Annotated in this window: 59 protein-coding genes (2 of these 59 only partly in view); 46 read left to right on the top strand and 13 right to left on the bottom strand. The window is 37.1% G+C overall.

What is annotated here, in order from left to right; all coding sequences use genetic code 11:
• The 8 genes from H3T55_RS08225 to H3T55_RS08190 form a co-directional block, all read left to right on the top strand.
• Positions 1–674, top strand: the 3' portion of a protein-coding gene (locus H3T55_RS08225) for a glycosyltransferase (protein WP_087639925.1). Its footprint begins 589 nt before the window's first position; the window shows 674 of its 1,263 coding nt (coding positions 590–1,263); its start codon lies off the left edge, out of view; its stop codon occupies positions 672–674.
• Positions 675–687: 13 nt separating this feature from the next.
• Complete coding sequence (locus tag H3T55_RS08220; protein WP_225534072.1) at positions 688–2,763, top strand: cellulose biosynthesis cyclic di-GMP-binding regulatory protein BcsB; 2,076 nt, start codon at positions 688–690, stop codon at positions 2,761–2,763.
• On the top strand, positions 2,750–3,604 hold the full coding sequence (locus H3T55_RS08215) for a diguanylate cyclase (protein ID WP_225534071.1): 855 nt from the start codon (positions 2,750–2,752) through the stop codon (positions 3,602–3,604). Before H3T55_RS08220 ends, H3T55_RS08215 begins: the two co-directional genes overlap by 14 nt.
• Before the next feature lie 33 nt (positions 3,605–3,637).
• The gene (locus H3T55_RS08210; RefSeq protein WP_087639928.1) at positions 3,638–4,102 is read left to right on the top strand and encodes a hypothetical protein; all 465 of its coding nucleotides are present in this window, start codon (positions 3,638–3,640) and stop codon (positions 4,100–4,102) included.
• Between the two features lie 369 nt (positions 4,103–4,471).
• Entirely contained in the window at positions 4,472–7,075 is a 2,604-nt protein-coding gene (gene clpB, locus H3T55_RS08205; protein ID WP_225534070.1) for an ATP-dependent chaperone ClpB, read from the top strand.
• Between the two features lie 223 nt (positions 7,076–7,298).
• Positions 7,299–8,225, top strand: coding sequence for a TMEM175 family protein (locus H3T55_RS08200; RefSeq protein ID WP_225534153.1), 927 nt, complete (start codon positions 7,299–7,301; stop codon positions 8,223–8,225).
• 1 nt (position 8,226) lies between these two features.
• The gene (locus tag H3T55_RS08195) at positions 8,227–8,673 is read left to right on the top strand and encodes a MarR family winged helix-turn-helix transcriptional regulator (protein WP_225534069.1); all 447 of its coding nucleotides are present in this window, start codon (positions 8,227–8,229) and stop codon (positions 8,671–8,673) included.
• Positions 8,674–8,862: 189 nt separating this feature from the next.
• Complete coding sequence (locus tag H3T55_RS08190) at positions 8,863–9,267, top strand: organic hydroperoxide resistance protein (RefSeq protein WP_225534068.1); 405 nt, start codon at positions 8,863–8,865, stop codon at positions 9,265–9,267.
• Positions 9,268–9,336: 69 nt separating this feature from the next.
• Here H3T55_RS08190 and H3T55_RS08185 read toward each other — a convergent pair whose 3' ends face one another.
• From H3T55_RS08185 to eis, 4 genes are read right to left on the bottom strand one after another with little or no spacing between them, the layout of a single operon-like run.
• Positions 9,337–9,507, bottom strand: a complete 171-nt coding sequence (locus tag H3T55_RS08185; RefSeq protein ID WP_225534067.1) for a hypothetical protein — start codon at positions 9,505–9,507, stop codon at positions 9,337–9,339.
• 30 nt (positions 9,508–9,537) lie between these two features.
• A complete protein-coding gene (locus H3T55_RS08180; protein WP_087639933.1) occupies positions 9,538–10,212 on the bottom strand; it encodes a hypothetical protein in 675 nt (224 codons plus the stop codon).
• A gap of 16 nt (positions 10,213–10,228) precedes the next feature.
• The gene (locus H3T55_RS08175; RefSeq protein ID WP_225534066.1) at positions 10,229–10,720 is read right to left on the bottom strand and encodes a nucleoside 2-deoxyribosyltransferase; all 492 of its coding nucleotides are present in this window, start codon (positions 10,718–10,720) and stop codon (positions 10,229–10,231) included.
• 50 nt (positions 10,721–10,770) lie between these two features.
• Positions 10,771–11,991: an enhanced intracellular survival protein Eis gene (gene eis / locus H3T55_RS08170; protein ID WP_087639935.1), complete on the bottom strand. Its 1,221-nt coding sequence runs from the start codon at positions 11,989–11,991 to the stop codon at positions 10,771–10,773.
• A gap of 140 nt (positions 11,992–12,131) precedes the next feature.
• On the opposite strand from eis, the gene H3T55_RS08165 reads away from it, so the two are divergent.
• From H3T55_RS08165 to H3T55_RS08100, 14 genes are all read left to right on the top strand, one after another.
• Positions 12,132–12,749, top strand: coding sequence for a histidine phosphatase family protein (locus H3T55_RS08165; RefSeq protein ID WP_225534065.1), 618 nt, complete (start codon positions 12,132–12,134; stop codon positions 12,747–12,749).
• A 170-nt stretch (positions 12,750–12,919) separates the two neighbouring features.
• Positions 12,920–14,755: a translation elongation factor 4 gene (lepA, locus tag H3T55_RS08160; protein WP_087639937.1), complete on the top strand. Its 1,836-nt coding sequence runs from the start codon at positions 12,920–12,922 to the stop codon at positions 14,753–14,755.
• Between the two features lie 651 nt (positions 14,756–15,406).
• Complete coding sequence (rsgA, locus tag H3T55_RS08155) at positions 15,407–16,756, top strand: ribosome small subunit-dependent GTPase A (protein WP_225550134.1); 1,350 nt, start codon at positions 15,407–15,409, stop codon at positions 16,754–16,756.
• Between the two features lie 28 nt (positions 16,757–16,784).
• Positions 16,785–17,210 (top strand): VOC family protein, encoded by a 426-nt coding sequence (locus H3T55_RS08150; protein WP_225534063.1) that lies wholly within the window; start codon positions 16,785–16,787, stop codon positions 17,208–17,210.
• 71 nt (positions 17,211–17,281) lie between these two features.
• Entirely contained in the window at positions 17,282–18,010 is a 729-nt protein-coding gene (locus tag H3T55_RS08145; protein ID WP_087639940.1) for an ABC transporter ATP-binding protein, read from the top strand.
• A gap of 1 nt (position 18,011) precedes the next feature.
• Complete coding sequence (locus H3T55_RS08140) at positions 18,012–18,728, top strand: ABC transporter permease (protein ID WP_087639941.1); 717 nt, start codon at positions 18,012–18,014, stop codon at positions 18,726–18,728.
• 409 nt (positions 18,729–19,137) lie between these two features.
• Positions 19,138–19,677 carry a DUF1697 domain-containing protein gene (locus H3T55_RS08135; RefSeq protein ID WP_225534062.1) on the top strand — a complete coding sequence of 180 codons (540 nt, stop codon included), beginning with the start codon at positions 19,138–19,140 and terminating at the stop codon, positions 19,675–19,677.
• Positions 19,678–19,784: 107 nt separating this feature from the next.
• The gene (locus H3T55_RS08130; protein ID WP_087639943.1) at positions 19,785–20,432 is read left to right on the top strand and encodes a GNAT family N-acetyltransferase; all 648 of its coding nucleotides are present in this window, start codon (positions 19,785–19,787) and stop codon (positions 20,430–20,432) included.
• Positions 20,433–20,564: 132 nt separating this feature from the next.
• Positions 20,565–22,580: a HelD family protein gene (locus tag H3T55_RS08125; RefSeq protein ID WP_225534061.1), complete on the top strand. Its 2,016-nt coding sequence runs from the start codon at positions 20,565–20,567 to the stop codon at positions 22,578–22,580.
• The gene (locus tag H3T55_RS08120; protein ID WP_225534060.1) at positions 22,567–23,322 is read left to right on the top strand and encodes a MerR family transcriptional regulator; all 756 of its coding nucleotides are present in this window, start codon (positions 22,567–22,569) and stop codon (positions 23,320–23,322) included. The genes H3T55_RS08125 and H3T55_RS08120 overlap by 14 nt, the downstream gene beginning before the upstream one ends.
• A 261-nt stretch (positions 23,323–23,583) precedes the next feature.
• Positions 23,584–24,015 (top strand): VanZ family protein, encoded by a 432-nt coding sequence (locus H3T55_RS08115; protein WP_225534059.1) that lies wholly within the window; start codon positions 23,584–23,586, stop codon positions 24,013–24,015.
• 333 nt (positions 24,016–24,348) lie between these two features.
• A complete protein-coding gene (locus tag H3T55_RS08110) occupies positions 24,349–24,552 on the top strand; it encodes a hypothetical protein (RefSeq protein WP_087639947.1) in 204 nt (67 codons plus the stop codon).
• Positions 24,553–24,608: 56 nt separating this feature from the next.
• Positions 24,609–25,307 (top strand): M23 family metallopeptidase, encoded by a 699-nt coding sequence (locus tag H3T55_RS08105; RefSeq protein WP_225534058.1) that lies wholly within the window; start codon positions 24,609–24,611, stop codon positions 25,305–25,307.
• Positions 25,308–25,706: 399 nt separating this feature from the next.
• Positions 25,707–25,895, top strand: coding sequence for a hypothetical protein (locus tag H3T55_RS08100; RefSeq protein WP_087639949.1), 189 nt, complete (start codon positions 25,707–25,709; stop codon positions 25,893–25,895).
• Positions 25,896–25,931: 36 nt separating this feature from the next.
• On the opposite strand, the gene H3T55_RS08095 is transcribed toward H3T55_RS08100, so the two are convergent.
• Positions 25,932–26,801: a LysR family transcriptional regulator gene (locus H3T55_RS08095; RefSeq protein ID WP_225534057.1), complete on the bottom strand. Its 870-nt coding sequence runs from the start codon at positions 26,799–26,801 to the stop codon at positions 25,932–25,934.
• A 114-nt stretch (positions 26,802–26,915) separates the two neighbouring features.
• On the opposite strand from H3T55_RS08095, the gene H3T55_RS08090 reads away from it, so the two are divergent.
• The 13 genes from H3T55_RS08090 to H3T55_RS08030 all read left to right on the top strand — a co-directional run bounded on the left by H3T55_RS08090 (position 26,916) and on the right by H3T55_RS08030 (position 37,053).
• Complete coding sequence (locus H3T55_RS08090) at positions 26,916–27,491, top strand: DapH/DapD/GlmU-related protein (protein WP_225534056.1); 576 nt, start codon at positions 26,916–26,918, stop codon at positions 27,489–27,491.
• Positions 27,475–27,987, top strand: coding sequence for a cyclophilin-like fold protein (locus H3T55_RS08085; protein WP_225534055.1), 513 nt, complete (start codon positions 27,475–27,477; stop codon positions 27,985–27,987). Before H3T55_RS08090 ends, H3T55_RS08085 begins: the two co-directional genes overlap by 17 nt.
• A gap of 9 nt (positions 27,988–27,996) precedes the next feature.
• A complete protein-coding gene (locus tag H3T55_RS08080) occupies positions 27,997–28,743 on the top strand; it encodes an SDR family oxidoreductase (protein ID WP_225534054.1) in 747 nt (248 codons plus the stop codon).
• Positions 28,744–28,918: 175 nt separating this feature from the next.
• A complete protein-coding gene (locus tag H3T55_RS08075) occupies positions 28,919–29,902 on the top strand; it encodes an aldo/keto reductase (protein ID WP_225534053.1) in 984 nt (327 codons plus the stop codon).
• A 12-nt stretch (positions 29,903–29,914) separates the two neighbouring features.
• A complete protein-coding gene (locus H3T55_RS08070; protein WP_225534052.1) occupies positions 29,915–30,334 on the top strand; it encodes a cupin domain-containing protein in 420 nt (139 codons plus the stop codon).
• Positions 30,335–30,346: 12 nt separating this feature from the next.
• A complete protein-coding gene (locus tag H3T55_RS08065; protein WP_225534051.1) occupies positions 30,347–30,658 on the top strand; it encodes a carboxymuconolactone decarboxylase family protein in 312 nt (103 codons plus the stop codon).
• A gap of 235 nt (positions 30,659–30,893) precedes the next feature.
• Entirely contained in the window at positions 30,894–32,876 is a 1,983-nt protein-coding gene (locus tag H3T55_RS08060; protein WP_225534050.1) for a BglG family transcription antiterminator, read from the top strand.
• Positions 32,866–33,321: a PTS sugar transporter subunit IIA gene (locus H3T55_RS08055; protein ID WP_225534049.1), complete on the top strand. Its 456-nt coding sequence runs from the start codon at positions 32,866–32,868 to the stop codon at positions 33,319–33,321. Before H3T55_RS08060 ends, H3T55_RS08055 begins: the two co-directional genes overlap by 11 nt.
• Before the next feature lie 18 nt (positions 33,322–33,339).
• Positions 33,340–34,680 (top strand): PTS galactitol transporter subunit IIC, encoded by a 1,341-nt coding sequence (locus H3T55_RS08050; protein WP_225534048.1) that lies wholly within the window; start codon positions 33,340–33,342, stop codon positions 34,678–34,680.
• Positions 34,681–34,695: 15 nt separating this feature from the next.
• The gene (locus H3T55_RS08045; RefSeq protein ID WP_087639959.1) at positions 34,696–34,980 is read left to right on the top strand and encodes a PTS sugar transporter subunit IIB; all 285 of its coding nucleotides are present in this window, start codon (positions 34,696–34,698) and stop codon (positions 34,978–34,980) included.
• Between the two features lie 11 nt (positions 34,981–34,991).
• Positions 34,992–35,819, top strand: coding sequence for a class II fructose-bisphosphate aldolase (locus H3T55_RS08040; RefSeq protein ID WP_225534047.1), 828 nt, complete (start codon positions 34,992–34,994; stop codon positions 35,817–35,819).
• A 14-nt stretch (positions 35,820–35,833) separates the two neighbouring features.
• Complete coding sequence (locus H3T55_RS08035; protein ID WP_225534046.1) at positions 35,834–36,541, top strand: triose-phosphate isomerase; 708 nt, start codon at positions 35,834–35,836, stop codon at positions 36,539–36,541.
• Positions 36,538–37,053, top strand: coding sequence for a YjbQ family protein (locus H3T55_RS08030; protein WP_225534045.1), 516 nt, complete (start codon positions 36,538–36,540; stop codon positions 37,051–37,053). The genes H3T55_RS08035 and H3T55_RS08030 overlap by 4 nt, the downstream gene beginning before the upstream one ends.
• Before the next feature lie 63 nt (positions 37,054–37,116).
• On the opposite strand, the gene H3T55_RS08025 is transcribed toward H3T55_RS08030, so the two are convergent.
• Positions 37,117–37,743, bottom strand: a complete 627-nt coding sequence (locus H3T55_RS08025; RefSeq protein WP_225534044.1) for a DUF998 domain-containing protein — start codon at positions 37,741–37,743, stop codon at positions 37,117–37,119.
• Between the two features lie 137 nt (positions 37,744–37,880).
• Here H3T55_RS08025 and H3T55_RS08020 point away from each other — a divergent pair, with 137 nt between their 5' ends.
• Positions 37,881–39,329, top strand: a complete 1,449-nt coding sequence (locus tag H3T55_RS08020; RefSeq protein ID WP_225534043.1) for a DEAD/DEAH box helicase — start codon at positions 37,881–37,883, stop codon at positions 39,327–39,329.
• A gap of 230 nt (positions 39,330–39,559) precedes the next feature.
• Complete coding sequence (locus tag H3T55_RS08015; protein WP_225534042.1) at positions 39,560–41,371, top strand: penicillin-binding transpeptidase domain-containing protein; 1,812 nt, start codon at positions 39,560–39,562, stop codon at positions 41,369–41,371.
• Positions 41,372–41,452: 81 nt separating this feature from the next.
• Here the strand turns inward: H3T55_RS08015 and efbA are convergent, their stop codons facing one another.
• Positions 41,453–43,159 (bottom strand): fibronectin-binding protein EfbA, encoded by a 1,707-nt coding sequence (efbA, locus tag H3T55_RS08010; RefSeq protein ID WP_225534041.1) that lies wholly within the window; start codon positions 43,157–43,159, stop codon positions 41,453–41,455.
• A 204-nt stretch (positions 43,160–43,363) separates the two neighbouring features.
• On the opposite strand from efbA, the gene H3T55_RS08005 reads away from it, so the two are divergent.
• On the top strand, positions 43,364–44,308 hold the full coding sequence (locus tag H3T55_RS08005) for a radical SAM protein (RefSeq protein WP_087639967.1): 945 nt from the start codon (positions 43,364–43,366) through the stop codon (positions 44,306–44,308).
• An 81-nt stretch (positions 44,309–44,389) separates the two neighbouring features.
• Here H3T55_RS08005 and H3T55_RS08000 read toward each other — a convergent pair whose 3' ends face one another.
• Both H3T55_RS08000 and H3T55_RS07995 read right to left on the bottom strand, forming a co-directional pair.
• Complete coding sequence (locus H3T55_RS08000; protein WP_225534040.1) at positions 44,390–45,508, bottom strand: 5-methyltetrahydropteroyltriglutamate--homocysteine S-methyltransferase; 1,119 nt, start codon at positions 45,506–45,508, stop codon at positions 44,390–44,392.
• A 378-nt stretch (positions 45,509–45,886) separates the two neighbouring features.
• A complete protein-coding gene (locus H3T55_RS07995) occupies positions 45,887–47,560 on the bottom strand; it encodes a phosphoenolpyruvate carboxykinase (ATP) (RefSeq protein ID WP_225534039.1) in 1,674 nt (557 codons plus the stop codon).
• A gap of 201 nt (positions 47,561–47,761) precedes the next feature.
• Here H3T55_RS07995 and H3T55_RS07990 point away from each other — a divergent pair, with 201 nt between their 5' ends.
• From H3T55_RS07990 to H3T55_RS07970, 5 genes are all read left to right on the top strand, one after another.
• Entirely contained in the window at positions 47,762–48,439 is a 678-nt protein-coding gene (locus tag H3T55_RS07990) for a hypothetical protein (RefSeq protein ID WP_087639970.1), read from the top strand.
• 172 nt (positions 48,440–48,611) lie between these two features.
• On the top strand, positions 48,612–49,142 hold the full coding sequence (locus tag H3T55_RS07985) for a GNAT family N-acetyltransferase (protein WP_225534038.1): 531 nt from the start codon (positions 48,612–48,614) through the stop codon (positions 49,140–49,142).
• Between the two features lie 334 nt (positions 49,143–49,476).
• The gene (gene trpX / locus H3T55_RS07980; RefSeq protein WP_087639972.1) at positions 49,477–50,466 is read left to right on the top strand and encodes a tryptophan ABC transporter substrate-binding protein; all 990 of its coding nucleotides are present in this window, start codon (positions 49,477–49,479) and stop codon (positions 50,464–50,466) included.
• 11 nt (positions 50,467–50,477) lie between these two features.
• Positions 50,478–51,365 (top strand): ABC transporter permease, encoded by an 888-nt coding sequence (locus H3T55_RS07975; RefSeq protein WP_087639973.1) that lies wholly within the window; start codon positions 50,478–50,480, stop codon positions 51,363–51,365.
• Positions 51,362–52,144 carry an ABC transporter ATP-binding protein gene (locus H3T55_RS07970; RefSeq protein ID WP_225534037.1) on the top strand — a complete coding sequence of 261 codons (783 nt, stop codon included), beginning with the start codon at positions 51,362–51,364 and terminating at the stop codon, positions 52,142–52,144. The genes H3T55_RS07975 and H3T55_RS07970 overlap by 4 nt, the downstream gene beginning before the upstream one ends.
• A 14-nt stretch (positions 52,145–52,158) precedes the next feature.
• On the opposite strand, the gene H3T55_RS07965 is transcribed toward H3T55_RS07970, so the two are convergent.
• Together H3T55_RS07965 and H3T55_RS07960 are read right to left on the bottom strand one after the other, a co-directional pair.
• A complete protein-coding gene (locus H3T55_RS07965) occupies positions 52,159–52,614 on the bottom strand; it encodes a threonine/serine exporter family protein (protein WP_087639975.1) in 456 nt (151 codons plus the stop codon).
• A gap of 12 nt (positions 52,615–52,626) precedes the next feature.
• The gene (locus H3T55_RS07960; protein ID WP_225534036.1) at positions 52,627–53,388 is read right to left on the bottom strand and encodes a threonine/serine exporter family protein; all 762 of its coding nucleotides are present in this window, start codon (positions 53,386–53,388) and stop codon (positions 52,627–52,629) included.
• A 295-nt stretch (positions 53,389–53,683) separates the two neighbouring features.
• Between H3T55_RS07960 and H3T55_RS07955 the strand changes: the two genes are divergently transcribed.
• Complete coding sequence (locus H3T55_RS07955; RefSeq protein ID WP_088268645.1) at positions 53,684–53,872, top strand: hypothetical protein; 189 nt, start codon at positions 53,684–53,686, stop codon at positions 53,870–53,872.
• A gap of 23 nt (positions 53,873–53,895) precedes the next feature.
• Here the strand turns inward: H3T55_RS07955 and H3T55_RS07950 are convergent, their stop codons facing one another.
• Positions 53,896–54,669 carry a Cof-type HAD-IIB family hydrolase gene (locus tag H3T55_RS07950; RefSeq protein ID WP_225534035.1) on the bottom strand — a complete coding sequence of 258 codons (774 nt, stop codon included), beginning with the start codon at positions 54,667–54,669 and terminating at the stop codon, positions 53,896–53,898.
• A gap of 150 nt (positions 54,670–54,819) precedes the next feature.
• On the opposite strand from H3T55_RS07950, the gene H3T55_RS07945 reads away from it, so the two are divergent.
• Both H3T55_RS07945 and H3T55_RS07940 read left to right on the top strand, forming a co-directional pair.
• The gene (locus tag H3T55_RS07945; RefSeq protein WP_087639979.1) at positions 54,820–55,536 is read left to right on the top strand and encodes a response regulator transcription factor; all 717 of its coding nucleotides are present in this window, start codon (positions 54,820–54,822) and stop codon (positions 55,534–55,536) included.
• Positions 55,537–57,006, top strand: coding sequence for a sensor histidine kinase (locus tag H3T55_RS07940; RefSeq protein ID WP_225534034.1), 1,470 nt, complete (start codon positions 55,537–55,539; stop codon positions 57,004–57,006).
• A gap of 120 nt (positions 57,007–57,126) precedes the next feature.
• Here the strand turns inward: H3T55_RS07940 and H3T55_RS07935 are convergent, their stop codons facing one another.
• Positions 57,127–57,671 carry the 3' portion of a hypothetical protein gene (locus H3T55_RS07935; protein WP_087639981.1) on the bottom strand. 7 nt of this gene lie beyond the right edge of the window, so 545 of the gene's 552 nt are visible here — the last part of the coding sequence; its start codon lies off the right edge, out of view; its stop codon occupies positions 57,127–57,129.

Genomic DNA, 57,671 nt, shown 5'->3' with positions numbered 1-57,671 from the left:
AATGGATGGCTCAGGCTGGAAGATTTGAATTGTTTAAACTGTGTACGATCCCTGGTACGAATTTTGTGGTTCGACGATCGATCATAGAAGCGATCGGCGGCTGGGACGATAAAGCTTTAGCGGAGGATACAGAAATCAGCTTTCGAATTTATATGATGGGGTATAAGATCAAGTTTCAGCCGAAAGCAGTCACGTGGGAGCAGGAGCCGCAAACACTTTCTGTCTGGTTCCGCCAAAGAACACGCTGGGTCAAAGGAAATATTTATGTCATTGTTAAAAATGCGAAATTGATTTTTCATCCAAGTGCAAAACGGATTCGTTTTGATATCTTATACTTCTTATCGATTTACTTTCTTTTAATGACTTCTTTAGTTTTATCGGATATCATGCTTGTCTTGTCCGTTTCGGGGTATTTGAGTACAACTTTAGAAGGATTCAGTAATTCGTTATGGTTGTTAGCGGTATTACTCTTTATTTTTAGCACCTATGTCAGTATCTCCACAGAAAAAGGAGAAATGAAGCTGCAAAATGTCTTAGTGATCGCTTTGATGTATATCACTTATAGCCAAATGTGGCTGGTTGTTGCTGCATACGGTATGTTCATGTACATTAAGGAATCAGTATTTCATAAACAGACACAAACAAAATGGTATAAGACGGAACGATTTAAATAAGGAGAGTTTAATCATGAAAAAGATGCCTATCATTCTTATCAGTTTTTTAAGTCTATTGTTCGTACTTGGGAGTCGGACAGTATTCGCAGAAACCTCAGAGCAAGAGAACCATACATTTACTCAACCGTTTCAAAACCCAACAACATCACTTACAGGAACCTCTGTAAAAGCAACGATGTATTTCACAAAAATCGATTATTGGGATGTAAAAAAAGCAACATTGAACTTGAAATTTCAAATTACTCAACTTGAAAATTCTCAAGAGTCTGATTTGACCGTTGCAGTCAATGGTGTAAAGTTTTTCTCTTTCAGACCAAAAAATACAACGGAGATCCAAGAACAGGAAATTACGATTCCGCTTGATTTAGTTCAAGGAACGAATACGTTGACAGTAGAGGGACAAATCATCAATCATTCAGTTGAAGATTCATATACGTTGATTGAAACACCCGCGAACTGGCTGACGATTTATGAAGGATCGAATGTCAATTTTCAATATGATCTTATATTGCCGGAAGCAAGTATTCATTCGTTTTACAACCATTTTATCGGAGCAGACACGATCGCTAATGCACAAAGCGTGATCTTGGTACCAGAAGATGCTACTGAAAAAGAATTATCTGCTGCAACATACGCTTTGGCTGGAGTTTCAAGGATCATCACAACCAAAAGTGAACTACTGCAGCTTGATTCATTAAAAGGACAGCACGACCAGCCTTATCAGCTGATCATAGGACTTTATGACAAAATACCTAAAGAGTATCGTCAGCAAATCGATGCAAAAAATTTAGAGAACGAAGCGGTTTTAAAACGTTTTGAATCTAACGGAAAGCATATTTTAGTTGCCACTTCAAAAGATGAAGCACTGCTGATCAGAGCTGGCCGATATATCGGCAATGAAGAATTGATGACACAAACAGAAAAAACTGAAAAAAGAGTCACGAAAGAGACGTTGACTTTTACTTCATCTTTAGAGTTTGACGGTACATATCCGTTAACTTCTACTGGTGATAAACTGAGTGGTGTGAATCATCAGGAACAAGTTTACTTCGTCAATTTGCCTGTCGATCAAAATAATGCAAATGGCAGCTCGGTTCATTTGAATTTTAAATATGCAGATAATTTAGACTTTGATAACTCATTAGTGACGGTCTCAGTCAATGATCGTCCAATTGGAAGTCAGCGGTTAAGTGCAGCCAAAGCCAACGGGGATGAATTTTTAGTAGAGTTTCCGAATGATCTAGGAATCACTGACAGCTTTGTTTTAAAAGTTAGCTTTGATTTAGTCGTTGAAAATCCGGAAAATATCCGAAGCAACCAAACCCCATGGGCTTATATCGAGAATACCTCTAACGCATTTATTAAAACGCAAGAGCTTGATACGATGCTTTTTACAAACTATCCTAATATGTTTGTCAAAAGTCAGTCGTTTGCAGATTTAGGTGTGGTGCTTCCTGAGAAACTTAATAAGGATTATTTCAAAGCATTGACAAACATATTCAATTTGATTGGAAACTACGCTCAAAGTAATGTCGGAGAAATCACTTATTATAAAACAAAACCGAAAGAATCTGCGCTATCGACACATAATCTAATTGTTTTAGGGACACCAAATGATAATGCGTTGATCAAATCGTTGAACAATGACTTGTTTTTCGCTTACGATAAGTCATTCTCTACATTCGTTTCGAATGAGAAACTAAGTATTGAGGAAGACTATGGAAAAAGTATCGGAACAGCACAACTGCTCTTTTCACCTTTTGAAAGCAAAGCGGCCATGTTGATTTTGACAGGAACGACTCCTGAGAATGTTTTTCTGGCTTCTACTCAAATCGCCACTGAAAAAAATACCTCGACATATAAAGGCGATGCACTGGTTGTCGATAATAATTACAAACGCTATGACTACCGCTTTAAAAAAGAAGTAAGTCAATCTCAACAAGAAAACTTAGGTCAAAGGATCATCAATAATCAAAAATTAGGTATTTACCTAGTCGTCTTCTTACTTGTGGTCATGATCGTTGGATTGTCCGCATTCTTTATTTTGAAAAAAGACACTCAAGGGGGAAATGACGATGAAACTGAATAAACGCTATGCGAGTACGATCATGGATTTGTCCCTTTTGTTTTTTATCAGTCTAGTCTCCATCACCGTCATTTTTGTCGGTTTGGGAAATAACGGCTTTTTCATTGACTTGATCAGTTTATTGATCACATTGATTCTTGTGATCATTACTTATTTTACAGGTATTGTGTCAGGCCTGATTTTTACCTTGATTTTTGTTTTCGTTCAGTTGGGCTATGTTTCTTATCAATATGTGTTTATGAAACAGTTTACTTATGCTTCGCTATTTTGGTTGATCATTCCACCATTATATTGCCTGAGTATTTTTTTGATCACCTATCAAGTTCGTTTGTTGGAAAAAGAGAACGAGCGATTGAAAAAGAACAATGTACAATACAACGCACTGGATGCTGAGACACACTTGAGAACCTTAACGCTATACGAAAGTGATTTCCCGATGTTTGTCACGATGTCCCAACGTTTTCAGACAGACTTGTACACTGTGGTGGTGCGTATTCGCTATTGGGACAGTCTCAAAAAATTGATGACAGAAGAACAGACTAAAGAGTTATTGAAAATGATCACGCGGGTCTTTCAAGAAAGCTCCGATCAAAGCAATAGCTTATATATGGTCAATCAAGTAACCCCAACGTGGAGCTCTTATACGTTTTCAACCCCTGAATCATTGCGTGAATTTCGGGAACTTTTGAAAGAACGCTTCTTAGAAGAACTTGAAAAAACAACTAACCTGAATAATTTGACGATCGATTTACTTGTTTCTCAAGCAAAATATGATTCTGAAGAAATGACAAAGGCATCAGATTTTCTTTCTGAAGCTCTGAATGGACTTCAATATGATGTCTAGTTATAATAAAGTGTATAGATTGGAGGAAATTATATGAAAAAACTCGCAATCACTTTAGTAACGATTTTTGCAGCAATCTCTTTAGCCGCGTGCAGCGGGAATAAGAAGACAGGCGAATCAGGAAGTGAAGATACGACAATGAGCAGTCAAAAAAATCAAAGTACAAATACAAGCTCTAATGTTAAAGAGGATCAGGAATCAATTTTTACGGCAGTTTTAGTGGAAGATGCCGTGCAAAATGAAACGGTTGACCAGTCGATCCGTCTTTTCTTAAATGACGTAAAAGCAGTTGAGGACCCAGAGGAAATCATCGGCACAATGAAAAATGATGGTGTCATCTTGAATGTCACAAAGGAACAGCTAGCAGATGGACTTACAGAAGATCAATTAAAAGCTGGCGATAGTGTTAAATTTACACTAAGTGGGTTACCCGTAATGACGATGTCGATTCCACCGCAAATCGCGGGAAATGCAGTTGTTAAAGTTGAAAAAATTTAGATAAGTTTAAAAGATCAGGCACAAGGTTCGTGCTTGATCTTTTTGTTTGCCTGCATATCTGTTGCTAAAATCAGTGATTGAGTTATCATAAAAAGTGAGAGAAATCGATCGTTTTCCAATTGATTTTGTTTGACCTTTACTGACTAATTGAGTATAATTGATTCATAAGGTCAAAATTGATCAGTCATTTTAACCTTAAAAAATAGTCCAAAAGAAGTACTGCTTTTTTGCTCAAGAAACGGTACTATTTATATAGATTATTTAAAGCAAACAATCTTTTTAAAAGTTGAAGATCAAATAGATCAGTATTTTATTTTTCTGTCAGAGTGAAACGAGCCTGATCAGCTTTTAAATTTAGGAGGGAATTCTATGAACATCGAAAAAATGACTACTACGTTACAAGAGGCGATCGCTGAAGCACAGCAAATTGCAGTTACGCGTCGTCATCAGGAAATCGATATTGCCCATTTATGGAAAGTTTTTTTACAACCGAATCATTTTGGTCGTAATTTTTATACGGATGCAGGTGTTGATGTCGAAGCTTTTGAACGAGAGGTAGATAAAGCATTAGATGAGTACCCAAGCATTCAAGGTGGGAATATTCAGTATGGTCAAAGCATGAGTCAAAATTTGTTTAACCTATTGAACGAAGCAGATAAATTAAGAGAATCTTTTCAAGATGAGTTTTTGGCAACGGAAATCGTAGTATTAGCGTTGATGAAACTTAAAAATTACCGATTAACAAAATATTTAATAAACCAAGGTATTTCAGAAAAAGAATTACGTAAAAACATTGAAGACATTAGAGGGGGCGATCGTGTGACTTCTAAAAATCAAGAAGAGCAATACAAAGCATTAGAAAAATATGGTGTGGATTTAGTCCAACAAGTGAAAAGCGGCAAACAGGATCCAATTATTGGACGAGATGAGGAAATCCGCGATGTGATCCGAATTTTATCTCGAAAAACAAAAAATAATCCGGTATTGATCGGTGAGCCAGGTGTTGGTAAAACAGCGATCATTGAAGGTTTAGCTCAACGGATCGTTCGTAAAGATGTGCCTGAAAACTTAAAAGATAAGACGATTTTCTCTTTGGATATGGGTGCATTGATCGCGGGTGCAAAATTCCGTGGAGAATTTGAAGAGCGCTTGAAAGCTGTTTTAAAAGAAGTGAAGAAAAGTGATGGACGAATCATCTTGTTCATTGATGAGATCCACAATATTGTTGGTGCAGGTAAAACAGAGGGAAGCATGGATGCAGGAAATCTATTGAAGCCAATGTTAGCTCGTGGTGAACTGCACTTGATCGGTGCAACCACATTAGATGAGTACCGTCAATATATGGAGAAGGATAAAGCCTTAGAACGTCGTTTCCAAAAAGTCTTGGTGAAAGAACCAACTGTCGAAGATACGATCAGTATTTTACGTGGATTAAAGGAACGTTTTGAGATCCATCATAGTGTGAATATTCATGATAATGCCTTAGTCGCAGCGGCTACTTTATCAGACCGTTATATCACGGACCGCTTTTTACCAGATAAAGCAATCGATTTAGTCGACGAAGCAAGTGCAACGATTCGTGTGGAAATGAATTCGATGCCGACTGAGTTAGATCAGGTCACTCGTCGTTTGATGCAGTTAGAAATTGAAGAAGCTGCATTGAAAAAAGAATCTGATGATGCAAGTAAAAAACGACTAAGTGCCTTACAAGAAGAACTCGCTGATTTGCGTGAAGAAGCAAATGCAATGAAAATGCAGTGGGAAACAGAAAAAGAAGAGGTCAATGCAGTCAGCAACAAGCGTGCTGAAATCGACAAAGCTAAACATGAATTAGAAGACGCCGAAAATAATTACGATCTTGAACGTGCTGCGGTGTTGCGTCATGGAACTATTCCACAGTTAGAAGAAGAATTAAAAAATCTAGAAGCTAAGAATGCCAAAGATAATGTCAAAATGGTTCAAGAAGCAGTGACAGAAAATGAAATTGCTTTGGTTGTTGGCCGTTTGACAGGGATCCCTGTAACGAAGTTAGTTGAGGGCGAACGAGAAAAATTGATGAAATTGAACGAAACATTACACAAACGTGTCATAGGACAAGATGAGGCAGTCGATGCAGTCAGTGATGCGGTGATCCGTTCAAGAGCAGGATTGCAAGATCCAAATCGGCCATTAGGTTCCTTCTTATTCTTAGGACCAACCGGTGTAGGGAAAACAGAACTTGCTAAAGCTTTAGCAGAAGATTTATTTGATTCCGAAGATCATATGGTACGGATCGATATGAGTGAATATATGGAAAAACATAGTGTGTCTCGTTTAGTCGGTGCGCCTCCAGGCTATGTTGGCTATGAAGAAGGCGGCCAATTGACCGAATCCGTTCGCCGGAATCCGTACACGATCGTTTTATTAGATGAAATCGAAAAAGCTCATCCTGACGTATTTAACATTTTGCTTCAAGTCTTAGATGACGGACGTTTGACAGATTCTAAAGGCCGTGTCGTTGATTTTAAAAATACAGTCTTGATCATGACCAGCAATATTGGTTCTCAATTACTGCTTGAGGGTGTGACACCTGAAGGAACGATTCCTGAAGAGGTAGAAGAACAGGTGATGACGATTTTACGTGGAAACTTTAAACCTGAATTCTTAAATAGAATCGATGATACGATTTTATTCACTCCTCTAAGCTTGGATAATGTCAAAGGGATCATTGAAAAAATGACAGAGCAGCTTTCTAAACGTTTAGAGCATCAAGAGATCGAATTGGTCATTTCTGATGAAGCGAAAACTTGGATCGCTGAAAGTGGTTATGATCCAGCATATGGTGCTCGTCCTTTGAAACGATTCATTACAAAAGAACTAGAAACACCACTGGCCAAAGAAATCGTTTCTGGTAGAGTATTACCAAAAACAAAAGTAACGATCAGTCTATTAAACAATCAATTAGTCTTTGAAAACGAAGTATTTGAAGAGTAGATAGTGTGAGTTGAAGGTATAGAAAGAACGTTGCATGATTATACCAAGTGGTATCTTCACCAGTCGAATTTAAAATGCAGGAGAAAGTAAAATGCTACTTTTTTCCTGCATTTTTTCTAGTCAATGAAGTGTTTCGACTGTTTGAATACAAAATGATTGCGAAAAATCATTTTTACTATAAAATAATGAAGAGTAGAAGATTGGAGTGGATATTTTGGAGAAAATGAAAGAGCGTGTCGTTATGCTTGGCGATGCAATCATAGCAATTATTATTACGATCATGGTCTTAGATCTGCCGATAAAATTAAATCAATCTGGGAATATAGAATTAGAGCTATTATTTCGTTCTGTAGGCATTTATTTTATTAGTTTTTGTTTTGTAGGCAATTTTTGGTATCAAACTGCACAAGTTTTTAATCTCGTTAATAAGATCAAGAATAAAGATTTTGTTGTTTACATGATCCTGATGTTTTTTCTTTCCCTTGTACCAGCATTCACTAGATTGTTGATCGAAGATACGAACCGGGAGATCGTCCTCATGTATGGACTGTTGACTTTTATCGTTACTATCTTTTTACAAATCTTACTTAACTCGCTGGAGCAACAGATCAATGAGGAAAAGAAAGTGAAAGATGGGGTCCAACGAAAGATCAGATTCAAACATAGAGGAACTTTTATTTTTAGAATTTTTCTTTTAGTGTTAGCTTATTTTTATCCTAAACTAGGACTGGTTGTGTATCTTGGTTTACCAATTTTTGGCTTTTTACAAAACATCGTCACACATGAGGAAGATATTTATGTCGATCAAATGAATGACGAACAAAGAAAATATTATTTTCAGTCGCAAAGTCAGCCTTGGGATAATGGCTTTCAAAAATATGCTGCTTTATTGCGTTCTTCTATGAATAATGCCCAAGGTGCGCAAAAAGATCCAGAATGGTGGCATCAGTTCAATCATCAGTGGCAGTCAGAAGTAGATCGTAAAATTACAGAAATAGATCAAGAACTAGCGAAAACAGATGATCCGTCACAAAAGCAATACTTAAATCATAAAAAAGAAAAACTGGAAAATCAGAGAAAGCAAATTGACGATTATGCAAAAATGATCTCAGACAAACACCAAAGACCACGAGAGTCAAAAGAGGGATGATATGGGAAAAAAGAGCAGACGTTTGGATGAACAGCTATGTTTTTCCTTACAAACAGTAAATAAGCAATTTAATCGAATGTATGCAAAAGCACTCAAACCATTTCAGTTGACCTATCCGCAGTATCTAGTTTTACTTGTCTTATGGGAGCACTCTGATCAACGGATCACTGACCTAGGAGAAAAACTGGCACTAGATACAGGAACGTTGACGCCGATGCTGAAAAGAATGGAAGCAAGTGGATACATTCATCGCAATCGTTTAACTAAAGATGAACGGATCGTGATTATTTCTCTTTCTGAAAAGGCAGTCGAATTAGAGCAGGAAATCTACGAAAAAGTAGAGAGTTGTTTGACACAGTTGAATGTTGAAGAAAATGACTATTTTTCTTTGATCAAACAACTCAATGAGCTAAGTGGACAAATTGCACAGATCGATCATAAAATATGATAAAAAAATGGACTGGAACTTTTATGTGCCAGTCCATTTTAATTTTGAATACACGATGGAAACAGAAGGAAAGCTGTTGAAAATCGAGTAAACTATTTGAAGCAAAATAATGTACTTCCCTAAAAATGTTGTGTACAATATAATTGTATGAAAGGTAAATAAAACATCTATGATTTGGAGGAAGAGAATATGAAAAAAATTTATTCAACAACAATTATCAATACGGGTGGAAGAGAAGGTGAAGTATACTCGCCGGATAAATCATTCAGCTACGAAGTAACATCACCCGGTCCGCATAAAGAAAATAAGACCAATCCTGAGCAACTATTTGCTGCAGCCTATAGCTCTTGTTTCAACAGTGCTTTAGAACTTGTGATGGGACAAAAGAACATCCACTCTAAGAGTACAGTAAAAGCAACTGTTTCTTTGTTTAGTGATGAAGAGACTGGTTTCCAAGTTGGTGTTGTCTTATCTGTCAAAATCGATGAGGTAGATCATGCAACAGCCGTTGAATTAGTCAATACAGCACATCACGTATGCCCATATTCAAAAGCAACTAAAGGGAACATTTCTGTAGAGTTAGAAGTAGAATAATTAGTTCACACAAATAAAAGAGAGCTTGAAACAAAACTGGTTTTTAGTTTTGTTCCAAGCTCTCTTTTTCTATAAGTTCAATAGCAGTAATGCAGCCGCCGCAGCGCCATCATCTTTACTATCATATGAGCCGATCATCACACTTGATAAGACTCCCGTCTTTTTATTAATGCCACCTGCGTCATAAGACTCCACTTTTTCACTTGAAAGGATTCCTGTTTTCTTGTAAATCGATGTCACAATAATAACTCCTTTTTTTAGCGTGAAGCATTATTTTGTTTTTCTAAATGCATATGCTTTAAAATAATCAGGATCATTACGTTTGATAAAACTATAAAAAGTTAAAAGCAATGCACCAATTGTATTGGTCAGTAAGTCACCCATTGTATCCATCAATGCAGCACGACCGATGTATGGTTGCCCAGCTTCAGTCATATACCGCTGCAAATTCATATTCCCGATAGAATCACATAAAAACTCCCAAAATTCCCAAAAAACACCACACAAACCAGCAAAAGCAAAGCCCATTACAATAAAAAGCCAAGGACTGATCTTGGAAAAATCAGCTTCTCTCAAGCAATAGCCGATAATCGCATAACCAACAGCTACCAATAAGATAGGGCTGACTGCATGTAGAATTTTATCCCAGAATGGCACGATGATGATCAATCGTAACCCTGTACCAAGGAACACAGCGATCCAAAGAAAAAACCAATAGTAAAGCCGAACCATTTTTGGGAAAATCAATCCAGTGAATCGTGTAAAAATAAAAGGAACAAAAATCACTGCGATCCCTGCAATCATTTCAACAGTCAATAGTAGGTATTGTTCTTTAGGCTGAACGACAAAACTTTTGACGATATTTACCAGTAAAGTAATGAAGCCAAATGCGAGTAAAAAATAGAACAACCGTTTTTCTTGTTGATCTTCAAATTCTATTTTCATAAAAAAACCTCCCGATTTATATGTGCTCTATTTTTTTCAGATGTTCTTCGATCAAGGATAGAAACGTCTGCTCATCAGTTGCCACTGTTCCATTCAATTTTAATAAACCTACTGTGTAGAGATTCAAGTAGTGAAATTGATTTTCAGCGGTGTCACTTAAAGCATCTAATTTTTTTTGATTGTCTGCCCCTTGCTGCCGTGTATCTGTATATAATCCAACCATTGGAATATTTTTGGCATAGGCTACACCAATTTCAGAAGCGACACCAGGATCGATGACAGCGCCATCTAGAACTGCAACCAACAAATCACTTTCAAGGACTCGTTCGGTATCAGCGAGAGCAATCATTTTGCTGTCAGCGTAAGCAGTTTTATCATTGATTGCACTGTTCTCCTGAGGCAGATAGACCTCTATTTTATCATCTAGAGCACGGATGTTCTTGACCAAATAGTCATTGTAAAGTAAGTCTGCTTTAGCAAACATGGGACCAGCAAAATAAATTTTCATCTTATACGTTCCTCCAATAATTGTTTATAGCTACTCGGTAAAAAAGTGACTCAAAAATAATCGCTAAAATAAGCTTCCTGATCAGGAATGATCCGTTCTAATGAATGCAATGTTTCTTTATCAGTGATCAGACGCTCGATTCTGTGAAGATAGGTTGGTCTGCGATAATTCATCAAAAGACAAGTCAATGTTTGAATATCGATCGTTACAGGCTGTCCTAAGGGTTCATCGGAAATAGTGACTTGATCTTCTTCATCCCACATCAAACTGAAAATGCCATTGTTCCATTCAGCCACCGGATCACTGACTACGAAGTGAAACGGCTTTGCAGTACTTGAATAAGGATAAGCTTGAAGCATTTCTTTGACATCAACGATTCGCGCCATGTAGTAAGGTTCGATCGTCTCTTTGATTTGACTATCCTCAAGTAAAAAAGCGAGGGGCTCATTTTTATAAATATCGCCAGTAGCCCAATAGATCATTGAAAAATGAGCGGAGATAAAGTTCCATAAGCCATTTCTGGCTTCCTGATTGATATAAAACATTTCTTTGATGTGAAATACTTCTTCAGCGACCCAATAAAACAAGACACCTAAAGGCTCCTGATTTGCGCCATAATACACGGCGGCTGTTCGTTCCTCTTCATTTTCAAAGCGCCAGTATTCTTCCCAGTTGAACTCACTGCGAATCAATGCTCCGTGATTTTGACGGGCAAACTTTGCATAAACCGAAAAAACATCCTCATGATCTACATTGACCCGCTCTACCATTCCAGGAACAGCTACTTGTTTGGGCAGCTGTGTGTCACGTATTTTAAATGACAGCTTGTCAGACATGATTTCCCAGCCTTTTCTACGATAGTAAGGAATATTATATGGATAAAGATAGGAGATCCATTGTTTATCCTGCCGCATGTTTTTAAGGGCTAGATGGATCAGATCCTGCATCAATCCATGATTAGCATACTCAGGATAGGTACCGACACCAGTGACTCCGCCCATTTTGAACAAGGTACCATGGATATTGACTTCACAGGGATAAATAGCGATTTGAGAAATCAACTTATCTTCGTGAAACCAGCCAAAAACTTTTGATTGTTCCAAAATTGGCTGTTTGGATTTAATCAATTCTTTTTTACTTTCATAACCGCTTTCTTCTAAATCTGCTTCTGTAAATTGGAAAACATAGCTCAATAGCTCATTGAACTGATCAACATATTTTTCATCAACAACTTTTAACTCTAAATTTTCTCTGAACTCTTTTTGGTCCATTTTTCCATCTCCAATTAATTTTCTATCCTCAGTATATCAAAAAAAATGGAATATACAGAGTATTTGCTTATTAAAAAAGAATTAAGAGGCAATCGATTGGCTTAAAAGTATGTTACTCTTTGGTGAGAGGAGATGATGTAATGAAAAAGAAGCTTTATTTATTACGGCATGGTGAAACGGAATTCAATAAAAAAGGGATCTATCAGGGGATTTTAGATTCTCCATTGACGGATGCGGGCGTACAGCAAGTTCAGACCAATGCTTTTTTGCTTAAACGAAAGTTGGCAGATGTTCAAGACCAACAGATTCTTTTTCTATCAAGTCCGTTGGGAAGAGCTATTCAAAGTTCAAAGCTAATACAGCAAATATTAGATCGCAAAGAATTGACTATAGTGACTGACGAGCGTTTGAAGGAAGTTGATATCGGTGAGTGGAATGGGAAGAATAGAGAACAGATTCAAGCACAACAGCCAGAGCTTGAGTTAAATACTTTTAATTGGTACTTTAAAGGACCAAATGGCGAAAGTCTCTCTGATGTAGCAACTCGCTGTAATGAATGGTTAGCTGATTTGGAAAAGGCTGAGGAAGAACATGTGATCATCATGGCTCATGGACTTCTTGGGAGAGTACTGCGAGGCTGTTTCTCAAAGCTGAAAGAAGAAGAGTTGTTAAGTTTAGAAGTGCCGCAAAGAGGCTTTTTTTTATTGGAAAACCAACAGTCCATCTACGTGACAGATCATTTTGACGAATACGAATAGATTGATTCTAGTATAAGTCGTTTGATTCATGGGAAAGTTCTTTAATTCTAGGTGAAACCTTGTTATAATGGTAAGTGCTGATTGAAAATGATCGGAGCTAAGAGTCTTTGCTGAAGGTATTGAAAAAGCAAAACTGATTTAGCTGTTTATTAAAGAAATGAGGACAATAAATGAATATAAATGAAATGAAACAAAGACAAGAAAAAATTCGTAATTTTTCCATTATTGCCCATATTGACCACGGGAAATCGACGCTTGCCGATCGTATTTTAGAAAAAACAAATACGGTTACATCAAGAGAGATGCAGGATCAATTGTTGGATTCTATGGATCTTGAAAGAGAACGGGGTATCACGATCAAGCTGAATGCAGTCGAGCTTACGTATACCGCAAAAGACGGCGAAACTTATATTTTTCACTTGATCGACACCCCAGGACATGTGGATTTTACGTACGAAGTATCTCGTAGTCTTGCTGCCTGTGAAGGTGCGGTTTTAGTTGTTGATGCAGCCCAAGGGATCGAAGCTCAAACATTAGCTAATGTTTATTTAGCGTTGGATAACGACTTAGAAATTTTACCGGTGATCAATAAAATCGATTTACCAGCGGCAGATCCCGAACGTGTTCGGACTGAGATCGAAGATGTGATCGGAATCGATGCTAGTGAAGCAGTTTTAGCTAGTGCTAAAGCAGGGATCGGTATTGAAGATATTTTAGAGCAGGTCGTAGAGTATGTGCCAGCACCAGCTGGCGATTTAGATGCACCGTTGAAGGCATTGATTTTCGACTCTGTTTATGATAGTTACCGTGGTGTCGTATTGAATGTTAGGGTCATGGATGGTGTAGTTAAACCAGGTGATAAGATTCAGATGATGAACAATGGTAAAACGTTTGATGTAACCGAAGTCGGCGTCTTCTCGCCAAAAGCGGTTGCTCGTGACTATTTGATGGTCGGTGATGTCGGTTATATCACGGCCAGCATCAAAACAGTACAAGATACTCAAGTTGGGGATACAGTCACATTAGCAGAGAATCCAGCACAAGAAGCTTTGCCGGGATATCGTAAAATGAATCCAATGGTTTATTGTGGTCTATATCCAATTGACAATTCCCGATACAATGATTTACGAGAAGCATTGGAAAAACTTCAATTGAACGACGCTGCATTACAATTCGAACCAGAAACATCTCAAGCCTTAGGCTTTGGTTTCCGTTGTGGATTTTTAGGATTGCTGCATATGGATGTCATTCAAGAGCGTTTGGAACGTGAATTTAATTTAGATCTTATCACGACAGCGCCTTCTGTTATTTATCATGTCAATAAAACGGATGGCTCACAAGTCGTTGTTGATAATCCAGCTGATTTTCCTGAACCAGTAACGATCGATTCTGTAGAAGAACCTTTTGTTAAAGCACAGATCATGGTACCGAATGAGTATGTAGGCGCGGTAATGGAATTGTCTCAACGTAAACGGGGAGAATTCGTAACCATGGATTACTTAGATGATTATCGTGTAAATGTAGTGTATGAATTACCTCTATCGGAAATTGTTTTTGATTTCTTTGATAAGCTAAAATCAAGTACAAAAGGCTATGCTTCACTAGATTATGAAATGTCTGGTTATAGAACTAGCCGACTTGTGAAAATGGATATCTTATTAAACAGCGAAAAAGTCGATGCTTTAAGCTTTATCGTGCATAGAGATTTTGCTTACGAACGGGGCAAAGCTATCGTAGAAAAATTAAGAAAACTGATTCCAAGACAACAATTTGAAGTGCCGATCCAAGCAGCGATCGGGCAAAAAATCGTGGCTAGATCAGATATCAAAGCATTGCGTAAAAATGTCTTAGCGAAATGTTATGGTGGAGATGTTTCTCGTAAACGTAAATTATTAGAGAAACAAAAAGAGGGTAAAAAACGAATGAAACAGATCGGTTCGGTGGAAGTACCTCAGGAGGCCTTCATGGCAGTTCTGAAAATGGACGAGGACGAACCGAAGAAATAGGATTTTAAATAGGAGGCCTAGTGTTATCAGCCGTTTTTGGTTGTTAAAAAACATCCAAACTTCTTTAATAAACATTTTTATTCATGCTTGTTTCACTATTGGTATAGTATAAAAGTATCTTCGAAAGAAGGTACTTTTTTTGTACAATCAAATTGAGTAAGAAATCGGGTTTATGAGAAGAAAATATCTTTAAAAAATAAAATGAATTAAGATAAGTTGCCAAATAGGAGAAGAAACGTTGTTTCTTTAAAAGGTTTCATTTTGATAGTTCAGATTTAGAAGCTCCAAAATACGAAATTGAAAGTTGATTTAGTTTAACAATTTTGCTATACTGACCTTGAAAATAATTAAGCCATCTAAAAATGAATGGAGTATGCTTGGTGAGTGTAACAGGTATTTAATCAATAAGCTGAATAGACAAATAAACGTAGGTTTATTTGTTGTGCTTGTAGAAGTGATATCTGTCGAATAAATAGGATTATTGTAATCTTAGACGATAGGGTGACTATCGTCTTTTTTGTATTTTTTAGAAGGCTGATTATTTTGGACAGGTATCTCTTAAGAACAAATGGAAATATTTACAAATCGATGAAATCAAATAGATTTTCGTATCAATGAAAAGATTTCCCTTTTGAAAATAGGAGAAAAAGTATGAATACAACAAAAATAGTGAATCAGATAGTTGAAATAAAAGCTCAAGTAGCTGCTGTTCATAAATATATATTTGAAATAATAAGTGAGGAAGGTATAAGATTTGCCCATATTAAACGAGGACATTACCTCAATGGACAAGTAGATTATCCAGCAACTGGTGATTATGTAATGATAAATTGGCAAGGAGAAGATAAAAGTCAAATTCTTCGTACATTGCCTCGACGCTCTACTTTATCTCGAGCTGACCATGTTGAAAATAAAGAACAAATAATCGCTACGAATTTTGATTATATCTTTATTCTTCAAGCAGTAAATCAAGATTTCAATATTCGCCGTTTAGAACGTTATCTAACTCTTGCATGGCAGTCCGGTGGAGTACCAGTAGTGATTTTGACTAAAAGTGACCTCAATGAAAATCATGCTGATCTGATTTTAGCAGCACAGCAAGTCGCAATTGGAACAACCGTTCATATTGTTAGTGCACATACAAAAGTAGGACTGAAGGAGCTTGATCGTTATTTGAAATCAGATAAAACAATTGTTTTAGTAGGTTCTTCAGGAGTTGGCAAATCAACATTGATCAATAGTTTAATGGATAAAAAGGTTATGAAGGTCAAACAAATTCGTGAAAAAGATGGAAGAGGTAGACATACAACGAGTCATCGTCAATTATTTGTTTTGAGTAGTGGTGCCAAAATAATTGATACACCAGGTATGCGGGAAGTCGGCATATGGAATGCGTCAGAAGGTCTAGAACAAAGTTTTTCTGATGTAGAGCATTACTTTGGAAAATGTAAATTTAGAGATTGTCAGCATCAAAGTGAACCGAACTGTGCCATTAAAACAGCGCTGCAAGCCGGTGACCTATCTCTTGAAAGATGGGAAAGCTACTTGAAGTTACACGCAGAAGCAAAATATATCAGCAACAAAACTGCCTATTTAAAAGAAAAAACGCAGACAGAAAAAGGCATTAGTAAATTAGTCAAAGAATTAAAAAGTAACTATCAAGTCAATGCTTGCTTAGAAAGTTTTATTTGTAAAGAATGTGGAAGAGCAGTAAATCCAGAATACGCTGGAAGTAATCACCGAAATCATTGTCCTTATTGTTTAACAAGTATCCATGCAGATAATTTACCTGGCGATCGTGCTTCATTATGCAAAGGAAAAATGGATGCAATCAGTATTTGGTCAAAAAAAGATGGTGAGTGGGCGATCATTCATCGTTGTAGAAGCTGTGGAACATTAAAGTCAAATCGAATCGCAGCAGATGATGATCAAAATCGTTTAGTTGATTTAGCAAATAAAGCGATACAACACCCGCCTTTTATAATAGAAAATACAAAATAACTTTTAGTAATAAGAAGGAGGAGACGCTATGGCTTACAATATCCATCATATACAGATCACAGTAGAGGACGTAAAAAAAGCTGAGCCATTTTATGATCAACTATTTGCACTCTTAGGTTTCGATATACAAAAGAAATACTCTGGTTATTTAGAGCACGCAGATATGGAAGTGATCGAATATTTAAGTGATACATTTGATTTCGGTATTTCTTCGCCCAAAAGAACATTTGCTAAAGAGAAAGTTGATTCAAGGAAACCCGGTTCTATTCAGCATATTGCTTTTAAAGCAGGGAGTAAACAGGAAGTAGATGAAATTTTTCCAAAAATTCAAGCGCTGGGTGTAAAAATTCTTCATGGCAAGCCTAAGGAATATAAAGAGCGGATCGCACCAGGTTATTACGCATTATTTTTTGAAAGTCCAGATGGTATTCGTTTTGAAATTTTCCATTATTGAAAACCCTCCACTAGACCACCTTCCAATCATTTTTGGCTAGAATGAATCTAGAAAATGATTGGAGGGAAAAGATGATCGATCAAAAAAACAAGGCAATTGAAGTGAAAGATCTAGTAAAAACATTTGGAGAAAAACGTGCAGTTGACAAATTGAGTTTTACTGTAGAGAAAGGGACGATATTTGGATTGCTCGGTCATAATGGGGCAGGCAAATCAACGACGATCGATTGCCTCTTAGGTACGCAAAAATATGATTCCGCAAGTATTACCTTGTTAGGCAAAGACCCAAGAAAAGAGCGAAAGAAGCTCTTTCAATATGTGGGTGTCCAGTTTCAAGAAGCAGCTTTTCAAAATCAGTTGAAGGTCAAAGAAATCTGTGAAATTACTCATTCCTTGTACAAAAAGCCGATTGACTGGATGAAAACACTGGATGAATTCGGTCTTTCAGCAAAGTTGAATTCGTTTTTGGCTACATTATCAGGCGGAGAAAAGCAAAAGCTATGTATTTTACTAGCGATCATGGGAAATCCGGAGATCATATTTTTAGACGAGTTGACAACAGGACTTGATCCCAAAGCAAGAAGAGACGTTTGGCGGTACTTGCTGATGCTTAAAGAAAAAGGTGTGACTATTTTTCTGACTTCACATTATATGGATGAAGTAGAAACCTTATGTGATCGTATTTTAGTCCTAAAAGAGGGCAAAGAAGTGGCAAGCGGTACAGTAGCAGAAATAATATTAGAAAGTAAAAAAGACACACTTGAAGAAGCTTTTCTAACACTTATCGGGGAAGAATATTAAGATGAAGACATTTTGGTTACTTTATAAATCAGAAGCAAAACTGTCGATAAGAGAAATGTCTTCCATTATTTTTGGTATTTTTGTTCCGCTTGGCATTGTTTCTCTTATGGGATTTATGGATTCTAGTAATGATTCGCTGAATACAGCTTTTGTATCAGTTTCGACTGTAGGAATTTGTTCAGCAGGTGTGATGGGTCTTCCTCTGGCATTATCTTCTTACCGTGAACGAAAAATCTTGAAAAGATATCAGGTTACACCAATTAGTCCGATCCAATTACTTTTGGCTCATCTACTTTTTTGCTTTACGATCAGCATTGTATCGATGCTGTTATTATTAGGCGTATTAGCTGCTTTCTTTCAATTTTCTTATGTTGGCAACTGGGCTTACTTTATCCTCGCTTATCTTTTAGTGATGATTTCCATTCATGCCATTGGTTTGATCGTTGCCAGTTTATCTCCTAGTGAAAAAGCAACGGGCGCGATAAATTCAGCAATCTTCTTTCCAATGTTCTTTTTATCAGGAGCGACAGTTCCTTATGAAATCATGCCAAAAGGACTACAGAAAATAGCGGATATTATGCCATTGACGCAAGGCATCAAGTTATTAAAGGCTGTTACGTTTCGAGAAGAAAATGGGATACTTTATATGGTTTTACTATTAACAGCTATTTCCATTATTGGAATTTTTATTGCTGTGCGCTATTTTAGATGGGAATAAGGATAGTTGTTTATAGCTAATTCTTCATATGTTGAGAATAGTTTAGATAAACTTTGTGCGAAAGCATGATTAAAATAGCTACTCTTATTTATTCTACTTATCTCGAAAATAATCGAACCATCTAAAAATTGAAAGGAGCATGTCTGGTGAGCATCACAGGTATCTGATCAATAAGCTGAAAAACGGATAGACTACGGTCTATTTGTTAAGCTGGTAGAAGTAGTCTTTTTGGAATCATAGGATTTTTGTAGACTTAGACGATAGTTTTATACTATCGTCTAAGCCTGTAAACAAAATTAAATTTGAAAAACAACATTGAATATGCGTCTATAATTATTCAATCGTACTTTTTTACTTTTGATTCTGCTACAATTTACTAAACCAAAATTTATAGAGGTGGAATTGCTATATGGAAAGATATATTGCACTATTAAGAGGTATCAACATAAGCGGCAAGAATAAGATAGCTATGTCTGAGTTAAAAGTAAGTTTTACAGAACTGGGATATTCAGCAGTTTCTACACATCTCAACAGTGGGAATGTTGTTTTTTCCAGTGATACAGACACTATAGATATTCTTGCAGATACAATAAAAACGACGATAAAAAATAAGTTCAAACTGGACATACCAGTTTTTGTTATTTCCCAGAAAGAACTGGAAGATATATTAGATAAGGCTCCTGCATGGTGGGGGGGAAATAACAAAGAACTATATGATAATTTAATTTTTATGTTTCCTAAATTATCGTATGACGAGTTTTATAGTGAGATTGGGAGTCCTAAAGATGAGTATGAGAAAGTATACAATTATAAAAATGCTATCTTCTGGTCTTTTAAGCGTAAGGATTATCAAAAGACAAATTGGTGGTCAAAAACTGCCCATTCTAAAGTAAGTGACAAGATCACAGTTAGAACAGCAAATACAGTAAGAAAAATAGTTGAAATTTAGTCAGGAAGATTCATATTCAATATCTTAATGATACTCATTTAGATGGCCGGATTGTTAAGACAGATTATATTAAAAAAAAATAAAAGAACTATTACTAGGAGGAAAATATGACTATTACGATTAGACATGAAGACGAAAAAGATTATAGAATCGTAGAAGAAATCACACGAGAAGCATTTTGGAATTTATATTTTCCAGGAGCAGTCGAACATCTACTGGTTCACAACATCAGAAAACATCCTGACTTTATCCCCGAATTGTCCTTCGTTATTGAATTAGACAATCAGATCATCGGTAGTATTTTCTACACAAAAGCGAAAGTGATCGATAAGGAGGGGATCGAGCATCCGATCATAACTTTCGGGCCAGTGAGTATTTCACCAGAATATCATCGACAGGGATTCGGTCGGATGTTGATTGAGCACTCACTTGCTGAAGCGAAAAGACTAGGCTTTAATGCCATTATTCTTGGCGGCTTTACGTATCATTATCATCCATATGGATTTGTAGGGACAAAGAAATATAATATATCGATGCCTGATGGTAAATTTTATACTGGCGTAATGGCATTGCCTCTATTTGAAGGTGCATTAGATGGCATAAGCGGTAGCGTTCATTTTTCAGAAGCGATGTATCCAGATGAATCCATCTTAGATGATTTTGACAAAACATTCCCACCAAAAGAAAAAAAAGTTCTACCGCATCAATCAGACTTTGAAAAAGCTGTCAGTGAAATTGATACGTATGATTACTGATTGAAAATGAGAGAATCACTTTAAAAGAAAATTAGAAAAAGAACAATCTATCTATTGTAAAATTTCCAAACCCTACACTATACCACCAATGTACCCTTTCTTGATAAGATCATTGAGAAAGGGGAAGTTATCATGTCAAATACTAAAGAAAATGAACGTCTAAAAGAAGTCATAAAAAAAATTGAAAAGAAAATTGAACAAATCGATGGGACTGTAAATGCCAATGAACAGGCTTATAAAGATATCAAAAAATATACAGTTGAGTATAAAAATGAATTGGACAAGTATGAGGTTTACAATCACCAGCAAAACTTAAGTTTTATTGATAAGCGTAATAACTTTGAAACGAACATCAGAAAAAAGCTGGCATATTTAAAAGAAACACCTTACTTTTCAAGAATTAAGTTTCAGTTTGAAGATGACGAAGACGTAGAGAATTTTTACATTGGTAGGTATGGATTTGCGGATGATCTAGGACAGCAGCTGATCTATGATTGGCGTGCACCGATTTCCTCATTGTATTATGATTTTAGCTTAGGTTCTGCTTACTACGAGTCATTAGGAAAGAGATTTTATGGATATTTAAAAGGTAAACGGCAGTTTGAAATTGAAAAGGGCGAGATTAAATTTGTTGTCGATACAGATGATACAGTGAATGATGACTTTTTGATGAATGAGCTGAGTAAAAATACTTCAAGTGAAATGAAGACCATTATTCACACGATTCAAAAAGAACAAAACGAAGTAATCAGAGATGTAAAAGCCAAGAACTTGATTATCCAAGGTGTGGCTGGTTCTGGAAAAACATCTATCGCCCTCCATCGAATTGCTTATTTACTTTATCAAAAAAGAGAAGAGCTGCAGGCTTCAGATATTTTGATTCTGTCACCAAATGATGTTTTCTCCAGTTACATTTCAACTGTTTTGCCAGAATTAGGAGAAGATGAGCTAAATCAGCTTGAAATCACGCAGCTTGTCCAACCAATGATTGAAGAAAAGCTAACAGTAACTGACAGACAAGGTGAAATAGATCGAATCGTAGAAAAGCCAAAGTCAAAAGAGGCTGAAACCTACTTGTATAAACGATCAGAGAAATTCTTTTTGTCCTTGAAAAACCATATCCAACAGCTAAATAATAGATTGTTTTCTGAAGATATTATAGTTGATCATCAGTACACATTTTCAAAAAAAGAATTGGAAAAAGTAAATAATACTCTTACGGAAAGCGCATTGCTCGATAGAGCTAAGCAATTAGCACGGCAATTAAGTAAGATCGCACCTGAAAATGAACAAAATCATATACGCGAAGCAATAGAAAAAGAGTTGCGAAACAGGTTGCAAATAACAACTAGCTTGAATGAGTACGTGAACTTCTTGATGTTAGAAAAGATTCCCTTTAATCAAAACAAAAATAAGATTGATTATGCTGATCTATTTCCATATCTCTATTTCAAAATGAACATTGAGGGAATTCTTCCCAATCGTCAAATCAAACATATTGTTATTGACGAAATGCAAGATTATTCGCTGCTGCACTTTTATGTGCTGGATCGTTTGTTTCCTTGCCAAAAAACAATTTGCGGAGATGTCAATCAAGATTTACTGACAACCGAAATGAATTTTTTAGAGCGACTACAAACCGTTGTTCCAAACAACCGTGTAGTCGCATTCAATACCAGTTATCGTTCCAGCTATGAAATAATTAAATTTGCTAAACGATTTACGACAAATAATGCACTCACTCCGATTGAACGTCACAATAAAGAAGTTGACCTTATGTATGTTGATCACCAAAAGGAAAAACAAGAAAAGCTAATCAAAATAGTAGAAAGATTTGAAACGTCAGCACATAAAACCTGCGGCATCATTTGTCAAACTTGGGATGAAGTTGCTAAAATTGAAAAAAAGCTCTCTTCTTATGAAATCACTCGTTTTGGGAAGCAGTCCACAGCTATGACTGAAGGTATCATTATCACGACGCCTCAATATGCTAAGGGCTTAGAGTTCGACCAAGTGATTCTGACAGATATCAGGAAGGAACAATTATCGGCAAAAAGCAATCTTCTGTATACAAGCTGTTCTAGAGCACTTCATGAGCTAACGCTTTTTATTTTGAATGATGGGGGAGAAACGGATGGACACGTATAAAACGTCTGAGGTAGCAAAAATAGTTGGTTTTCATCCTAACACGATTCGACGCTATGAGGAGTGGGAACTGATTCCAAAGCCTCAAAGAGCTAAAAACGGCTATAGAATATACAATGAGTATCATGTTGAATTGATAAAAACTGCAAAAGTTGCTTTTCAGGTCGAGGTGCTCCAATCTGGATTAAGAGCAATGATGAGAGAGCTGATCAAAGCTTTGGCAAAATATGAATTTGCTGCAGCAACAGCACTGCTCAACGATTATGTATTGGCTATCGATCAAGAGATCGATGAGGCGAATGAAGCGATTCATATCGTTGAAGATATGATCAATGGAACGATCGAAGAGGAAGACATTTCTTTAAAGCGTAGTGAAGCAGCGGATTACTTAGGCGTGACGACAGATGCGTTAAGAAACTGGGAACTGAATGGCTTGTTATCGTTAAAGAGAAGTGAAAATGGCTATCGCATTTATGCAGCAGATGATCTAAAGCGATTAAAAATCATTCGTATATTACATTCAGCAAAATATTCATTAGAATCCATTTTACGCTTACTTCATTTTGTCGATCGCAAAGAAGAACATGATATAAAAGCTATTTTGAATACCCCTGAACCATCAGAGGACATCATCTCCGTCTGTGATAAGCTGATTCTCTCTTTGGAGAAGGCTAAAATAAATACAGTCGAATTAGCCGAACGTATCGATACATTGAAAAAAATTGCTGCGACAATGGATGTGTAAACTATTATATAAACAACAAAAAGTTTTAAAGAAAGAAGGCGGAAGGTGTGGAGCAACAACTTGGACTTTGGGAATCAATAGTAGCTATTTTAACTTTGAAACCAATCTATGGGTTAGGCGCATTTGCCGTGTTTAGTTTCTTATTGTGTCTTACAAGAAAAAATAAACTGTCTTCAAGAATAAGAATAGTGGTCGCCTCCTTGCTACTATTTTATTATATGAGTGTGACATTTTTGAACGTTTTCGGTATACCAACTTTAAGTGAGTTATATAGGATTAACGGCTTTAAAGAGCAAGTATTCAATCGGTATACCAACTTTAAGTGAGTTATATAGGATTAACGGCTTTAAAGAGCAAGTATTCAATCCGAACATCAATCTGATCCCATTTAGAGAAGGCATAAGTTTAGGCTTTCTGTTTAACATCGCTTGCTTTATACCAATAGGCTTTTTGTGTCCGATAATTAGTAGGGTGTATGGAAAAATAAAATATGCTTTTTTATTTGGTATAAGCATTTCATTAGCGATCGAGATCAGTCAATTATTTACCGTTAGCAGAGCTACAGATATTGACGACCTACTTGCAAATAGTTTGGGAACAGTGATTGGTTGCATCATTTTTATATTTGTATCAAAACGAACAAGAAACAAAGTGACTGCAAGCCCTAATGAAGAATTTTTTTTTCCGGAATGATACCTATACTAATTGTGTTACTGGCTTTTGTAATGACTTTTTTAGTTAGAAAGAGTTGAATTTTCTGGAAACATTAAAATACTATTTCTAATGAACCAAAATAATTTGACAAACCTCTCCATGGTGAACCGTAAACGAATTCCAGAAACTTGCTTCAAACCTCTCTAAAAAGAGATTTATATGGACTATGAATAGCTACCATAAAAATGCATGTATTGATTAGTTATCGAAAATTAGAAGTGAATTCCAGCATTTTAGTTGTTGTGATGTAAAAGCACGAGAAAACAGTCTTATTAAGTCCAAAAGTAAAAAATGGAAATGAGGAAATGAACAATGAGTAAATATGAAAATTTATGGAAAGCGTTAGTATTAAATGGAAATGAAGATATTTATTTGAACTTTCAAGAAATAGAAACTATTTTAGGGTTTCCAATTGATCATTCTTTCCTGACGTATAAAAAAGAAGCGAAGAACTACGGCTATGAGGTAGGTAAAATTTCAATGAAAGAAAAAAAGGTACACTTCAAAAAAATATAGGCTTATCTAGCCTCAAAAGCGGTTTGAGAAGGTCTTTTTGAAAGGAGGAAACAGTGATGAATAAAGACCAGTATCAACCAATTATTATCGAATTTCCTCTTAGAGGCGAATGGCATGCCCCTATCACACCAGTAAAGAGAATTCCTAGCCATGGTACGGATCGAATGGGGTTAAGATTTGCGTTTGATTTTGTACAGGTTGATTGGGAAAATAAAAGAAAGCCGTTTTACAACACTTGTTTTGCTAAGTATTTTTTCTTTGGAGTAACGTTAGATAAATGCTATTGCTGGGGGAAACCAATTTTTGCGCCTTGTAATGCTGAAATCGTAACAGTTAGAGATGGTGTTCCAGAACGTGCTGTTGTGCATTGGGTAGTAGATTCGGCAATTGCTATAAAAAATGCTCACTTCTTTAATGAATATAAAGACGACTTCAGTCAAATTGCTGGGAACTACCTTGTTATAAAGTGTCAAAATAATGTCTATATGGCATTTGTCCATTTACAAACGAATTCGATAAAAGGAGCCGTTGGTGATCGGATCAGAAAAGGAGAGAGACTGGGAAATGTTGGACATTCAGGGAATTCTACCTCCCCGCATTTACATTTTCAATTGATGGATAGCGCCGATATCGCACAGTCAAATGGTCTGCCCTTTTTATTTGAAGAATATGAAGTATATCGAAATGGTGTCTGGGAATCAGTCCATAATCAGATACCAGCAGATACAGATCGAATTCGCTTTAATAAAAGTTAAGTTTTTTACATTATACGTAGAAAACAGTGAGTAAAAATATTTATTTTAGAAGAAGGAAAAATTATGTCGTAAGCGATAAAATAATTGTTCATGCTAAAGAGATTTGGTTATCAAAATGCTAGTTTTTCTAATTTAAATATTGATTTATCATTGTTTATTGGTTGTCTATCCACAGCGACAATGGACGAGTGTGAACCGAAGAAATAGCAATCAAAAGATGGATCTCCTAATAAGGTGATCCATCTTTTTTACTCTATCTATAGACAACGCATATCTGTAGATGTATAATATCTGTAAATATAGGACGATCATGCGGCTGAACTTTTAAAGGTATCCAAAAAAGGAAACATGAAATCCATTCTTTAGAGCTTAAATCATAAATAATAGGAGGAAGTAATCATGTCATTTAAAGAAGAAATCGACCAGCTAAAAGAAACATTTCAACAAACTAAAAAACAAGGAAAAGCGTTAGGTGAGAAATACGCTGAGGAAGGAAAAGGAATTGGTGAAGAATATAAAAACAAAGGAAAGGAAGTAGGAAAGCAATTTAAAGACCTTTCTAGTGGCATCAAAGATCGATTTAAATAGAAAAGCAGCGGCTGTTTTATGAAAGCCGCTGTTTTTTTATGCTAGATCGTGTAGTAAACGTAAAAATTCTTTTGAAGCATTTGAGAAAACGTGTCCTTTTTTCCAGACAATATTGATGGTCGCTGTTAATGGAGGTGAACAGGGGATGAAGGTCAAATCAGTAGTTGCTGTGTTTATGATACCATCAATACAAAGTACACTGACCGTTCCTTCCTTAACTAATAAAGAAGCATTATAAAGTAAGTTGTATGTTCCAATAATATTAAAATGTTCAATATTTTCTCCTAACCACTCGGACAATTGATTATCGACAAACGATTGATTGGAAATCAATAAGGGAAGGTTATGCAAGTCTGTTGGTGATATCGTTTTTTTCTTAGCTAATTCATGACTATTATTGATCAAAATCCCCCAATGATCAGATAGAGGCAAACGAATGTATTCGTACTTTTGCTTTTCTACAGGATCGATCACCAGTGCAAAATCAAGAATCCCTTTATCGATTTTCTCTAATACATCATCCGCATTTCCACTATAAAGTTCGATACGAACATCAGGATGTTTTTGCTGTAATTCATTGATCAACATAGCGATATAAGAAAAAGCCTGTGTTTCTCCACCGCCAATAATGATTTTACCGCTGATCACCTCATGGTTACTTAAATTCGTAGTAGTTGTCTCTACCAATTGAAGTATTTCTTTTCCTCTATTTGCCAAATAAACGCCTTCCTCGGTTAGAGTGATCGATCGACTCCCGCGGGTAAACAGCCTTACACCTAATTCTTCTTCTAACTCTTTCAATTGTTTAGATAAAGCAGGCTGTGAAATATGAAGAACTTCAGCAGCTTTGCTGATCGTTTTTTCTCTCGCAACAGTTAAAAAGTAATTCAATACGCGTAGATCCATTAGATCCTCCTATAATTAAAAATTATACCTAGCTATCACTTATAAGTATTAGTTAATCATAACATGATTTTGTAAAATGAAGCTAGTAATAAAATAGAGAGCGAGGAATAAAAGATGGAAGTGATTAGTTTAGAAAAAAGATTGCTGGGCAAAGAGATTTTACCAGATTCACCATTATTCAAAGAAGTCCATATGATCAAAGAAAATAACGAACGATTAGTAATGGATTTGAATACACAGTATCGTAAAAATAGCGAGATGCTGAAGTATCTTGAAAAGATCACTGGTCATTCAATTGACGCGTCGGTGACTGTTTCTCAGCCTTTTTACACTGATTTTGGCAGACATATCATTTTTGGGAAAGATATTTTTATCAATAAGAATGTAACCTTTGTGGATCTTGGAGGAATCACATTAGAAGACAATGTGCTGATTGGTCCAGACAGTCGGCTGATTACGGTCAATCATTTGACTGATCCCCAAAATAGAAGAGGAGTTGCGGTAGCACCGATTGTAATCAAAAGAAATGCGTGGATCGGTGCGAATGTCTCGATCTTACCAGGAGTGACAATAGGAGAAAATACCATTGTCGCAGCAGATGCTACTGTCACCAGAGATGTTCCTAAGAATGCAGTTGTTGTGGGAAGCCCAGCGAAAATCGTGCGTATGATCGATGAAAATGATGAATAAAATCGGTGTTAAGATGATGTTTTCATTTTCATTACTACTCTTATTCGGTTGTAAAAATGTTCTGAGAAATGATCCATCGTTTAGCGAAGAGCACTTAGATACAAGTATGGTGAAAAACTATCCAACAGAGAGTGAGGAAGAGAAGATAGCTATTACTAAAGTTACGATCGACCAAATTGATTTTTATATTGAATGGTGTGATAACGCATCAGCTAAAACATTACAACGTATGTTTCCACTCGAAATCATGATGGATGATCTACACAACAATGAAAAATATTATTATTTACCAAAGACACTTCCGACAGAAGCACAATCTCCAGAGAAAATAAGTAAAGGTGATGTTATGTTGTTTGGCAAGGATTGTCTTGTACTATTTTATAAAGATTTTGAAACGAATTATGCTTATACACGTTTAGGAAAAGTCATTGATCCTGAAGGCTTAGATCAAATCAGTCATCAAAAGAAATTAAATGTTTTATTTACAGAAAGGTAGGAAAATACGATGTCAATAAAGAATAAAGTAGTGATCATTACGGGTGCATCATCAGGAATTGGAGAAGCTACAGCAAAGTTGTTAGCTCAAAAAGGTGCTAAAGTCGTTTTAGCTGCGCGAAGAAAAGAACATCTTAAGCAACTTGCTGAAGAAATAAATGCTAATTCTGGAGAAGCTGCTTATCGCGTGACAGATGTGACCAAAGCAGAAGATAATAAACAGCTAGTAGCGTTTGCGAAAGAAGTTTACGGCAAGATCGATGTAATTTTTCTGAATGCAGGGATCATGCCGAGTTCTCCATTATCAGCACTAAAAGTTGACGAGTGGGATCAAATGATAGATATCAATATCAAAGGGGTTTTAAACGGACTGGCTGCAGTTTTACCTTCCTTTATTGAACAAAAATCTGGACATGTCATTACTACCTCATCCGTTGCTGGTTTAAAAGCCTATCCTGGTAGCGCCGTTTATGGTGCAACAAAGTGGGCTGTTCGTGACTTGATGGAAGTTTTACGAATGGAATCGGCCCAAGAAGGAACGAATATCCGTACAGCGACGATTTATCCAGCAGCAATCAATACAGAATTGTTGACAACGATTACGGATAAAGAAACATCAAAAGGTATGACTGAATTATACAAGCAACACGGTATAGCGCCAGATCGAATCGCAAGTATTGTTGCTTATGCAATCGATCAGCCGGAAGATGTCAATGTTAATGAGTTTACTGTTGGTCCAACGACTCAACCTTGGTAGACACTGAATAAAAATTAGTTCATGCCAATATAGTAGTTGAACTGATTCTTCTTCTTTTTTGGCTACTTATTTAATAGAAAGTTTTTTGGCTAAACGACTTGACTTAGAGTGCACTTTAAGAGGTAGACTAACTTTAGTAATAAAAAGTGCAACTTATCAAGTAGGGGGAATCATAATGGAATACGTAAAATTTGGCAATACTGGTATGGAGGTTTCACGTCTTTGCTTAGGAGCAATGGGATTTGGAGATCCAGCAAGTGGTTTTCACGAGTGGGTGTTAGAAGAGAAGGAGAGCAAAGTTGTTATCAAGAAAGCTCTTGATCTAGGCATCAATTTTTTTGATACTGCAAATGTTTATTCTTATGGTGCAAGTGAAGAAATTTTGGGTAAAGCACTGAACGAATATGCTAACCGTGATGAAATCGTGGTTGCAACAAAATTATTTACAACGATGAAAAAGAATGTTCCGAATAGTGGCGGGCTCTCAAGAAAAGAAATCTTTCATCAAATCGATCAAAGTTTAAAACGTTTAAATATGGATTATGTCGATTTATATATCATTCATCGCTGGGACTACAATACGCCGATCGAAGAAACCATGGAAGCATTACATGATGTCGTAAAATCAGGGAAAGTCCGCTACATCGGTGCATCAGCAATGTTCGCCTGGCAATTCGCCAAAGCGCAAGCAGTTGCAGAGAAAAACGGCTGGACAAAATTTGTTTCGATGCAAAATCATTTGAACCTTCTCTATCGGGAAGAAGAACGAGAAATGCTGCCTTTATGTCAAGATCAAAAAATCGCGGTGACACCTTATAGTCCGCTAGCTTCTGGTCGTTTGACTCGTGATTGGAGCGCCCAAACCAAACGCTTTGAAACAGATAAAATGGCTCAATCAAAATATGACAAAACAGCAGAGCAAGACCGAATCATCGTTGAACGTGTAAAAGAAATCGCAGAGAAATATAATGTTGAACGAGTACAAGTTGCATTGGCCTGGCTGCTTCAAAAAGAACAGGTGGTTGCTCCGATCATTGGGGCAACAAAAGAAAGTCACTTAACGAAGGCTCTTCCAGCTTTAGAATTGAGGTTGACAGAAGAAGATATTCGATTTTTAGAAGAACCCTATGTTCCCCATGTCATTGTCGGACATCAATAGGAGGAATCAAAGATGGCAAAATATAGAGAAGTAAAAGATGGTGTGATTTTTTCATCTGGCGAAAAAAATGATGCATATGCAGATTACTTTGTTGGTCAAAGCTATCTGAAAACGTTAGTGGCTGATCCGGCAGTTTCTGTTGGCGTCGGAAATGTGACTTTTGAACCAGGCTGCCGTAATCACTGGCATATCCATCACGATGGTTATCAACTTCTTTTAGTTACCGGCGGTGAAGGCTGGTATCAAGAAGAGGGAGAAGAGGCGGTATTCTTAACTGCTGGTGATGTGATCGTCACCCACGACGGCATAAAACATTGGCATGGCGCAGCAAAAGACAGTTGGTTTTCGCATCTTGCCATCACAGCAGGAACACCTGAATGGTTGGAACCGGTAACGGATGAGCTTTATAATACGTTAAACACGAACCACTAAAGGAGAGAGAAAATGAAGAAACAAACAGCAGGACGCGATCAGTTAGGAGAATTTGCACCAAAATTTGCCGAGCTGAATGATGATATATTATTTGGCGAAGTTTGGTCTCGAGAAGAGAAACTATCTGCCCGCGATCGAAGCTTGATCACTTGTGCTAGCCTACTCACTCAAGGAGTACCTCAGCTAGAAGCACATATGAAAATTGCCAAGCAAAACGGTGTAACCAAAGAAGAAATCGTAGAGTTGATCACTCATTTAGCTTTTTATACCGGTTGGCCAAAAGCCTGGTCAGCATTTTCACTAGCAAAAGAAATATTTGAATAGTAACTGATCAGTGTACACAGGTAAGGAAAATAATTGCTTATTTTTTTACAGTGGTCTAAAAATAGAATGCGGATAAAAGTGTTTTTTCTTTTATCCTGCATTCTTTTTGTTTCTTATTGAATAGTTTAATCAATGATACAGATTTCCACATTAATGTGGAAGCGAAAGGTAATTTACTAGCGGCGTAAATGCCTATATACTTTAAATATGGAAAGCGCTTTCCGGAGGTGTGATGATGAAATTAACAAAACGAGAGAACCAATTACTTGATCTTTTGCTTTTACAAAATGAGTATCAGGCAACTACGTTTTTCGGAAATCAGTTATCAGTATCAAACAAAACGATTTATTCAGATTTAAAGAATATTCAGAAGTACTTGGAAAAAACGAAACTAACGATCGACCGGGTACCAAGAAAAGGAATCTATTTGATTGGGAGTCACGCACAGAAAGAACATTTAAAAGCGGTATTGTCAAACGAGACGATGGTAGTTTTAGAAAATGAAGCATTTACACCTGCATATCGCCAATTAATCATATTGGCTGATTTATTGATTTACGAAAAAAGAGGGACATACGAGGACTATGCCGAGCAGTTCTTGATCAGTAAGCAGTCAATCAAGAAGGATATGGATGAGGTCTTCACCTATCTAAAGAAAAATGGTCTAACTGTGAAGACTGGATCTAAACAAACTGCTCAGGAAAAAGAAACGATGATTCAAAAGGTATTTAAAAAATATCTGATCGGCTATAGCAAAAAGTATCATCCGCAAGCCGAACATGATCAACGGGATAACCTTACCTATTTTTCAGAGATTCTAGATCCACAAATTGTTTATCAAGTCAATTTATTCATTGAAAAACTAATGATTCATACTGGGAAAGTATTAAATGACTATTTTGTTTATTCACTTAGACTTTCTTTGTGCATTTTGTTGACTCGTTTGAACCTAGGACATCATGTTGAAGAGCAAAATGAATTTGTCTTTAAAGATTTGAAAAAGATGCAGCTTTATATGATTGCTTTGGCATTTTCGGAAGATATGAGTCAAGAGCTGAACTGTGTTTTTTTCAAACATGATATTCAATACTTATGTTCATTGTTATTTGCACATGGCGTCGTTCCGGGTGTTGCCGATCTACCGATCGATCAAAAGCTCCATATGATAACCATTGCTTTGATCGACGAAATGACACATTTGTTGAATGTTCGAGTCGATGAGGATGAACAATTGTATCACTCATTGATTTCGCACATTATCCCCATGGTTCATCGGTTAAAAAATGATATTTATGTTCGCAATCCTTTGAAAGAAAATATAAAAAGACAATATACGACTATGTTTACATTGACACAATTTGCTTCTGCCGTTTTTGAAAAGCATTATGGATTATTTTTGAATGAAGATGAAGTATCTTTTTTGACGATTCATTTTCAGCTTGCATTTGAGAAGATTCAATTGACGAAACATGTTTTGATTGTTTGCGGGAATGGATTGGCGACCTCAGAATTGATCTTCAATCGTATCAAACAAAATTTGCCTGCAAGTGTCGTAATAGAGATCGCAACAGAAAAGCAGATCAAGGAAAATCCAGTTGATGATATCGATTTGATCATTGCAGCAGTTCCGCTTGAAATAAGTCAGATTCCAGTTCTGCATGTATCAGCGCTACCAACAGCAGATGAAGTAGCGATGATCGCCGCTTATTTATCGACTATGAGTGAACATGAAAAAACGATGACGTATTCTAAAAAGAATACGACTGTTTCTCTAGCATCATTTATTCAAGAAGATCTGATTTTTTTGAACATGGCGTTTAATGAGAAAAAGGAGATCCTGAATTATTTGATTGAACAATATGAGCGATTGGGTTTAGTCGAGCAAGGATTCGAAGAAACGATTTTTCAAAGGGAGGAACTTGGTAATACAAGTATTGTGAGCGGTGTAGCGATTCCTCATGGTGCACCTAATACTGTGAAAGAAACAAGTCTGTCATTTATGACAACAAAACACCCAGTACAATGGGATACAAATGCTGTTCGATTGATTGTCACAATAGCGATAGCAGAAAAAGATATGGCTATTGCCAAAGATTTAGTTTCTGATCTATATAATGTTATCAATTCTAAAGAAAACGTACAACAAATAATCGAGAGTCAAAATGCTGAAGAGCTGATGGCTTATGTGAGAAGGAGGACAGCGGAGGATGTATTTTGATAGTGAAATCGCTGAATTTCAAGTTGAAGTAACAGATAAAGAGGACGCGTTTAAACGTTTGACAGAACAATTAACTGAAAAAAATTTTATTACAGAAGATTTTCTTGAGCATCTTATTGAAAGGGAAAAAGATTTTCCCACTGGTTTAGCAGTCAAAAATATGGGTGTGGCGATCCCTCATACAGACAGTGAATATGTCAAACGGTCGCAGATCGCTTTTATGTCTTTGAAAAATCCGATCACTTTTTTTGAAATGGGAACAAGTGACAAACCAGTAGAGGTTCAGATGATCTTTATGCTGGCGTTAAAAGAACCACACGAACAATTGGAAATGCTGCAAAAGCTGATCAGTATGATTCAGCAACAGGAAATTATGGAGCAACTGTATCATTGCCGTACAAAAAAAGAATTTATTCAACTTATTCATCAGGTTGGCTTGGCATAAGGAAATGGGGGAAAAAACATGTTAAATGCATTACAATGGTTTGTTGATTTAGGTGCGATCGTTGTGTTACCGATTCTGATTTTTGTGTTTGGTATTATTCTTGGAACGAAGCCTGGAAAGGCGTTTACCTCAGCATTGACTGTTGGTGTTGGCTTTGTAGGGTTAAACCTAGTGATCGATCTATTAAGTTCTAGCTTAGGACCTGCAGCACAAGCGATGGTTGAGCGGTTTGGACTTAATTTGACGACCATCGATGTGGGATGGCCTGCTGCTGCAGCAATTTCTTATGGAACAGTATTAGGAAGTTTAGCGATTCCGATCGGTGTATTACTAAACGTACTCTTGATCATTTTAGGTTTAACAAAAACATTAGATGTTGATATTTGGAATTTTTGGCATGCTGCGTTTGTAGCTTCACTTGTCTATGCATTAACTGGCAATTTTGCTATAGGAATTGCTGCAACAGTCGTTTATATGATGATGATTCTTTTATTTGGAGATATTTTAGGACCGATCGTCAAGAAGTTTTACGGATTCCCAAATATCACGTTTCCTCATGGAACTGCAGCTCCGGGATTTATCTTCGCACTGCCGATGAATTGGCTATTTGACCGAATTCCAGGTATCAAGAATTGGAAAGCAGATCCTGAAACGATTCAAAAACGCTTTGGAATTTTTGGTGACTCTGCGGTAATGGGCTTTTTGATCGGGTTAGTGATCGGTATTTTTGCAGGGTATGACGTAGCTGGCGTTGGTCAGTTGGCTGTTAAAACGGGAGCTGTCATGATTTTGATGCCAAGAATGGTGGCCTTGCTGATGGAAGGGTTAACGCCGATTTCAGAAGCAGCAAATGAATTTGTTAAAAAACGTTTCCCAGGACGAGAGTTGTATATTGGTATGGATGCGGCTTTATCTGTAGGTCATCCAGCAGTTCTATCTTCTTCTTTATTATTAGTACCGATCACTATTTTACTGGCAGTCGTTCTTCCTGGAAATACCACCTTACCGTTTGGAGACCTTGCAACGATCCCATTCTTAGTTTGCTTGATGGCTGCTGTTTTTGGTGGAAATATTGTCCGAACAGTGATTGCAGGTTCTATTTATATGGTTAGCATTTTGTATATTACTTCATGGGTCGCACCGCTTGTAACAATGTCTGCTAAAGCAGATAATTTTGACCTGCAAGGAAATTCAAGTATTACAGCACTTGCTGAAGGCGGATTATGGACTACATGGATGTATGTTGGCTTAACAAAAGTATTGAGTTGGGGCGGCTTGGCGATCATCGGCGCTGTAGTTTTAGCAGGCTTGATCTATGTAAATAAAGTTCTCCCTAAAAAAAATAAAGTTGTTGAATAGAAAGGAAGAAATCAAATGAAAAAAATGTTGATCATGTGCGGCACAGGCGTTGCAACCTCGACGATCGTGACGAACAAGGTGAAAGAATGGCTAAAAAGTAAAGGATATGAAAATGATGTTCGTTTATACCAATCAAAAGTTGCTGATGAAATGAATCGAATCGATGACTACGATATTATCGTCAGTACAACGGTTGTTCCTGATCAAATCAAAGAAAAAGTTATTATGGGCTTACCCTTGTTAACAGGTATCGGGACAGATGAAATGTATCAAGAAATCGAAGCAAAACTCAATGAATAGGAGGACTACCCTTGTTAGTTACGTCAAAAGAATTATTTAAACAGGCACAAGAAAATCATTATGCTATTCCGGCTGCCAATTTCTTCGATCTGGATTCTGCTCGGGCTTATACAGCCGTCGCAAATCAAATGAACAAGCCGCTGATATTAGCATTTGCTCAGGCCCATTTAGAGATGATGTCTTTGGAAGAAGCAGCGCTGGTCGGTAAGTATTTGGCTAAAAAAGCCGCAGTACCAGTCGTTTTACACTTAGATCATGGACAGGATGAGAATATCATAAAGCAGGCAATTGACCTAGGGTTTACTTCTGTCATGATCGATGCTTCACAAGATTCCTTTGAAGAAAACGTTCGCCGAACAAAAGCAATCGTTGATTACGCTCATGCAAGAGAGGTCGTAGTCGAAGCAGAAATTGGCTTTGTTGGTTCCGGTGTGAATTACGAAAATCATGATCAAAGTGACTCGATCTACACAGAAGTCGCAGATGCTGTTGCGTTTGTAAATCAGACACAGGTCGATTCATTAGCTGTATCGATCGGCACCGCTCACGGCTTTTATAAAGGAACACCTAAAATCAGTTTTGAACGCTTGGCGGAATTGAAAGCAGCACTGCCAACACCACTTGTCTTACATGGCGGGTCGTCATCTGGAGATACCAATCTGAAACGCTGTGCAACTGAAGGAATTGCTAAAATCAATATTTTCACTGATTTTATCACAGCAGCGATGAAGGAAATCGAAGGAGTAAAACCTACAGATTATTTTGAGCTGAAAAAATTAGCGAATCAAGCGATCGAACAAACGTTAAGTCACTATTACGAAGTTTTTGAAACAAAATGAGAGGTGAAGTATAAGTGGAAAAAAGAACAATCAACCCGCCGTTTTTCTGTGTGAATCCTAAAGCCTATTTATATGGAGAAGAAGCTTTAAAATTGGCTAAAACAGCAGACGCACTAGCCGAGAAATATTCAATCGATATCTTTTTCACTGTTCAGTATGCAGATGCTTTTCGAATCGCACAAGAAACGAAGCATTTGATCATCACTGTTCAGCATATGGATAATCTGAATGTAGGGCCGGGAATGGGTTATATTTTACCAGAAGGACTTGTGGCAGCAGGTGTTCAAGCAACGTTTTTGAACCATGCTGAACATCCAGTTGGTGTAAATGATCTAGTCAAAATTATGAAGCGGGCAGAAGAGTTGGGTATTTTGGTCATTGCCTGTGCAGATTCGATCGCTGAAGCACAAGCGATCGCTACGTTGGCGCCAGATGTCATGGTTTGTGAGCCAACAGAATTGATCGGAACTGGCAAAACAAGTGATGCTTCTTATATGAATCAAACAAATGAAGCAGTCAAAAGTGTTTCACCAAATACATTAGTTCTACAAGCTGCAGGAATCAGTTCAGCCCAAGATGTGCGTCTGGCGATAGAGTCTGGTGCAGATGGAACGGGCGGTACAAGCGGAATTGTATGTGCGGCAGATCCAGAACAAACCTTAATGGAAATGGTGGAGACAGTTGCAGCAGTTCGCAGTGAACAAAGGGAGCAAAGAAAATGAAAACATATACCAAAGACTTAGTTTTGACGTCTAATGGCCAACGTGTGAGCTATCACAATATTACCGAGCAGGTAAAAGCTGCTGTAGCAGAAAGTGGAATAAATAATGGATTGTGTGTCGTTCAATCACCTCATACAACCTGTTCAGTGATTTTTGAGGAATATGTACATGATACGGATTTTAATGGAGACGAATTTCTCCAAGTAGATCTAAATCGTATCTTGGATAAAATAATCCCAAGAGAATTGTCAGAAGAAACAAATTACCGTTATCCAGGTCCAAAACATCTTGAATTTTTGATGAGCTTAGATGATCCGAATTACCCATGTGATCCGGGAACGATATTGAATGGTGATGCTCATATCCGCGCTTCACTGTTTGGGGCAAGTGAAACATTTATCCTTAGAGAAAAACAGCTGCAGATCGGTTCCGTTGGCTATATCTATTTCATCGACTTCGATCAAAACCGTCAGCGTAATCGAAAATGTCAATTAATGATCCTGGGTGAATGATAAAAAAAGAATCATTACTCACTAGCTATTTCTAGTGTGGTAATGATTTTTTTATTGATTGATTTATAGATTTTTCAAAGCAACGAAAAAGAACGGCAAATACAAAAAAAGTAGATTCAATCGTTGCCATAAGCCGCGAAAAGGAATATTCAGTGTATTTAGTACAGGCAATTTTGGGGCAGCATAAAGAAGCAGCAAACATAATGAAACGATAAAAATCATCGTAAATGTCCGAACCACGAAGGAATTATTTTCCATTTTATAAAGCAGGATCAACAGAAAGGTCGCTGCCAACAAAGCTGTAAAACCGGCTCCAGAAGCATAATCATGGACAAAGGATTCAATTCCAGCTTCTAACGGATTGGTTGAACGATCCAAAATACCAGTTGTGATACAATCACCGATCGCGAAAACCGCCATCATTATTCCTAGCCATTTACTAAGAATGGGAGATGTTTGACTAAAACGCAGATAAAAACTAGGAATTGTTAGTAAAAACAAACTACCATCAATCAACTGCCAAAGCTTAAACATATGTCGTACTGGGCTGCCTTCTTCACCAAAATCACTGATCAACATAGTGATAGAGTCATAATTAGGATAGTATCTAGCAAGAAAAAAGGGAACGCTTAATTCGGCGATAACAACAATGACCAGTAAATAAAAACCGGATTTTTTCAATAAGTTCATAAAAAGACCTTCTCTATATAAGTTAGCTGTGCTATAGTCCATTGTAGCGGAAAATGTTTGATCTGAACAAACATTACACTTACGATCATTTTTTACATACAATCAAAAAGATGACTAGACAAAAGAATGAGGTTCTTATGATAAAAAATAAGTTTACAGATTTTCCATTAGAAGAAGAAATAAGAAAAGCAGTGTCTGATTTAGGCTATAAATACCCAACGATCGTCCAACAAGCGGTGATTCCAGAGCTTCTGGCTGGAAAAGATTTGCTTGTTCAGTCACAGACTGGCAGTGGGAAAACTGCTAGTTTTGGTATTCCCATATGTGAAAAAGTTGAGTGGCTTGAAAACAAACCACAGGCTTTGATTCTTGAACCAACAAGAGAGTTGGCCCAACAAGTCCAAGAAGATTTGATCAATATTGGACGGTACAAGCGAGTAAAAACAACAGCAGTATATGGTAAAGCATCATTTATCAAGCAAAAGTCAGAGCTCAAACAAAAAAGCCATATTGTTGTTGGAACACCAGGTCGTGTATCTGACCATATTTTGAAAGGTACGTTGTCCCTTGATAAGATCCGCTATGTAGTGATCGATGAAGCAGATGAAATGCTGAATATGGGGTTTATCGAACAAGTCAAGGAGATCATTCAGGCTTTGCCAAAGCAAAGACAAACATTATTGTTTTCTGCAACAATGCCTGAAAAAATCGTAGAATTGAGCCAAAACTATTTATCAGAACCGAAAATGATAACAGTCGAAGCAACTGAAAAGACCGTCCCAAAAATCCAACATGCATTTTTACCAGTTGCTGATGAGGAAAAATTTGCTGCATTAGAAGCACTGACAGTTGTTGAAAATCCTGACTCATGTATCATTTTTTGTAACACGCAAGAGAAAGTAGATAATACTTACGATCATCTCGTCGACGCTGGCTACCCTGTTGGTAAAATTCATGGAGGAATGATCCAAGAAGATCGTTTTGAAGTGATGGATGCCTTTAGAAATAAACGATTTCGTTACTTGGTGGCAACGGACGTTGCAGCAAGAGGGATCGATATTGAGAATATCACTCATGTGATCAATATGGACGCCCCTTATGAAAAAGAAAGTTACATTCATCGAGTGGGGAGAACAGGACGAGCAGGTAAGGAGGGCTTTGCGTTAACCTTTTTCACAGCAAAAGATCAAGAACTGAAAAAAGAAATAGAAGCATACGGTGGGTTTAAAATGAACCAAATCAGTTTACCAAATGCGAAACAAGTCGCACGCAGCCGAGGAACATTTGAGAAGAAAATCACTACTAAGCAAGTGCTGCAATCGCCAAAAGGTAAAGCATTAGAGCAGGATATCATGAAGCTTTATTTTAACGGTGGGAAAAAGAAAAAATTACGCGCATTAGACTTTGTAGGAACTCTTACTTCAATCGAAGGAATCACTGCTGAAGATATCGGCATCATCACAATTCAAGAGAATGTGACCTATATTGATATCTTAAATGGGAAAGGCAGCATTGTACTTCAAGCAATGAAAGATCGAACGATCAAAGGGAAGCAACTCAAAGTTCACAAAGCAAGAAAGAAATAAAGCAAAAATGAGAGTGATCTTGAACGGCAAATGTTCGGAGCACTCTTTTTTTAGTCATAATTCCGAATGCTCGATTCCCTACAAATTCTTTGAAAAAATGGACAGAAATGAGTGTCTAATTTTTGCTTAAGAAAAGTGGAAGAACCAAAAATAACATCGAAAAAGAGTTAAAATAAAAGTGCTGAGTCAAAACGGATTTCACCATAAAACTGCCAACGGAGAGAACAAGAATGAAAAAAATCAAAGAATTCTTCAATAGTCGTAACCTTTCAACGCTAAAAAACCGAAAACGAGTAGGTGTGATCGTTTTATTTTTGATCATTTTGATCTTTTTATTATTTACCATTCGTTTGTCTTATATTGTGATCACTGGCAAAGTTGCAGGGAGTTCTTTGGCTGAGAAGACGAAAGAACTTTATGAAGTACACGAAACACTAGAGGCAAAAAGAGGATCGATTTTTGATAAAGATGGGAACGTATTAGTCGAAGATTCCAGTGCTTTTTCGCTCTATGCGATTTTAGATAAAAATTATACAGATTTAGATGGTAAAAAGCTTTATGTACAAGAAAAAGATTGGAATGCCATTGCTGACATTTTTCAAAAAGTGGTAGGAATCGATAAAGATATGACATTAAAACAGTTAAAACCCAGTGTGAACGAGGACGGAGAACCAATCACTACAGTGGAATTTGGTACAAATGGCAAAAATTTGAACTTTGAAACGAAACGACAAATTCAAGAAGCATTAGATGATCAAAAGATTTCAGGAATTTATTTTAAAGAAGAGAAAAAACGGAGCTATCAGGTTGGCAACTTTGCTTCATACTTTATTGGCTATACGCAACAAGATGATCAAGGAAATGAGCAAGGTGTGATGGGGATCGAAGAAGCTTATAATGATCAACTCGCTGGTAAAAACGGTTCAAGAAGCTATGAAAAAAATTCTTCCCTCGGCGATGTAAAGCCAGAAAGTGTAAAAGAAACCAAACGGGAAAATGGCAGTGATATTTACACAACATTAGATAGCAATCTGCAATTCTATTTAGAAGAACTCATGGATAATGTTGTGAATACTTATCAGCCTGAACATGTGACGGCAACACTTATGGAAGCTAAAACAGGAAATATTTTAGCGACATCACAGCGTCCCTCTTTTGAACTAGATACAAGAAAAGGACTGGATGGCCCTAATCCGCGTTGGACCAATATTTTGTTGGAGGAAGTTTACGAACCGGGGTCGACCATGAAAAGTATGATGGTCGCAAGTGCCTTACAAGAACATAAATTTGATGAAAACGAACAATTTACTTCAGGCGCTATCAAGGTGGATGATACCACCATCAGTGATTGGAATAATGGTGTGGGCGAAGGGAATATGACATTTAGGCAAGGGTTAGCGTGGTCAAGTAATGTTGGGATGGTCACACTTCAAGAACGAATGCCGGAACTGTGGCAAGACTATTTAACGAAGTTTGGTTTTGGACAGTCGACTAATTTTGGTTTATCTGGTGAAGCCGCAGGGGAGATACAGAATAAAACGACTGTCGATAGAGCAATGACTTCTTATGGGCAAGGAATTTCCGTTACTCATCTGCAGATGCTGCAGGCCTACACAGCGATTGCTAACAATGGACAAATGTTGAAACCAAATATCATCAGTCGTGTTGTTTCTTCAAATGGGGAAGAAAAACTGGTCGAGCCTCAAGTGACAGGCACACCGATTTCAAGTGAAACAGCCTCAAAAGTGTTGGAATACATGAAAGATGTAACGACAGATCCTAAATATGGCATGGGAAAAGAATATGCCATAGATGGTCTAAATGTATCTGCTAAAACAGGAACGGCGGAGTTTTTTGAAAACGGCATATATCAGAAACAAGATTATTTGCATTCTGTTGTGACGATCACACCGACGGAAGATCCTAAATATATTTTTTATATGACACTAAAAAGACCAGTATTAAATGGGACTTCAGCAAATACCATTATTTCGGAAGTAGCCAATAATTTAGTCAAACGGGCAATGGTTGCCCAGAAATAAAGCAAAAAGAGGGATAAGCTCGCGTACAATGCGAATTTATACCTCTTTTTGTTCGATTAAATTTAGTCATAGCCTATAAAATTAACTACTTTTGTTTTCTTTCAATTTTCTTATTGAATCTTCTTCTGGTGTAACATAGAGTGTTTTTTGATTTTCATATATGACGTACCCTGGTTTAGCACCATTCGGTTTATGCACGTATTTCACCTGAACATAATCCACAGGGACTTGAGCGGATAAACGATATTTAGAGTAGTATGCAGCTAACATTGCGGCTTCAAGTAATGTGGTTTCAGATGGATCGGTATCCTTGATGATCACGTGTGAACCAGGAATATCTTTTGCATGTAGCCAAATATCAGTTTTTTTAGCAGAGCGGAGAGTCAATTGATCGTTTTGCAGATTATTACGTCCAACTAAAATCAATGTTCCATCACTAGAATAGAATTCTTCTGCTTTGCTTTGCTTAGACTGCTTTTGTTTTTTAGCGGCGCGTTTTTTGATATAGCCTTGTTCAATCAATTCTTCACGAATCAAATCAATATCCATGGGGCCTGCGATTTCCAACTGAGCTAAAACAGACTCCAAATAACCGACTTCTTGTGTAGCCTGTTCAATTTGACTGTGAACGATTTTAACGGCGTTTTTAAGTTTTTGGTATTTTTGGAAATATTTTTGGGCATTTTGATTAGGGCTTAAAGCAGGATTCAATTTTATTTTTAATGGCTTGTCTTCCTCGTAATAATTCGGCAATTCCACAAATTCAGCTCCTTTAGGAACTTGTGCCATGAAAGTCGTCAAAAGTTCACCATCTCGGCGGTAGTTCTCAGCAAGTTCAGTATCAGCCAATGTTTGTTGAAGCTTTAGAATTTTTGTTTGATTGCGTTTCAGCTCATTATCGAGTTTGTGGATCAGTTCCCCACCTTGCTGTTTTACACGATCCTTCTCAGCTTTACCACCGTAAAAAGCATCAAGTAATTCACTCAAGGTTCGATAAGTCGTTTGTGTTCCTTCAAGTGACTTAAACGGCAGAGGAGTAAAGTACTCTTTTTTCTCAGTTATCGTCAAAGTAGGGGTGATCTTACTTAAAAGATCGAACCAGAAGGCTTCCCAAACGAGCATTTTTTCATTCGGCCGTTCATTTAATCGATGGGCAAGCTCATCTGCCGTATCTCTGCCTAAGCCTTGAAATTGAGACTGAAGATATTTGCCATCCAAAACAGAAGCTTGGGATAAAATCGCAAAAACTTTTTCTTTACTTGAGGAAAAAGGATTCTGAGATTCCTGTTTGGGCGGATCGATATAGTCAACACCAGGAAGCAAGGAACGATAGCTATTCTGTGAACTGCCGATATGCTTGATCGCATCCAGGATTTTTCCATTTTCTTTATTCATCAAAATGATCGTGCTGTGTCTACCCATCAATTCAACGATCAGTACAATATTTTGTAAATCACCTAGTTCATCTCTTTTTGTAAAAGTAAAATGGACGACTCGATCGTTATCGACTTGATGGATCTGTTCTAAAATCGCCCCTTCCAAAAATTTACGCAGCATCATCACGAAATTAGGCGGTGTATCAGGATTTGCATAAGCAATGTCTGTCAACTGGATTCGTGCATAACTCGGGTGAGCAGATAAAAGTAATTTATGATTTTTTCCTTTTGATCGTATAACTAAAACAATTTCATTTTCATAAGGCTGATGAATTCTAGAAATTCGGCCTGTTACTAAGGTATCAGATAATTCCAAAACCATGGTATGTGTAAATACGCCATCAAATGACATAAACATCCCTCAATTCTATAAACATAATAGTACCATTATAACGGAGTTCTTTTTATTTATAAAGGAGTGAGGAATAAAATATAAAAAATCGAATAGGCTAGACATGGATCAGTAAATGTCTGCGTATTTTTCAAATGTTTAGTATAATGAATGGAGTACCAATTTTTAATCAGCAAATGGCTTTTATTATAAGGAGGCAGAAGTATGGTAAAAAGATTGATCAGTGCAAGCTACAGTGATGTTGCTAAGATGACTGCTCAGGAACTAAAACAGTCCATCAAAGCAAGTGAAGGGCGGACGATCCTTTCAGAGAATGTCGTAGCTGCATCACCACAGGCAGGAGATATCAGCAATGCAGAGGTAGCAGCGGCTTTTGGTGCCGATTTGATTCTACTGAATTTATTTGATTGTTTTAATCCAGTCGTACAAGGGATTCCAGGGATGTCCCTTGAAGAGGTAATGAACTACTGGCAGCATCCAGAAGAAAATCAGATCAACCCAATTCCGATCTTGAAAAAATTGATCGGGCGTCCAGTGGGTGTGAATTTAGAGCCTGTAGACGAATCTTCTCAAATGTTTAGCGAAAAACTGACGATTGCAAAAGGGCGTACAAGCTCTAAAGAAACGATTCAGCGAGCAGAAGAGATGGGCGTTGATTTTATCTGTTTAACAGGAAATCCTGGAACAGGTGTGACAAATGCTGAAATTGCTAAAGCAGTAAAAATAGCAAAGGAAAATTTTTCTGGGTTGATCATTGCTGGGAAAATGCACAGTGCTGGTTCAGATGAACCAGTTGTTTCTACCGAAGCAGTTGAAGCTTACGCTAAAGCAGGGGCAGATATTCTACTATTACCGGCAGTTGGAACGGTTCAAGGATTCTCTGAAGAAGATATGAAGGCGGCAATCGCTATTGCCAAAAAATACGATCTATTGACAATGTCAGCGATTGGTACGAGTCAAGAAAGTGCTAGTAAAGAAACGATTCGTCAAATCGCTTTGCTGAATAAGATCTGTGGAGTAGACATCCAGCACATCGGAGACGCTGGATATGGCGGATTAGCTCCAGCTGAAAATATTTACGAAATGTCATTGGCGATTCGAGGAATGCGGCATACGATCAATCGTATGGCTCGTTCAGTCAATCGATAGAGAACAGGAATGTATTAAGCATACGGTTCGACTAAAAAAGCAGGAAAAAACGAAGAATTCGTTTTTTCCTGCTTTTTTTGTTTATGCATCTGTCCAAACAGTTTCAGCGATTGTTTTAACAAGCGCGATTTTTTCCCACTGCTCTTCTTCTGTTAAATGATTTCCTTCGTGGGTGGACGCGAAACCGCATTGCGGAGACAAGCAAATTTGCTCTAAAGGTACATATTGGCTTGCTTCTTTGATTCGAGCAATAATCGCCTCAGAACTTTCTAAGTTTCCTGTTTTTGTTGTGATCAAGCCTAAAACGATTCGCTGATCGTGTAATTTTTCTAATGGTTCAAATCCGCCAGAACGCTCATCGTCATACTCTAAAAAGAAACCATCGAATGCTTGGATCGAAAAGAGATTTTTGGCAATTGTTTCATAAGAGCCATTATATAACCAATGAGACTGGAAGTTCCCTTTACAAAAATGGAAGGTAACAGCTAAATCGGCTGGCTTTTTAGCTAATGCTTGTTCTGTTACTTCCTGAAAATCCTGAAGCAATTGATCTGGATTCAAGCCACTTGCTTTGATCATTTCACGGAAACGATCATCAAACAACCCGCCCCAACTGGTATCATCCAATTGCAAGTATCGACAGCCTGCATCATAGAACGCTTGGATCGCATCTTGATACGTTTTGATCAAGTCTTGTTTGAATGCAGCCAAAGAATCATAGATCGGATTTTCATTATATTGTTTTGATAAGATCAATGAGTCTAGAAAAATCATGTTCGGACCAGGAATCGTTTGTTTAGCCAAAAGTGGTGCTGCATGGCGTTGAGTAAAACGAAAATGATCAAGAAACGGGTGGTCTTTCGAAAAAGAGAGTGGACCACTGACAAATGTCCCTTGAGCTTCAGTGGTAATTCCAAAAGCAGTTGTTTCAAAATCAAAAACAGTGATCCCGTTCAACCCTGCAATAAAATCTAAATGCCACCAGCGACGACGAAATTCACCGTCTGTTACAGCTGAAAGCCCTACTGCTTTTTGTTTTTCTATCAATTTGATGATCTCTTGATCTTCGATTTCAGTTAGCTTTTCTTTTGAGATCGTTCCGTCAGCAAAAGCTTGACGAGCTTCTTTCAAAGGCTCTGTGCGTAAAAAACTACCAACGATGTCATAGCGAAAAGGGATTTTTTGTTTGTTGTTTGTCATAATAATTCCTCCATTATTTCAGTTTAGTAAGTTGAAAAATACAAAAAAACCCTATACTTTCTTCAAAGTAAAGGGCGAATGCTCGCGTTACCACCTTCATTTTGGAAATCTCTCACAAGATTTCCCTCAACCAGGTACAGAATCAATTCTTCAATACCATTGCACTATATTGGGCGCACCCAGAACATGCTTACCTCAGCTCACATCTTCTTACGAAAAGGTCATTTTCCTGTAATAGCAAATTATCTCTTTTCAGCTACCGAGACTCTCTAATCAATTTTCTAAAAACAGTACTCTTCTTTTCATCGTATTCTAATTTATTTATCATTACTGAAAGTATAGGCTAGGTCAAAATGTTTGTCAACAGCTGTTTATAGTTCATTCACTGATCGCTGCTTTGGCAGCTTCTAACTCGTCTATTAATTTCTGTATGAACAACTCGATTTCATTTGGAAGGACGGGATCGTCTTGTCGCTCGTTTTTTTGTTGTTGAATGAAATCAAGCCTATAGCTCAAACTATCTTGGATTTTTACTAAATAATTTGGATCATGAAAATCAGGAAGCAATGAATCTGTTGGTGCATAACTCATTGAAGATAATGGACCAAAAGGGAGAAATGTCTCTGTATTGTTTATCACGGCTTCGATGCAGGATAATGTTTGCTGCGGGCTGATTTTTTGTCCATTAAAATAGCCAGTATTTAAAACGTAACAGTCGACCGTTTGCTGTTCAAACAATTCCTTGAAATCCTGATAATCTTCTGTTAATGGATAAGCACGGAAAGGATTCGCAAAAGGCTCAATAACCAATCGATCTAAGTCTGTCTCAGGTAAGACATTCTCGGCTGTCGATCGTTTGGTCGCTAGGGTCAAACCAAAGATTGCAGCTAACACAGGATCATCGATCTTGACGATCGGCGGTAAGCTGTCATCTTTCATGATCCAATAAACAGCATCCAGCTTTTCTGGCAGATGATCCTTTCTATTAGGCGTTGCATACCGTGATTTGATCGTTCGTCCGTTATTGTTTCTAATATCTTCAGTCACTAGAACTTTTTGGTGCTGTTCATTAAGAGTAACGCCAATATTGTGACCAGTTAAAAAAAAGTTTATACTTGGATCTTTCATTGGATAGTCTTGTGTTTTATCGAAATAGGCAGGCTCTAAGGCAGTAGTGGAGCCATTCTTTTTAGATATGATAAAAGCATCATCATGAAGAACGGTCACATTATGCTGATTTTGATGGTCGGCTAAAGTAATCGTTGATTTACCTGAACCTGACAAACCAAAAACAGCCATAGTATATTTTTTTTCAACTAAGTTATATTGTTTTAGCCCACCATGGCAAGCAATGAAGCCATTTCGATGTGCGATCGCCCAAGCTAATGTTAAAGTAGCCTTTTTCAATTCTCCAAAATAGCGCAGTCCCAAAACAGCAGCAACATTGTGCTTATGATCGATCAATACTAAGCCATCTGGAAAATCCGGGTGCACCCATGTAGGATCGGCATAGACATAAATATCTCCTTCCTCATAATGAGCCGAAGCAGTGTATTGCGTATGGTAAGCACTCGTTGTGGATTGGAAATTTAAGAGATAGGCATAAAGACTGTGCTCAAAGCCTTTTGGAAGTTGAAGGTGGCATTTGATCATGAAATCTGCTGAAAGTCCGACATAAACCTCGCTATGATAACAATCTTTTTGAGAACTCTGATAGATTGCTTCACGTAAAAGTCCGCTATAAAAGGCAGTGTCCACCTCAGGATCACCGATAATTCTTCTGGCCATCGCACTTCTGCCGACTATTTTTCCATCGTTTGAGACTAAGACCTTTGCATCGGCCGGTAATTCGAGTTTTTCTGGCTGATAGACTGGAATGTCAGTGACAATTGTGCCCAAAGCATTTTTTGCTAAGATATAACAGTCGCTTAATCGAGTCACTTTATGAACGTTATTCCTGTAAAAACTTGTTTCAATGATGCTTCGAAAATTGGATAAAAGTGGATTTTCTTTCGTAATCTGATCGATGCTCAACTTTTCTACAGAACTCATGATCATCCCTCCCGATCTTTCTTTATGTATATTTTATCACAAAGTAACCGCTTGCAAAACTGTGGCGTTAAAATTATATAATTGGTTTATTAAGTTGTTAGATTATAATTTTTTAAAATAAATCCAGGAAAATATTTTATACTAGGAAAAAAAAAGAAGTAAAGGTATAATAAAGGAGAGAAGTGATAAGGGGAGAGTAAAGTGAAGAAAAATTTTATTGATGCAAAAGATGATGTTATTGATTATTTAAATAAACAGAAAAAAATGACAGCTATCATTATTGGTATCGCAGTTTTATTTATTATTAGTTTATTTTTTATGATCCCTAAAGTACAGGCAAATATTCGTGCCTCTCAAATTCAATCGATTGTGAGTCAAACCAAATTAGCAAAAAAAGCAAATTATTTAGATGCTAAAACGGCAGATCAGCAAATTAGTGAAAAAACAGCAATGACGGTTTTGTTTTCTGTTCCGAGTGGAAAAACGTATGATGCAGTAATCGATGTTTTAAAAGATACGGATCAGATGAAGACATTCAATCATAGTATTTATATCTACCCAATTGTTTATAATGCTGAAAAAATCGAAGAAAAGTATAAGCTAAAAAAAGATGAAACTACGGTGATCTTTTTTGAAAGCGGCAAAGAAAAAAATCGCTTTACTTTAGAAACTAGTCAAGATATAAAGACAACATTGATCCCTGCTTTGAATCAGTTGCCATTGTCAAGCGTGGAGCCAACGGTCCAAACACCGGCAGAAAATACAACACATTCAACTGCTGAAACAACTCAGACAACACAAGAGACACAAACGCAAGAAGTCGACGAACAAGGACAAGTGCAGGAACAGCCGACTGAAGCTGAAGTTCCTGCAGAATAATGACGTAACTACTAGAAAGAAGGGCTTACGATGAAAGAATTGATTTTGATCCTATTATTGAAGCTTGGGATAATCCAACCTGCTATGCAGCGTGTTTATGTAAGAAGTGATCGACGTGACAAGTATTAAATGGCGGACGTTGGCAACTGATTTAGTAAGAAAGAGGACTCAGATGTCTACTGAGTCCTCTTTCAATCAAAATAGCCTAAAAAAAGTCCGTATAAATGAATCGATCCGGCTAAGCCCTTTTGATAAATTTAGAAATGAAGCATTGAAATGGTATCAAGATCCGGAAAATATGCGTAATATCGTAGGAATAGAAACGATTTACAGTAAAGAGCAGGTAAAGCAAATGTATCATTGGCAAAATGAGCATGGATTTCTTTACTATATTGAATATCGTGATGGCGATTGCTTTCAAACGATCGGAGATGTCTGGCTGGCAGAGGACGATTATGCAATTGTCATCGATCAGGCATTTCAAAACCGTCATATCGGTCGTATGGTTACCAAATACTTTATCTATAAAGCGAAAAAACTTGGTAGAGAACGAATCACGGTAAGTGAGATTTTCAACTGGAATGAAGCGTCGCAAAAAATGTTTACCCATTTAAACTTTTATCCATACAAGAAACAAAAAGATAGTTGGAGCTATCGAAAGCGCCTGAAAAATCAGCATTTACGAAAAAAAAATTCAATTTAACGTTTTTTGACCTTGACGAATAAATCATAAGTAGTGTAGACTACATTTAACAGAAAAACTATAGGAGTGATTACATGATGAAGCTATCCACACCAAACAACCAATTGAATAACTCATGGCAAAACTGGCGTAGATAGTTGTATGTATGGTGCTCTCATAGATACAACGAATTAGAATTTTTTCTAAAGTTTGTATCTATGTCGGTTTATTAAAAATGATTTCTGACCGCATAGATGTTTGATCTATGCGGTTTTTGTTTAAAACAACGGCCGCTCCTTTTTAGGACTTGCTGTTGTTTTTTTGTTTAGAAAATTTCAATTTAGGAGGAGAAAAAATGAGAAAAAATCGTTTATCATTTGTAGTAGCTGCCATTATTATCTTTTTGATTGGGTCATTTTTTATAGAAAAAAGAGAAACACAAAAAGAAAAATTACCTACAGTTGGTGTGCTTCAATTTGTGAGCCATCCTGCATTAGACCAAATTTATAAAGGTATCCAAGCGGGACTGAAAGAAGAAGGTTATGAAGATGGCAAAAATATGACATTGGTTTTTCAAAACGGACAAGCTGATCAAAGTAAACTTGCGACAATGAGTCAACAGCTAGTGCAGGAGAAAAAATCAGATGTCCTGATCGGCATAGCGACACCAGCCGCACAAGCATTGGCGAATACAACTTCTGAGCGGCCGATCATTCTGGGAGCGATCACTGATCCAGTGAGTGCGGGTTTGGTCAAAAGCAATGAAAAACCAGGAGGGAATATTACAGGTGTCAGTGATAAATCTCCTGTTGATGCTCAGTTTGACTTGATCGCAAAATTAGTGCCGAACAATAAAAAAGTAGGTATCTTATACGCTTCATCCGAAGAAAACTCTAAATACCAAGTCGAGGAAGCAAAGAAAGTTGCAGAGAAAAAAGGTATGACAGTCAAAACATATGCTGTGCCATCAAGTAATGAAATTGCGCAAACGGTTCAAGTGATGGCTAGTGAAGTGGATATGATCTATATTCCGACAGATAACACAATTGCTAATGCGATGCAAACCGTAGTGAATGAAGCTGATAAAGCGAAAGTGCCGATTTTCCCTTCTGTGGATACAATGGTCGAACAAGGAGGAGTCGCGACTGTAGGAATTAATCAATTTGATCTTGGTGTTCAAACTGGGAAAATGGCAGCTGCGATTCTTTCAGGAAAATCACAGCCGGCAACGACGCCGATTTATACTTTTGATTCAGGTGATATCATTATCAACCAAAAACAAGCAGACAAATTAGGAATCAAAATTCCTGAAAACATTCGAGAAAAAGCTAAAATCGTAGAATAGGAGTGGAAGAAATGATCGTTTCAGCAATTGGACAAGGGATGCTATGGGCAATCTTAGGGTTAGGTATTTTTATGACCTATCGAATTTTAAATTTTCCGGATATGACAACAGAAGGGTCATTTCCATTAGGCGGAGCGGTTTGTGTGACTGCTATCACTTCAGGAATCCATCCAGTTTTTGCGACATTATTAGGTGTTTTAGCTGGTATGTGCGCTGGATTGGTCACAGGATTGCTATTCACAAAAGGGAAAATACCAGTGATTTTAGCTGGAATATTAGTGATGTCAGGACTAAATTCAGTGATTCTGTATGTCATGCAGACACCCAATCTATCATTGTTAAATAAGCCAAAAATTCAGGATTTCTTTTTACAATTTGATTTACCGAATTATTACGACATCGTTTTTCTAGGTGTGATTTTTCTTGTGATCATCATTAGTTTATTACTCTTTTTCTTCAATACGAATCTAGGACAGGCTTATATTGCTACGGGAGACAATGAACATATGGCTCGTTCACTTGGCATCAAAACAGATTCAATGAAAATTTTAGGTTTAACGTTATCAAATGGCGTGATCGCATTATCAGGGGCACTGATTGCCCAGAATGATGGCTATGCGGATGTCAATAAGGGAACAGGCGTGATCGTCATTGGACTTGCATCGATCATTATTGGCGAGGTGCTTTTCGGTGAGTTGACATTTGCAGAGCGTTTGGTCGCGATCGTTGTAGGTAGCATCATTTATCAATTATTGATTTTAGCTGTGATCAAATTAGGCTTTGATACGACCTACTTGAAAATATTCTCTGCTGTGATTTTAGCAGTTTGTTTAATGATACCGCAGTTGAAAAAAGCATTGAATCTTCACTTTCTACCTGAGAAGGAGGCTGAAAAATGAGTACTGTACTTGAATTGAAACATGCGACTAAAAGAATCGATAATGGTCTAAATGAAACAAAGATCATTTTGAATAATGTGAATCTAACGATTGAAAAAGGTGAATTTGTCACTGTTTTAGGTGGAAATGGGGCTGGTAAAAGCACGCTGTTCAACAGCATCGCTGGAACATTGTCTCTAAGTGAAGGTGACTTGTTTATCAATCAACAAAAAATCACGAATTATTCTGAAGAAAAACGGGCAACTTTTTTCTCCCGCGTTTTTCAAGATCCTAAAATGGGAACAGCACCACGAATGACTGTTGCAGAAAATCTACTTTTGGCAATGTACCGAGGACAAAAAAGAAGCCTACGCTTAAGAAAAATCAGTGAGCAGCGAACTTTTTTTACAAAAATCTGCAGTGAAGTAGGAAATGGACTGGAAAATCATTTGGATACCCCAACTGGTAATCTTTCTGGCGGGCAAAGACAAGCATTGAGCTTGCTGATGGCGACATTGACTAAACCAGAGTTGTTATTGTTAGATGAACATACAGCAGCTTTAGATCCTAAAACGTCAAAACAATTGATGCATCTAACCGATCAACGAATCAAAGAAGCTGATTTGACTTGTTTAATGATCACTCACCGAATGGAAGACGCGTTAGAATATGGCAATCGGCTGATCGTCTTACAAAAAGGTCGGATCATTAAAGACTTGAATAAAACCGAGAAGGAAAAACTGACCCTACAGGATTTATTGCTTTTTTTTGAAGAAGAAGCAGAGCTGTCAGTAGATTAAGAAAGAAGTCAAGACTATCGATTAGTCTTGACTTCTTTTTTATCTAAAATATTTTTTAACAGACGTTCTACGATTCCTGTGACCATGAAACCAGCTGCAATCGCTCCAGCAGTCATGATCACTTTGATAATGAAATGCATGCCGTTGACGTAGTCACCTAAAACGATACTGCGAACTGCTTGATAAGCCGGACCGCCTGGAACTAGCGGAACAAGGCTGGGAATATTAAAGATAGTCATTGGCATTTTCTTCCGTCGTGAAAAAAAGATGCTCATCAAACCGATACCAATGGCGCCGAGAAAATTTGCAAAAATCGCTCCGGCCTCCAGGTTTTTAGTTGACCAAAAGATCATCCAGCCAACAGTACCAGTGATTCCGCAAGCATTTAGCAATTTTCTTGGGACATTCGTCACGATTCCAAATGTAATGGTGCTTAAATAACTAAAAAGACAATGAATCACAATTTCCAAAATAATTTCTCCTTACATAAATAGTTTGAAAACGATCGCAATGCCGATACCGATCGAACCTGCAATAAATACCGCTTCTGTTGCCCGTGCTGTTCCGCTTAACAGATGTCCAGCTAAAATGTCTCTGAATGAATTTGTGATCGCCACCCCAGGAACCAATGGCATCACAGCACCAATAATGATGTTATCGACATTACCAGCTAGATGGAAGGTCACTGCAAAATATGCGAGCAGACCAATTGTAAAAGAAGCCAGAAAGTCATCTAAGAATTTAATGTGGAGCCACTCCTTTGTGAAATGAGCTACACTAAAGCCGGTCATACCAATAAAGAATGTAGCTAGAAAATCATCCCAACTCCCGCCAAAAATATACATCAAGGTGCAACTGACAATCCCGGCTGCAAAAATTTGCAGCGTCATCGAATATGTTGGTGCTTCAGTGTCGATATTGACTAATTTATGGTTAAGCTCAGTTAGAGAAATTTCTTGGTTAGCGAACTGCCGAGAAAGATTATTGACAATGGCCACTTTTTCCAAATTGATACTGCGTTCAGTCACATTTTCTAATTGCGTAAAATTACTCGAGCGAAACCCCATAAAAAGACCTGTAGCAGTTACGTAGCTCACACTTTCTTTTTGACCAGCATTTTCTGCGATGCGGTTCATTGTATCTTCCACACGATACACTTCAGAACCACTTTCTGTCATTATTTTTCCAGCTAATAAACAAGTATCTAAAATGAGTTGTAAATTTTTTTGTTTTGATTCTGTCATTACAAAATCTCCTTGAAGTAAAGTATGCGATAAAAACAGTGTATCACTTTTTCTATAGGTTTGAAATCATTGATTTATTAGAAATAATCCTATTTTCTTTTTTAGAAATGTGTTTTCTTTACTCTAAGGCAAGAAGTAAAAAGGCAGTATTTTGGAATGATTATTTAAATTTTGCTTAGAATTATAAAGATATACTAAAAAAACAGAGGAAAACTCTCAGATAGTCAAAACATCCTTGCTTTTTCTCAGTAAAAGTCCTATCCTTATCTTAACAAACCAAAGGGGTCTAGATATTATGGATAAACAATGGTCACTGTATTCAATAAGCAGCTTCATTTTACTTGTATTGTTAGTAAAAACGTTTGAACGAGGGCATATTGCTTTAAGTATTTTTTTAGCGGTGCTTTTATTGGTACAAGTGACAGGATCAGTTATCTGTGTTCATCAAAAAAGACAAAAAAAAGAAATCCCATCTTCTAAATAAAGAAGTGGGATTTTTATTTTTGATCAAATTAAATCAAAATGCTTCAAAGCATGAACAATACCGCCATCCGTATTTTTCTTTGTGATATAACTTGAGCGTTCTTTCAACTCAGCTCGAGCATTGCCCATCGCAATTTTATTATCACATGCATCAAACAACGCAAGGTCGTTGATGCCATCTCCAAAAGCAAATGTCGGAACTTTTGGAAGATCAAGACTTTTGAATAGATTTTGAACACCAGAACCTTTTGAAACACCTTTTCTGACTGTATCAATAGAGTAGGGACCATTTCGGTAAAACGTCATCTCAGGGAAGTGTTCCAAATAATGTTCATCGCCATCTTCTGAGAGTACTAACATCATATTAACAGTCTTATTTTCAGTGTTAAAAGGATCGATCATAGGTGGTTTTGAATGAATGAAAGCATAGGCATTTGAAACGATTTCGTTGTGTCCTGAACACCAAATATGGCGATCATTATAATAAGAAATCTCGTGTCCTTGCTGTTTGACATGTTTTTGCATCTTAGCAACTTCTTCCGGTGTAAACTCATTTGAATACACGTTCTTTCCTTCAACTTGGATCAATTGACCATTCATCACAATAGCTGAATCGATCCCGCTATCTTTCATGATATGCTCGATCTCTACTATCGTCCGACCAGTAGCGATCAAAGGTAATACATGATTATCTTTCAATGCCTGGATAGCGGTTGAAATCTCAGAAGTAATTTCAGATTTTTCGTTCAGTAATGTGCCGTCTAAATCAAAAAAAGCAACTGCTTGAATCTTTTCCATAAATTTTCAACGTCCTTTCATGCTTAATCTTATCAAAGATTGAAAAAAAGACAAAGCTTTTTTGAAGAAAGATAGAAGTTATTGGAGCTTAGCGATTTTTAGAGTATAATATTACTGACGTTAACTATGAAGAAAAGAGGCGGTATATAAATGAATGTATTAATGATCGAAGATAATGAATCTGTATCAGAAATGATGCAAATGTTCTTTTTGAACGAAGGTTGGGAAGCAACTTTCAAATATGACGGCAAAGAAGGATTGGATACCTTTTTAGAAGCGCCGGAGAAGTGGGATATGATCACACTGGATCTGAATCTACCAACGATGGATGGGATGTCAGTGTGCCGTGAAGTTCGCAAGGTATCAAATACTGTACCGATCATTATGCTGACTGCCAGAGATTCTGAAAGTGATCAGGTGATAGGGCTTGAGATGGGCGCAGATGATTATGTGACTAAGCCGTTCAGTCCGTTGACCTTGATCGCTCGTATCAAAGCTCTTCATCGTCGTTCTGAGATCGGAGAGCATGTTGATAGCTCTGAACCTTCAGATGAAAAGTTTGATGTAACGACAGAACATTTCAAAATGAATACAAAAACTAGGGAAGCTTATCTTGATAATAAACCGATCGACGGTTTGACACCGAAAGAATTTGATTTGCTGTATACACTTGCAAAAAAACCAAGACAAGTTTTTTCCCGTGAGCAACTACTAGAAATGGTTTGGGATTATCAATATTTTGGAGATGAGCGAACAGTTGATGCTCATATCAAAAAGTTGCGTCAAAAGATTGAAAAAGTGGGACCGCAAGTTATTCAAACGGTTTGGGGCGTAGGGTATAAATTTGATGATTCTGGAGTTGCTTAGATGAAATATTTACATCAGCAATTACTCGCTTTTTGGGGTGTGATCATTTTAATCATTTTGATCGTGGGGACATCTTTTACGCAATTAACGAAAAAAACCTTACAAGATTCGAATTATGAACAATTACAAGGCTATGCTAAATCAGCATGGCAGGCGAAGGATTCGATCACCAGACAGCCGGGAATGACTGATCAAGATACGTGGAATGTTTCTTTTCATTTATTTGAAGGCTTTTTAAGCAATCAGGATGTTCAATTCGTTTTTTATGATACGAATATGAATGTTCAATACCCACTTAATCCTGAAAAAAAGCTAGACGATACAGTGATCAAAGCTAACTGGGATGGATTGATGCAAGGACAACAGGAGTTTGCCACAGTAGATAAAGATATTTACGGAAACAAGAATGTCTCCTCCTATGTTATGCTGCCTGTGACGATGACCGATATTCAGTCGCAACAAAATACGATCATTGGCGCGTTAGTGGTTACCCAACCAGCAAAAAACGTGTCTGATAGTATGGATGCTATTACATCGAATTTATTCAAGGGTTTTATCATATCTAGTATAGTGGGCTTGATTTTAAGCTATTTCTTTGCGAGTTTCCAAGTTAAACGGATCAATCGAATGAGGAAAGCTACAAAAGAAATCACCAGTGGAAACTTTGATGTAAAATTAGCAACCCATGACAAAGATGAATTTGATGACTTAGCGGAAGATTTCAACAAGATGGCTGAGTCACTAAAAGAATCAAGAGAAGAAATCGATCGTCAAGAAGAACGCCGCCGCCAATTTATGGCCGATGCCTCTCATGAAATGAGAACTCCTTTAACAACGATCAACGGTTTGCTAGAAGGACTTCAGTATGACGCAATACCTGAAAATCAACGAGCTAATGCTATTAAATTGATGCAAAATGAAACCTCTCGTCTGATACGATTAGTCAATGAGAATCTAGACTATGAGAAAATCAGAACGAATCAAATCAGCATTGTTGTGAAAAAATTCAATGCTACAGAGACACTGGAAAATATTTTAACACAATTAGAAGCGAAAGCAGAATCTGCTAATGATCGCTTGATTCTTGAAACACACGAACCTATTGACGTTTATGCTGACTATGATCGCTTCGTTCAGATCATGGTCAATATCCTGCAAAACGCGATACAATTTACTCAAGACGGAGAGATACGAGTTCATTTACAAAAAGGTTATTTGGAAACGATCGTAACGATTACTGACACAGGAATTGGAATGTCAGAAGACCAAGTACAAAATATTTGGGATCGCTACTATAAGGTCGATCCATCTAGGAAAAACACGAAATATGGAGAATCTGGTTTAGGATTGTCTATCGTTCAGCAACTAGTGAGACTGCATAAAGGGAAGATCAACGTTGAAAGTAAAGAGGGGAAAGGAACAAGCTTTACCATTTCATTCCCGGATGTTGAAATTCAAGACGAAGAGTAAGGAAAGAGTATAATAACAAGAATAAGCTGGGTGAAGATGATCGTTCTCTTTACCCAGCTTATTTAATGGCTATAAAAAGGTTTGGCAGTATCCGCTCATAGAGGGGCCGCCAAACCTTTTTTATGCTGTATGAATGATTTTATCCATATAAGGACTTTCTGCAATCTGAATGTCGTTCGTTAATACTAAAATAGCTTTTTTCTTTTCTTTAGCGATTTTTTGCAGCAATGGAAGTAGCTCTTGCCGCTGTCCAATCGATAATTTTTGGAAGATATCATCAATGATGATGATGTCTTTATCAAGCAATAGCAGTTGAACTAATTGGAGCTTGATTACTTCTAATGTGTTTAAATCAGATTCAGATTTAATCAGTACATCGTGTGTTAAGCCAACATAACTAAGCTGTTCTATTAGCAGAGGCTTTTTATTTTTCTCTTTGATCGATGTACCAAGAAACAGATTATCACGAATCGAGAGATAAGGGAGAAACGTATTTTCAGATAGAATAAAACCGATCGCCATCGTTTGTTTTAAATCAAATGTCTTATCGATAAGAAAGAAAAAATCAGCTTGAATACGGCTTTGATCTTCTAAAATGACTGTCATATGTTGTTCCTGAAATAATTCATTGAAACGCTCTTGCGTCCAGAAATTTTGTAAAGAAA

Origin of the sequence: Enterococcus sp. S22(2020), from assembly GCF_020295385.1 — a bacterium.
Classification (GTDB): domain Bacteria; phylum Bacillota; class Bacilli; order Lactobacillales; family Enterococcaceae; genus Enterococcus_L; species Enterococcus_L dunnyi.
Note: the sequence above shows the minus strand (reverse complement) of the source record. Positions and strands in the feature narration are given on the sequence as shown.

Bases quoted from the DNA above. Each gene is read 5' to 3' on its own strand.
- H3T55_RS07945 (WP_087639979.1), top strand. From the start codon at position 54,820: ATGAATGTATTAATGATCGAAGATAATGAATCTGTATCAGAAATGATG.
- clpB (WP_225534070.1), top strand. From the start codon at position 4,472: ATGAACATCGAAAAAATGACTACTACGTTACAAGAGGCGATCGCTGAA.
- H3T55_RS08150 (WP_225534063.1), top strand. From the start codon at position 16,785: ATGGCTTACAATATCCATCATATACAGATCACAGTAGAGGACGTAAAA.
- H3T55_RS07995 (WP_225534039.1), bottom strand. From the start codon at position 47,560: ATGAGTTCTGTAGAAAAGTTGAGCATCGATCAGATTACGAAAGAAAAT.
- H3T55_RS08065 (WP_225534051.1), top strand. From the start codon at position 30,347: ATGAAGAAACAAACAGCAGGACGCGATCAGTTAGGAGAATTTGCACCA.
- H3T55_RS08015 (WP_225534042.1), top strand. From the start codon at position 39,560: ATGAAAAAAATCAAAGAATTCTTCAATAGTCGTAACCTTTCAACGCTA.
- H3T55_RS08000 (WP_225534040.1), bottom strand. From the start codon at position 45,508: ATGACAAACAACAAACAAAAAATCCCTTTTCGCTATGACATCGTTGGT.
- rsgA (WP_225550134.1), top strand. From the start codon at position 15,407: ATGAATACAACAAAAATAGTGAATCAGATAGTTGAAATAAAAGCTCAA.
- H3T55_RS08020 (WP_225534043.1), top strand. From the start codon at position 37,881: ATGATAAAAAATAAGTTTACAGATTTTCCATTAGAAGAAGAAATAAGA.
- H3T55_RS08045 (WP_087639959.1), top strand. From the start codon at position 34,696: ATGAAAAAAATGTTGATCATGTGCGGCACAGGCGTTGCAACCTCGACG.
- H3T55_RS07985 (WP_225534038.1), top strand. From the start codon at position 48,612: ATGTCTACTGAGTCCTCTTTCAATCAAAATAGCCTAAAAAAAGTCCGT.
- trpX (WP_087639972.1), top strand. From the start codon at position 49,477: ATGAGAAAAAATCGTTTATCATTTGTAGTAGCTGCCATTATTATCTTT.
- H3T55_RS08215 (WP_225534071.1), top strand. From the start codon at position 2,750: ATGAAACTGAATAAACGCTATGCGAGTACGATCATGGATTTGTCCCTT.
- H3T55_RS08180 (WP_087639933.1), bottom strand. From the start codon at position 10,212: ATGAAAATAGAATTTGAAGATCAACAAGAAAAACGGTTGTTCTATTTT.
- H3T55_RS08050 (WP_225534048.1), top strand. From the start codon at position 33,340: ATGTTAAATGCATTACAATGGTTTGTTGATTTAGGTGCGATCGTTGTG.
- H3T55_RS08130 (WP_087639943.1), top strand. From the start codon at position 19,785: ATGACTATTACGATTAGACATGAAGACGAAAAAGATTATAGAATCGTA.
- H3T55_RS08090 (WP_225534056.1), top strand. From the start codon at position 26,916: ATGGAAGTGATTAGTTTAGAAAAAAGATTGCTGGGCAAAGAGATTTTA.
- H3T55_RS08095 (WP_225534057.1), bottom strand. From the start codon at position 26,801: ATGGATCTACGCGTATTGAATTACTTTTTAACTGTTGCGAGAGAAAAA.
- efbA (WP_225534041.1), bottom strand. From the start codon at position 43,159: ATGTCATTTGATGGCGTATTTACACATACCATGGTTTTGGAATTATCT.
- H3T55_RS08135 (WP_225534062.1), top strand. From the start codon at position 19,138: ATGGAAAGATATATTGCACTATTAAGAGGTATCAACATAAGCGGCAAG.
- H3T55_RS08075 (WP_225534053.1), top strand. From the start codon at position 28,919: ATGGAATACGTAAAATTTGGCAATACTGGTATGGAGGTTTCACGTCTT.
- H3T55_RS08145 (WP_087639940.1), top strand. From the start codon at position 17,282: ATGATCGATCAAAAAAACAAGGCAATTGAAGTGAAAGATCTAGTAAAA.
- H3T55_RS07960 (WP_225534036.1), bottom strand. From the start codon at position 53,388: ATGACAGAATCAAAACAAAAAAATTTACAACTCATTTTAGATACTTGT.
- H3T55_RS07970 (WP_225534037.1), top strand. From the start codon at position 51,362: ATGAGTACTGTACTTGAATTGAAACATGCGACTAAAAGAATCGATAAT.
- H3T55_RS08110 (WP_087639947.1), top strand. From the start codon at position 24,349: ATGAGTAAATATGAAAATTTATGGAAAGCGTTAGTATTAAATGGAAAT.
- H3T55_RS07950 (WP_225534035.1), bottom strand. From the start codon at position 54,669: ATGGAAAAGATTCAAGCAGTTGCTTTTTTTGATTTAGACGGCACATTA.
- H3T55_RS08070 (WP_225534052.1), top strand. From the start codon at position 29,915: ATGGCAAAATATAGAGAAGTAAAAGATGGTGTGATTTTTTCATCTGGC.
- H3T55_RS08025 (WP_225534044.1), bottom strand. From the start codon at position 37,743: ATGAACTTATTGAAAAAATCCGGTTTTTATTTACTGGTCATTGTTGTT.
- H3T55_RS08220 (WP_225534072.1), top strand. From the start codon at position 688: ATGAAAAAGATGCCTATCATTCTTATCAGTTTTTTAAGTCTATTGTTC.
- H3T55_RS08195 (WP_225534069.1), top strand. From the start codon at position 8,227: ATGGGAAAAAAGAGCAGACGTTTGGATGAACAGCTATGTTTTTCCTTA.
- H3T55_RS07955 (WP_088268645.1), top strand. From the start codon at position 53,684: ATGGATAAACAATGGTCACTGTATTCAATAAGCAGCTTCATTTTACTT.
- H3T55_RS08200 (WP_225534153.1), top strand. From the start codon at position 7,299: ATGAAAGAGCGTGTCGTTATGCTTGGCGATGCAATCATAGCAATTATT.
- lepA (WP_087639937.1), top strand. From the start codon at position 12,920: ATGAATATAAATGAAATGAAACAAAGACAAGAAAAAATTCGTAATTTT.
- H3T55_RS08120 (WP_225534060.1), top strand. From the start codon at position 22,567: ATGGACACGTATAAAACGTCTGAGGTAGCAAAAATAGTTGGTTTTCAT.
- H3T55_RS08100 (WP_087639949.1), top strand. From the start codon at position 25,707: ATGTCATTTAAAGAAGAAATCGACCAGCTAAAAGAAACATTTCAACAA.
- H3T55_RS08175 (WP_225534066.1), bottom strand. From the start codon at position 10,720: ATGAAAATTTATTTTGCTGGTCCCATGTTTGCTAAAGCAGACTTACTT.
- H3T55_RS08005 (WP_087639967.1), top strand. From the start codon at position 43,364: ATGGTAAAAAGATTGATCAGTGCAAGCTACAGTGATGTTGCTAAGATG.
- H3T55_RS07975 (WP_087639973.1), top strand. From the start codon at position 50,478: ATGATCGTTTCAGCAATTGGACAAGGGATGCTATGGGCAATCTTAGGG.
- H3T55_RS07940 (WP_225534034.1), top strand. From the start codon at position 55,537: ATGAAATATTTACATCAGCAATTACTCGCTTTTTGGGGTGTGATCATT.
- H3T55_RS08080 (WP_225534054.1), top strand. From the start codon at position 27,997: ATGTCAATAAAGAATAAAGTAGTGATCATTACGGGTGCATCATCAGGA.
- H3T55_RS08140 (WP_087639941.1), top strand. From the start codon at position 18,012: ATGAAGACATTTTGGTTACTTTATAAATCAGAAGCAAAACTGTCGATA.
- H3T55_RS08165 (WP_225534065.1), top strand. From the start codon at position 12,132: ATGAAAAAGAAGCTTTATTTATTACGGCATGGTGAAACGGAATTCAAT.
- H3T55_RS08190 (WP_225534068.1), top strand. From the start codon at position 8,863: ATGAAAAAAATTTATTCAACAACAATTATCAATACGGGTGGAAGAGAA.
- H3T55_RS08030 (WP_225534045.1), top strand. From the start codon at position 36,538: ATGAAAACATATACCAAAGACTTAGTTTTGACGTCTAATGGCCAACGT.
- H3T55_RS08210 (WP_087639928.1), top strand. From the start codon at position 3,638: ATGAAAAAACTCGCAATCACTTTAGTAACGATTTTTGCAGCAATCTCT.
- eis (WP_087639935.1), bottom strand. From the start codon at position 11,991: ATGGACCAAAAAGAGTTCAGAGAAAATTTAGAGTTAAAAGTTGTTGAT.
- H3T55_RS08105 (WP_225534058.1), top strand. From the start codon at position 24,609: ATGAATAAAGACCAGTATCAACCAATTATTATCGAATTTCCTCTTAGA.
- H3T55_RS08085 (WP_225534055.1), top strand. From the start codon at position 27,475: ATGAAAATGATGAATAAAATCGGTGTTAAGATGATGTTTTCATTTTCA.
- H3T55_RS08125 (WP_225534061.1), top strand. From the start codon at position 20,565: ATGTCAAATACTAAAGAAAATGAACGTCTAAAAGAAGTCATAAAAAAA.
- H3T55_RS08060 (WP_225534050.1), top strand. From the start codon at position 30,894: ATGAAATTAACAAAACGAGAGAACCAATTACTTGATCTTTTGCTTTTA.
- H3T55_RS08055 (WP_225534049.1), top strand. From the start codon at position 32,866: ATGTATTTTGATAGTGAAATCGCTGAATTTCAAGTTGAAGTAACAGAT.